General features: G+C 60.6%; 53 protein-coding genes (1 of these 53 cut by a window edge). 19 read left to right on the forward strand and 34 right to left on the reverse strand.

Annotated elements, in window-relative coordinates; all coding sequences use genetic code 11:
* Nucleotides 1–1,886: 1,886 nt before the first annotated feature.
* On the reverse strand, nucleotides 1,887–2,306 hold the full coding sequence (locus GOB90_RS05500; protein ID WP_173571944.1) for a DUF5367 family protein: 420 nt from the start codon (nucleotides 2,304–2,306) through the stop codon (nucleotides 1,887–1,889).
* A 97-nt stretch (nucleotides 2,307–2,403) separates the two neighbouring features.
* On the opposite strand from GOB90_RS05500, the gene GOB90_RS05505 reads away from it, so the two are divergent.
* Entirely contained in the window at nucleotides 2,404–2,988 is a 585-nt protein-coding gene (locus tag GOB90_RS05505) for a TetR/AcrR family transcriptional regulator (protein ID WP_146885792.1), read from the forward strand.
* A gap of 132 nt (nucleotides 2,989–3,120) precedes the next feature.
* On the opposite strand, the gene GOB90_RS05510 is transcribed toward GOB90_RS05505, so the two are convergent.
* The gene (locus GOB90_RS05510; protein WP_146885789.1) at nucleotides 3,121–3,531 is read right to left on the reverse strand and encodes a hypothetical protein; all 411 of its coding nucleotides are present in this window, start codon (nucleotides 3,529–3,531) and stop codon (nucleotides 3,121–3,123) included.
* Between the two features lie 110 nt (nucleotides 3,532–3,641).
* Entirely contained in the window at nucleotides 3,642–4,712 is a 1,071-nt protein-coding gene (locus tag GOB90_RS05515) for a glycosyltransferase family 2 protein (RefSeq protein ID WP_146885787.1), read from the reverse strand.
* A 199-nt stretch (nucleotides 4,713–4,911) separates the two neighbouring features.
* On the opposite strand from GOB90_RS05515, the gene GOB90_RS19465 reads away from it, so the two are divergent.
* Nucleotides 4,912–5,829, forward strand: coding sequence for an isopenicillin N synthase family dioxygenase (locus GOB90_RS19465; protein WP_146885785.1), 918 nt, complete (start codon nucleotides 4,912–4,914; stop codon nucleotides 5,827–5,829).
* Nucleotides 5,830–5,895: 66 nt separating this feature from the next.
* On the opposite strand, the gene GOB90_RS05525 is transcribed toward GOB90_RS19465, so the two are convergent.
* Complete coding sequence (locus GOB90_RS05525) at nucleotides 5,896–6,195, reverse strand: con-10 family general stress protein (protein WP_146885783.1); 300 nt, start codon at nucleotides 6,193–6,195, stop codon at nucleotides 5,896–5,898.
* Nucleotides 6,196–6,522: 327 nt separating this feature from the next.
* On the opposite strand from GOB90_RS05525, the gene GOB90_RS05530 reads away from it, so the two are divergent.
* Complete coding sequence (locus GOB90_RS05530) at nucleotides 6,523–7,272, forward strand: tetratricopeptide repeat protein (protein ID WP_146885780.1); 750 nt, start codon at nucleotides 6,523–6,525, stop codon at nucleotides 7,270–7,272.
* 15 nt (nucleotides 7,273–7,287) lie between these two features.
* On the opposite strand, the gene GOB90_RS05535 is transcribed toward GOB90_RS05530, so the two are convergent.
* The 7 genes from GOB90_RS05535 to GOB90_RS05565 form a co-directional block, all read right to left on the reverse strand.
* Nucleotides 7,288–8,334 carry a glycosyltransferase family 2 protein gene (locus GOB90_RS05535; protein WP_242011822.1) on the reverse strand — a complete coding sequence of 349 codons (1,047 nt, stop codon included), beginning with the start codon at nucleotides 8,332–8,334 and terminating at the stop codon, nucleotides 7,288–7,290.
* A gap of 102 nt (nucleotides 8,335–8,436) precedes the next feature.
* Complete coding sequence (locus GOB90_RS05540) at nucleotides 8,437–9,222, reverse strand: hypothetical protein (protein WP_146885776.1); 786 nt, start codon at nucleotides 9,220–9,222, stop codon at nucleotides 8,437–8,439.
* Nucleotides 9,223–9,467: 245 nt separating this feature from the next.
* On the reverse strand, nucleotides 9,468–10,406 hold the full coding sequence (locus GOB90_RS05545; RefSeq protein ID WP_242011823.1) for a hypothetical protein: 939 nt from the start codon (nucleotides 10,404–10,406) through the stop codon (nucleotides 9,468–9,470).
* Nucleotides 10,407–10,519: 113 nt separating this feature from the next.
* Nucleotides 10,520–11,986, reverse strand: a complete 1,467-nt coding sequence (locus GOB90_RS05550; protein WP_146885774.1) for an FAD-dependent oxidoreductase — start codon at nucleotides 11,984–11,986, stop codon at nucleotides 10,520–10,522.
* Nucleotides 11,987–12,060: 74 nt separating this feature from the next.
* Complete coding sequence (locus GOB90_RS05555) at nucleotides 12,061–13,209, reverse strand: DegT/DnrJ/EryC1/StrS family aminotransferase (RefSeq protein ID WP_146885772.1); 1,149 nt, start codon at nucleotides 13,207–13,209, stop codon at nucleotides 12,061–12,063.
* A 524-nt stretch (nucleotides 13,210–13,733) separates the two neighbouring features.
* Complete coding sequence (locus tag GOB90_RS05560; RefSeq protein WP_146885770.1) at nucleotides 13,734–14,690, reverse strand: alpha/beta hydrolase; 957 nt, start codon at nucleotides 14,688–14,690, stop codon at nucleotides 13,734–13,736.
* A 747-nt stretch (nucleotides 14,691–15,437) separates the two neighbouring features.
* Complete coding sequence (locus GOB90_RS05565; RefSeq protein ID WP_146885767.1) at nucleotides 15,438–16,226, reverse strand: SDR family NAD(P)-dependent oxidoreductase; 789 nt, start codon at nucleotides 16,224–16,226, stop codon at nucleotides 15,438–15,440.
* Nucleotides 16,227–16,419: 193 nt separating this feature from the next.
* Between GOB90_RS05565 and GOB90_RS05570 the strand changes: the two genes are divergently transcribed.
* On the forward strand, nucleotides 16,420–16,962 hold the full coding sequence (locus GOB90_RS05570) for an acetate uptake transporter (RefSeq protein ID WP_242011824.1): 543 nt from the start codon (nucleotides 16,420–16,422) through the stop codon (nucleotides 16,960–16,962).
* 45 nt (nucleotides 16,963–17,007) lie between these two features.
* Here the strand turns inward: GOB90_RS05570 and GOB90_RS05575 are convergent, their stop codons facing one another.
* Entirely contained in the window at nucleotides 17,008–17,700 is a 693-nt protein-coding gene (locus GOB90_RS05575; protein WP_146885764.1) for a TetR/AcrR family transcriptional regulator, read from the reverse strand.
* A 106-nt stretch (nucleotides 17,701–17,806) separates the two neighbouring features.
* Between GOB90_RS05575 and GOB90_RS05580 the strand changes: the two genes are divergently transcribed.
* From GOB90_RS05580 to GOB90_RS05590, 3 genes are all read left to right on the forward strand, one after another.
* A complete protein-coding gene (locus GOB90_RS05580) occupies nucleotides 17,807–18,376 on the forward strand; it encodes a hydrolase (protein ID WP_146885762.1) in 570 nt (189 codons plus the stop codon).
* Nucleotides 18,377–18,425: 49 nt separating this feature from the next.
* A complete protein-coding gene (locus GOB90_RS05585) occupies nucleotides 18,426–19,199 on the forward strand; it encodes a M15 family metallopeptidase (protein WP_146885804.1) in 774 nt (257 codons plus the stop codon).
* A gap of 1,031 nt (nucleotides 19,200–20,230) precedes the next feature.
* Nucleotides 20,231–21,025: a shikimate dehydrogenase family protein gene (locus tag GOB90_RS05590; protein ID WP_146885760.1), complete on the forward strand. Its 795-nt coding sequence runs from the start codon at nucleotides 20,231–20,233 to the stop codon at nucleotides 21,023–21,025.
* A 53-nt stretch (nucleotides 21,026–21,078) separates the two neighbouring features.
* On the opposite strand, the gene GOB90_RS05595 is transcribed toward GOB90_RS05590, so the two are convergent.
* The gene (locus GOB90_RS05595) at nucleotides 21,079–22,020 is read right to left on the reverse strand and encodes a LysR family transcriptional regulator (protein WP_173571946.1); all 942 of its coding nucleotides are present in this window, start codon (nucleotides 22,018–22,020) and stop codon (nucleotides 21,079–21,081) included.
* A 305-nt stretch (nucleotides 22,021–22,325) separates the two neighbouring features.
* On the opposite strand from GOB90_RS05595, the gene GOB90_RS05600 reads away from it, so the two are divergent.
* Nucleotides 22,326–23,261 (forward strand): cupin domain-containing protein, encoded by a 936-nt coding sequence (locus GOB90_RS05600; protein ID WP_146885756.1) that lies wholly within the window; start codon nucleotides 22,326–22,328, stop codon nucleotides 23,259–23,261.
* 94 nt (nucleotides 23,262–23,355) lie between these two features.
* Here GOB90_RS05600 and GOB90_RS05605 read toward each other — a convergent pair whose 3' ends face one another.
* Genes GOB90_RS05605 through GOB90_RS05670 form a run of 14 tightly spaced genes read right to left on the reverse strand, consistent with a single transcriptional unit; the run spans nucleotide 23,356 to nucleotide 38,709 of the window.
* Nucleotides 23,356–23,838 carry a CBS domain-containing protein gene (locus tag GOB90_RS05605; protein ID WP_146885754.1) on the reverse strand — a complete coding sequence of 161 codons (483 nt, stop codon included), beginning with the start codon at nucleotides 23,836–23,838 and terminating at the stop codon, nucleotides 23,356–23,358.
* A 49-nt stretch (nucleotides 23,839–23,887) separates the two neighbouring features.
* Complete coding sequence (locus GOB90_RS05610; RefSeq protein WP_146885752.1) at nucleotides 23,888–25,372, reverse strand: NADH-quinone oxidoreductase subunit N; 1,485 nt, start codon at nucleotides 25,370–25,372, stop codon at nucleotides 23,888–23,890.
* Entirely contained in the window at nucleotides 25,359–26,867 is a 1,509-nt protein-coding gene (locus GOB90_RS05615) for a complex I subunit 4 family protein (protein ID WP_146885749.1), read from the reverse strand. The genes GOB90_RS05610 and GOB90_RS05615 overlap by 14 nt, the downstream gene beginning before the upstream one ends.
* Nucleotides 26,864–28,849, reverse strand: a complete 1,986-nt coding sequence (gene nuoL / locus GOB90_RS05620; RefSeq protein WP_146885747.1) for an NADH-quinone oxidoreductase subunit L — start codon at nucleotides 28,847–28,849, stop codon at nucleotides 26,864–26,866. The genes GOB90_RS05615 and nuoL overlap by 4 nt, the downstream gene beginning before the upstream one ends.
* A 5-nt stretch (nucleotides 28,850–28,854) precedes the next feature.
* Nucleotides 28,855–29,166, reverse strand: coding sequence for an NADH-quinone oxidoreductase subunit NuoK (gene nuoK / locus GOB90_RS05625; RefSeq protein ID WP_146885745.1), 312 nt, complete (start codon nucleotides 29,164–29,166; stop codon nucleotides 28,855–28,857).
* 1 nt (nucleotide 29,167) lies between these two features.
* Nucleotides 29,168–29,665: an NADH-quinone oxidoreductase subunit J gene (gene nuoJ, locus GOB90_RS05630; RefSeq protein ID WP_146885743.1), complete on the reverse strand. Its 498-nt coding sequence runs from the start codon at nucleotides 29,663–29,665 to the stop codon at nucleotides 29,168–29,170.
* A gap of 6 nt (nucleotides 29,666–29,671) precedes the next feature.
* Nucleotides 29,672–30,184: an NADH-quinone oxidoreductase subunit NuoI gene (gene nuoI / locus GOB90_RS05635; protein ID WP_146885740.1), complete on the reverse strand. Its 513-nt coding sequence runs from the start codon at nucleotides 30,182–30,184 to the stop codon at nucleotides 29,672–29,674.
* Nucleotides 30,185–30,208: 24 nt separating this feature from the next.
* A complete protein-coding gene (nuoH, locus tag GOB90_RS05640) occupies nucleotides 30,209–31,165 on the reverse strand; it encodes an NADH-quinone oxidoreductase subunit NuoH (RefSeq protein ID WP_146885737.1) in 957 nt (318 codons plus the stop codon).
* Nucleotides 31,162–34,044 (reverse strand): NADH-quinone oxidoreductase subunit NuoG, encoded by a 2,883-nt coding sequence (gene nuoG, locus GOB90_RS05645; RefSeq protein ID WP_146885735.1) that lies wholly within the window; start codon nucleotides 34,042–34,044, stop codon nucleotides 31,162–31,164. The genes nuoH and nuoG overlap by 4 nt, the downstream gene beginning before the upstream one ends.
* Before the next feature lie 21 nt (nucleotides 34,045–34,065).
* The gene (gene nuoF, locus GOB90_RS05650) at nucleotides 34,066–35,361 is read right to left on the reverse strand and encodes an NADH-quinone oxidoreductase subunit NuoF (RefSeq protein ID WP_146885732.1); all 1,296 of its coding nucleotides are present in this window, start codon (nucleotides 35,359–35,361) and stop codon (nucleotides 34,066–34,068) included.
* Entirely contained in the window at nucleotides 35,358–35,855 is a 498-nt protein-coding gene (gene nuoE / locus GOB90_RS05655; RefSeq protein ID WP_146885730.1) for an NADH-quinone oxidoreductase subunit NuoE, read from the reverse strand. The genes nuoF and nuoE overlap by 4 nt, the downstream gene beginning before the upstream one ends.
* The gene (gene nuoC / locus GOB90_RS05660) at nucleotides 35,842–37,638 is read right to left on the reverse strand and encodes an NADH-quinone oxidoreductase subunit C/D (RefSeq protein ID WP_146885728.1); all 1,797 of its coding nucleotides are present in this window, start codon (nucleotides 37,636–37,638) and stop codon (nucleotides 35,842–35,844) included. The genes nuoE and nuoC overlap by 14 nt, the downstream gene beginning before the upstream one ends.
* A gap of 4 nt (nucleotides 37,639–37,642) precedes the next feature.
* Nucleotides 37,643–38,287 carry an NADH-quinone oxidoreductase subunit B gene (locus GOB90_RS05665; protein ID WP_146885725.1) on the reverse strand — a complete coding sequence of 215 codons (645 nt, stop codon included), beginning with the start codon at nucleotides 38,285–38,287 and terminating at the stop codon, nucleotides 37,643–37,645.
* Nucleotides 38,284–38,709, reverse strand: coding sequence for an NADH-quinone oxidoreductase subunit A (locus GOB90_RS05670; RefSeq protein WP_146885723.1), 426 nt, complete (start codon nucleotides 38,707–38,709; stop codon nucleotides 38,284–38,286). Before GOB90_RS05670 ends, GOB90_RS05665 begins: the two co-directional genes overlap by 4 nt.
* Nucleotides 38,710–38,831: 122 nt before the next feature.
* Between GOB90_RS05670 and GOB90_RS05675 the strand changes: the two genes are divergently transcribed.
* The 8 genes from GOB90_RS05675 to GOB90_RS05710 all read left to right on the forward strand — a co-directional run bounded on the left by GOB90_RS05675 (nucleotide 38,832) and on the right by GOB90_RS05710 (nucleotide 46,020).
* On the forward strand, nucleotides 38,832–39,119 hold the full coding sequence (locus tag GOB90_RS05675) for a hypothetical protein (protein ID WP_146885721.1): 288 nt from the start codon (nucleotides 38,832–38,834) through the stop codon (nucleotides 39,117–39,119).
* Between the two features lie 324 nt (nucleotides 39,120–39,443).
* Entirely contained in the window at nucleotides 39,444–40,469 is a 1,026-nt protein-coding gene (pstC, locus tag GOB90_RS05680) for a phosphate ABC transporter permease subunit PstC (protein WP_146885719.1), read from the forward strand.
* A 68-nt stretch (nucleotides 40,470–40,537) separates the two neighbouring features.
* Nucleotides 40,538–41,359: a phosphate ABC transporter permease PstA gene (pstA, locus tag GOB90_RS05685; RefSeq protein WP_242011834.1), complete on the forward strand. Its 822-nt coding sequence runs from the start codon at nucleotides 40,538–40,540 to the stop codon at nucleotides 41,357–41,359.
* A 34-nt stretch (nucleotides 41,360–41,393) separates the two neighbouring features.
* Nucleotides 41,394–42,185 carry a phosphate ABC transporter ATP-binding protein PstB gene (gene pstB, locus GOB90_RS05690; RefSeq protein WP_146885802.1) on the forward strand — a complete coding sequence of 264 codons (792 nt, stop codon included), beginning with the start codon at nucleotides 41,394–41,396 and terminating at the stop codon, nucleotides 42,183–42,185.
* A 17-nt stretch (nucleotides 42,186–42,202) separates the two neighbouring features.
* Complete coding sequence (phoU, locus tag GOB90_RS05695; RefSeq protein ID WP_146885715.1) at nucleotides 42,203–42,925, forward strand: phosphate signaling complex protein PhoU; 723 nt, start codon at nucleotides 42,203–42,205, stop codon at nucleotides 42,923–42,925.
* Nucleotides 42,925–43,644: a response regulator gene (locus GOB90_RS05700; RefSeq protein ID WP_146885713.1), complete on the forward strand. Its 720-nt coding sequence runs from the start codon at nucleotides 42,925–42,927 to the stop codon at nucleotides 43,642–43,644. Before phoU ends, GOB90_RS05700 begins: the two co-directional genes overlap by 1 nt.
* 51 nt (nucleotides 43,645–43,695) lie before the next feature.
* The gene (locus tag GOB90_RS05705) at nucleotides 43,696–44,901 is read left to right on the forward strand and encodes an ATP-binding protein (protein ID WP_146885711.1); all 1,206 of its coding nucleotides are present in this window, start codon (nucleotides 43,696–43,698) and stop codon (nucleotides 44,899–44,901) included.
* Nucleotides 44,902–45,120: 219 nt separating this feature from the next.
* Nucleotides 45,121–46,020: a DMT family transporter gene (locus GOB90_RS05710; RefSeq protein WP_146885709.1), complete on the forward strand. Its 900-nt coding sequence runs from the start codon at nucleotides 45,121–45,123 to the stop codon at nucleotides 46,018–46,020.
* Between the two features lie 26 nt (nucleotides 46,021–46,046).
* Here the strand turns inward: GOB90_RS05710 and GOB90_RS05715 are convergent, their stop codons facing one another.
* From GOB90_RS05715 to GOB90_RS19120, 5 genes are all read right to left on the reverse strand, one after another.
* On the reverse strand, nucleotides 46,047–46,928 hold the full coding sequence (locus GOB90_RS05715; protein WP_146885707.1) for a LysR family transcriptional regulator: 882 nt from the start codon (nucleotides 46,926–46,928) through the stop codon (nucleotides 46,047–46,049).
* Nucleotides 46,929–46,939: 11 nt separating this feature from the next.
* Nucleotides 46,940–48,274 carry an FAD/NAD(P)-binding protein gene (locus GOB90_RS05720; protein WP_146885704.1) on the reverse strand — a complete coding sequence of 445 codons (1,335 nt, stop codon included), beginning with the start codon at nucleotides 48,272–48,274 and terminating at the stop codon, nucleotides 46,940–46,942.
* A 120-nt stretch (nucleotides 48,275–48,394) separates the two neighbouring features.
* On the reverse strand, nucleotides 48,395–48,961 hold the full coding sequence (locus tag GOB90_RS05725; protein WP_146885702.1) for a hypothetical protein: 567 nt from the start codon (nucleotides 48,959–48,961) through the stop codon (nucleotides 48,395–48,397).
* Between the two features lie 130 nt (nucleotides 48,962–49,091).
* On the reverse strand, nucleotides 49,092–49,400 hold the full coding sequence (locus GOB90_RS05730) for a hypothetical protein (protein WP_146885700.1): 309 nt from the start codon (nucleotides 49,398–49,400) through the stop codon (nucleotides 49,092–49,094).
* Between the two features lie 211 nt (nucleotides 49,401–49,611).
* Nucleotides 49,612–49,983, reverse strand: coding sequence for a helix-turn-helix transcriptional regulator (locus GOB90_RS19120; protein ID WP_242011825.1), 372 nt, complete (start codon nucleotides 49,981–49,983; stop codon nucleotides 49,612–49,614).
* A 105-nt stretch (nucleotides 49,984–50,088) separates the two neighbouring features.
* Between GOB90_RS19120 and pstS the strand changes: the two genes are divergently transcribed.
* Nucleotides 50,089–51,117: a phosphate ABC transporter substrate-binding protein PstS gene (gene pstS, locus GOB90_RS05740; RefSeq protein ID WP_146885698.1), complete on the forward strand. Its 1,029-nt coding sequence runs from the start codon at nucleotides 50,089–50,091 to the stop codon at nucleotides 51,115–51,117.
* A 74-nt stretch (nucleotides 51,118–51,191) separates the two neighbouring features.
* A complete protein-coding gene (locus GOB90_RS05745; protein ID WP_242011826.1) occupies nucleotides 51,192–51,770 on the forward strand; it encodes a peptide deformylase in 579 nt (192 codons plus the stop codon).
* 108 nt (nucleotides 51,771–51,878) lie between these two features.
* On the opposite strand, the gene GOB90_RS05750 is transcribed toward GOB90_RS05745, so the two are convergent.
* Both GOB90_RS05750 and xylB read right to left on the reverse strand, forming a co-directional pair.
* Nucleotides 51,879–52,676: a glycosyltransferase family 2 protein gene (locus tag GOB90_RS05750; protein WP_146885696.1), complete on the reverse strand. Its 798-nt coding sequence runs from the start codon at nucleotides 52,674–52,676 to the stop codon at nucleotides 51,879–51,881.
* A gap of 138 nt (nucleotides 52,677–52,814) precedes the next feature.
* Nucleotides 52,815–54,296, reverse strand: a complete 1,482-nt coding sequence (gene xylB, locus GOB90_RS05755; protein ID WP_146885796.1) for a xylulokinase — start codon at nucleotides 54,294–54,296, stop codon at nucleotides 52,815–52,817.
* Nucleotides 54,297–54,536: 240 nt separating this feature from the next.
* Here xylB and GOB90_RS05760 point away from each other — a divergent pair, with 240 nt between their 5' ends.
* Nucleotides 54,537–55,579: the 5' end (the start) of a DUF3320 domain-containing protein gene (locus GOB90_RS05760; RefSeq protein ID WP_146885694.1), read on the forward strand. Its footprint extends 4,990 nt past the window's final position; only the first 1,043 of its 6,033 coding nucleotides appear in the window; it begins with the start codon at nucleotides 54,537–54,539; its stop codon lies beyond the right edge, outside the window.

A 55,579-nucleotide genomic window follows, 5' to 3' on the forward strand; every position in this document is an offset into this window, starting at 1 on the left:
ACTGCGCTCGGGTGATTTCAGTCCAGGCCATCTTGATCTCATCAGGTTATCGCAAACCCATGAATCATAACCCGCTGAAATCACTCAACTCATTTTCGGTCAGACACTGAGGGGTACAGGCCTCTTCAATTCTGAGTATGGCATCTTCTGATCAGAGATCTGTGCGTCAGGTGCGACGATCCGGATACCGGACTTTACAGTTTTTATTTTGATGTGGAGTCTGGCTGTGTCATCCGTTTCTGATGATCAGTCGGGTATGTTTGTTTAAGACAGTGCAAATCTTACTTCAGGCAAGCGGGTCATTTTTACGTCTGACACATCCCGGTAACTATTGTATCGAAATGTTCGGGGAGCGGCTGATTGCAGCCGTCATGTCTTCAAAAGAAACCGCTGTAATCCACGAAACCCGGCGTCTTACTTCGTGAAAAACGAAATGAAGTCAGCACTTTTTCGTCAGATTGAATCAGCTTCGAGGCATCGCGGCGCGCTACGGTAAGTTGACACCGGTTTTTCTCCTGGATCGTCCGGTTCAGAATTTCAGTCATCGGAAGCAACCGATGACACGTTCTGCGAAAACGGACTGTCGACCCGGGCCTCCGGATTGTCAAAAGCAATCTGGAATTCGGGGTGTTTCATTTCCATGGGGTTCAGGGGGATCCCACATTGTGGGCGGGCTCTGGCCTTCTCGCTTGCAACTGCGGGAGAATGAAATGCTTCAGGGCGCCGGAAGACCAATAGCATCATCGTTGTCACATATATCAGGATTATGATCCGACACGTCGCCAGATGTCTTACGTCTTTTGTTTCGGGGTATCGTGTCCGGTATAAGTATAAACGGACAGCGCGCCGGATATGCCTGTCGGTCCCTGTGCCATATCGATGTGGTCATGTCTGTCGGGATGAGGCAGCGCGCCGAGCCCGGGCTTTTTCACCGCGCGATGACTTTTAGGCCATACAGGACTCGCTCCCGAGCCCATCAGCTTTCTTCTGAAATATCTTTTTCCTGCAGTTGTTCCCCAGAGTGCGTTTGATATTTTTTTTCGGCGAATTCTGCCGATTTTATCAGGGTTCTTACTAATCACATACCGCAATGTTATGGCCCCCTTCTTTTTTGGGAAATCGCTTCAGAACGATTTTTATCCGGGCGAATTTCTGATTCGGGTGCAGAGTAAAATGTTACTGATGGTTCTGAAACCATGCGAACTGACTTAAAAATAAGAAAATGATTCGTCCATGTAATTTACACCCGTTAAGAGATTTATCTCACTGGATGAGAAAAAGGTGATCATATTCGATCTCTTTTGTATTTATCAGTTTCTTTTCGATGCCAGAGAAACGACATTGATAAAAAAAGAGACTTTCCGACTTCTCTCTGTGGCCTCTTATAAGATATTGCAACATCACGAACTATCACAAATTCTTGATGTGTGGCGGCAGGCTGCGGAGTGTCGTCAGTTAAGCAGGCCTGTATCTTTTCTGACTGTTTATAGTGAATGTTTCCCTGTTTTCGGGAATCCAGGCGGATGCGGCATAACGGTTTACGCGATGAGAGGTATGATCGGGTAAAAGATCTTTCTTTATCCGGCTTCGGAGACGGAAGAACAGTCCCCGGCGTCTGTACCGATGGTATGAAAGTGGTGTCATCGGAAGGATTTTTCGCCTCTGATTGCTGATCGTGACACCGCATATATGATGATCGACAGTACGATCGTCCGGGTGCATCAGCATGGCGAGGGCACCCTGAAAAACCGGATAATCTAAAAGCGGCGCAAGAGTGAGTCTTTCATGATGGGATTGGGGATCTGGCAGTGTCCGGATGATTTGATTTTTAGGGTAATATTGCGACGTGTATAATTACACATCCTTTATTGCGTGCAAATCAATAGTTATTTTTTATTGAGTGGCTGTTGAAGATCAGGCGTTGTTCTCAGTGTCATGTAGCGTGAGGCGAGAACTGCGGCCCAGGCGCTGATGCCGTAGCTCCAGAGGAGCCAGGCGGCGGCGAGACGGTTGCTGGAATCGCTGGGGGTGTAGAGGGGCGTGAACCAGCGGAGGGCGATGGCGTCGCAGGTCATGGCTTCGGCGAGGACGATGAGGCATCCGGCGAGGAACTGGTCTGAGGTGAGGTTTGCGAGGCGTCGGGTGAGCCAGAGGCAGAGCAGGGCCGGCGGGATGCTGGTGAGGAAGGCGATGGTGCCGGCTGTGTCGGCGAGGCGCTCGGGGAAATAGTGAATAAACGCGGTGGCGCCGGCCCAGAAGAGGAAGCCGAGCAGGACGCAGATCAGAATCTGGCTGAAGCGGAGCATGACAGGTTTTCCGGCGGAGTGTTACGGGTATAGGTTGGTGTAGTGAGTGCTACATATGCATGGATGTAGCGAGTGCTACAACTAAAAATAACGGGGTATGCGGGTGGCGGTAATGGATGAGGTCGCGGAGCGGGCGAGGCGACGTCGGGAGCTGACGGAACGGCTGGTGGATCTGGTGTTGCGCGAGGGGCTGGGAACGATGGGGCTTCGCGGGCTGGCGAAGGCGCTCGGGACCAGTGACCGGATGCTGATTTATTATTATAGCAACAAGGAGAATCTTGTTTCCGAAGTGCTCGGGTGCCTGATCGGTCGGTTGCTGGTGATGTTCAGTGCGGCGGGGGACGGCGAGCGGGTGGAGCCGGGCGTGTTTCTGACGCGGGCGCTGGCTGCGGGGGAGGCGCCGGAGGTGCGGCCTTTTATGTGTGTGCTGTCGGATGTTCTGTCGCGGGGCGGGCGTGGGGAGCGGCCTTACGACGGGATTGCATCCGAACTGGTCGGGTCCTGGACAGGGTTTATCCGGAGCCGGATTACGGAGACGGACGCGGCGCCGGTGGTGGCGATTGCGCTGCTGGCGATTGTCGAGGGCATGACGGTGCTGGAGCTGGCGCGACCGGGGGTGACGGCGGGGGTGGGAGAAATGCTGGCCGGGGTGCTGATGCGGCGGTCGGGGCGGAAATTGTGATTATTTGTGAGGGTGGCGGGTAAAGCCAGGGTTCTGCCCTGGAACCCGGCAAAGGTCGTGGACCTTTGCGAACCGGTTTTTGTATGGGGATCCGGGCTGGCGGGTTTGGGCGGAGGCTGCGATGACGGGCTGTTATTTTGCCTCGGGGGTTACCTGTGTGCCTCTGAGTGAGGTGATGAGATCCTGGGCGCCGATGGCGAACTGGAGATCGGGGTTTTTCTGGCAGAAATCGTTGACGTGGGAGAGAAAGGCGCTGTTGCTCAAGTGGGTTCCGGCCTGATCGGGACGGTCTTCGACGAAGGCGCGCATATTATATTCGGAGAGCATGCCCTGGATGATGGTGACGTAATCCGCCATGGCGGTTGTGGCCTGGGCGGGTGTTTCGGCCCGGGCTTCCGCGAACTGGCGGCTGAAGGTTTCGCAGGGGGTTCCGGCGGTGCCGAAGAGGATGGGCGGGGTCGGGGTTGTGGCGCCTGCAGGGTGTGTGGCGGAGAGCAGGGTGCAGAGGACGGCGGTTGCGACGAGATGGTGCGGTTTGAGCACGGGGCGGTTCCTTGCGCCGGATGGTCTTTAATCCCGGTTATGTTACCTCATAATAAATCAAATTTTTCTTAAAAGGTTTTTCAGATTCTCTGCTCATGTAACTGAAGGTTTCAGTCTGCGGACATCTGTTCGACGATGACGGGGGGCTGGCTGAGACCATTGGGGCGTCGTCCTTCGTTCCAGCCGGTGGGGAGGAAGTGGGCGAGGGGCCAGAGGCCGTAATGCGGGTCGGCGACGACATCCGGATTGTGGGCGGCGTAGTAGGCGGCGTCGTAGGTTTCGAAGATGTGGCGCTGTTCGCGATGTTCCGCTCTGTGGACGAGGAAGTTATGGGGCGGACGGAGGGGGAGCTGCACGCCGCCGGTGCCGAGCATGGGGCGCCAGTCGATGCCGAGGCTTTCCAGATACGGGAGGATGCCGGGGATATAGACGTCGGGCTGGTCGCGGTACTGGCTGAGGAAAGTCTCTTCGCTGGTACGGAAGTATGAGTAGAGGTGGTAGCCTTCCTCGGTGGGTTCCATGGTGGCGAGGTCGGCCTCTCCGGTGAGGTGGCGGAGTTTGTTGCGGGCGACGGTCTTTATATCTTCGTAGTTCGGTCGGTTGTGCAGGTGCAGGCAGGCGAGGAGGGACTGGCCGCAGCGGTCCGGGTAGATGGTTCCGGGGAAGTGGTAGCCCTGATCGAGAGAAGTGATGGTGTCGGCGGCGAAGATGGCGCGCTGGATGATCTGGGGGCGGAAGTAGCCGGGGCGGTGCGGGATGTTGAGCAGCATACGGTTGTTGACGAAGGTTGATTTCTGACCGGCCATACGGGCGAGGGCGGCGTGGACGGAGGCGCGGTCCCAGGCGATACGTTCGGTGACGGTGATGAGCAGTTCGTCACAGTCCAGTGGCAGGGCGAAGGCGTAGCCGCCCCTGCGGTCCCATTCGCGGATGATGTCGGCGACGATTTCGCCTTTGCGTCCATAATCTTCTTTTGTCGGGTAATCGTGGATGACGGTGACGCCGCGGGCTTCGTAGCGCTTTAGGGTATCGAGGACGGCGGGGTTATCGGAGCCGTTATCGAGGACGGTGAGGGCGTCGAAGCCGAACAGGGCGGCGTGGTGGAGCAGCCAGGGTTCGAGGAGGACGGCCTCGTTTTTCTGCATGGTGATGCAGCGGGTGGGAAGAGTTTGCTTCGTCATCGTGGGGGGTGTTTTTGCAGATGGGGCCGGTTTTGGGAAATGCGGGCGGGAAGGGGGTGGTTTTCCGCTAAAATGGATTGCAAAGATCCGCGAGCTTTGACGGGTCCGGGCTGGTTGCCGTTACGGGCTTTGAACTCATCGGATCATTTCATAAAAGATATGAACGGACTGGTTTTGGGGTGAGATGGGGGGTGTTTTCATGGCTTACGATATTCCTGTGATTGATATGTCGTCGTTGCGTGACGGGGGTTTGGGGGATCGTGTGGCGACGGCTGCGGCGATCGGGCGGGCGTGTCGGGAGACGGGGTTTTTCTACATCACGGGGCATGGGGTGGCGCCCGCGGTGATGCGGGGGATGTTTGAGGCGTCCCGGCGTTTTTTTGAGTTACCGGATGAGGTGAAGGCGCGGATTTCGCGGGGGCGGATCGGGCATAATCGGGGGTATGTAGGGTTTGGGGTTGAGCGGCTGGACACGCTGGCGCTGCCGGACCGGAAGGAGGCGTTTAACATCGGTCTGGAGTCGGAGGCGGAGGGGGAGCCGGCGAACGGGTGGCCGGATCTGCCGGGCTGGCGGGAGGAGATGCTGTCTTATTTCTCGGTGTGTCTGGATCTGGGAGCGGCGCTGCATCGGGGGTTTGCGCTGGATCTCGGGGTGGCTGAGGATTTCTTTGCCGGGAAATTCAGGCGTCCGATGGCGACGTTACGGTTGCTGCATTACAGCGCGCTGATGGCGGCGGAGCGGGATGGCGCGCCGGGGGCGGGGGCGCACACGGATTATGGTAATGTGACGATTCTGGCGGTGGACGGGGTTTCGGGGCTTCAGGTGCGGCCTCGGGGCGGGGAGTGGATCGATGCGCCGGTGATCGGGGGGGCGTTTGTCTGCAACATCGGGGACTGTCTGATGCGCTGGAGCAATGACGTTTATGTCTCGACGCCGCATCGGGTGATCCGGCCTGCGTCGGAGCGGTATTCGATTGCGTTTTTTCTTGATCCTGACGCGGATGCGCTGGTGGAGCCGATTGTCACGCGGGCCGGGGAAGGGGCGCATTATCCGCCTGTCACGGGGGCGGATTATCTGGCCGAACGGCTGGCGGCGACGTACGGGCATGGCGGCTGAGGGCGGATTTTAGCGTATCCTGGACGGAAAAAGAGCCGGACCTTCCGGTCCGGCTCCTGTCCGGGTTTATGTTTTGCTGTGGCTGTGCTGGCCACCTTTTTTGCCGGCTTCGGAGGCCCGCTCGGGGTTATCAGCGAAATTGCCTGACTTGTGTTCGCTGTCTTTATGGCTGGCGGCGGTGGTTTTCTCCGGTGTGTGGGTGCTGTGTCCGGCTGAGTGTTCGCCGCCTTTTTTACCGGCTTCCGAGGCTTTTTTCGGATCATTGGCGAAATTGCCGGGGTTATGGGCGGCGCCACCGCCTCCGTGGCTGTCGGCGGCCATGACGGGGGAGGCGGAGCGTTCGTGACTGTAAAAACTGTAAATCATGATGCTTATCCTCTTTGTGTTCAGCGCATATCTCCAAAATCCCTGCTTTTTTCGGATCATTTTCAAATGTTGTCAGGATTTTTCAGCGGTATGCGTTGTGCAGGACTCAACGGCGGGTGTGATTACGGGTTTGCGGTAAAATGGAATTAATTTAAATTTATCTTTGATCCTGTCAGGGGATTTTTGATTTGTGATGAAAAAACTTCCAGGTGGGTATTTTTTGTGAGCAGGTTGCGGTCTGGTGGATGATCGGGGGCGGAACTTGTCTGCCTGTCTTCGTGCTGATAATGAGACTCTCTCGCAATTAAGGTCTGGCAGGCTGTTTTCATGTTTTCCGTTTTGCGTCGTTCCGCGCGGGCCCGGGTGGATCGGGCGCCGCTGCCTGAGCATATTGAGGCGATCCGGCTTGGCGCGCTGAAGGGTGATCCGCTGGCGCAGGTGCAGTGGGGCCAGGCGCTGCTGGACAGCGATTATATGGAGAGCGATCCGGCGGCGGCGGCGGGGTGGTTTTCCATTGCGGCGAAGGCGGGGTTCGGACCGGCGGAGAACATGCTGGGGCGATGTCATCATTTCGGGCGCGGGTATCCGAAGGATCTGGCGCGGGCGGCGGTGCATTATGGCCGGGCGGCGGCGCTTGGGGATGAGTGGGGCCGGTATAATCTGGGGATTCTGACGTTGCGGGGGCTGGGGATGCCGGCGGACCGGGCTCGGGCTTTTGCTTTGTTCAGCGTGGCGGCGGCGAATGGTCATGCGAAATCGATGAACATTCTGGCGCGTTTTCTGGAAGAGGGCTGGGAGACGGAGCGGGACCCGGCGGCGGCGTTGCGGTGGTACCGGCGCTCGGCTGAGGGCGGGGATTATCGCGGGCAGCATAATTATGCGACGGCATTGCTGGAGGCCGGGTTTGCTGAAGAGGCGCTTGGGTGGTGGCGGCGGGCTGTTGAAGATGCGACTTCGGACATATTGCTGGCGATGGAGCGGTCGCTGGGGCGGCTGGGGGCTGCCGGTGATGTGGTTTTGCTTGGACAGGTCAGGCGGCGGCTGGGGAAAATGGGGATTACTGCGCCGTATGGCTGATCTCCGTGATGAGGATTACCGGGTTGCGGGTTGTGCGATCGGTGGCTCCGGAATGTAGCGTTGTTTTCGGACGGGCAGATTTATATTAAATCTTTTTCGGATCAGAAAGCGCGCTGCTTTCAGAGGCACAATGGCTGTGAGCAGGGACCAGCCGATAATGAGTATCCGGAATGTGAAGCTCTCGAAATGATTGCGAAACAGGAGAGTGACTGCATCCTTCAGGGCTTTCCCCAGGCTGTCTTCTGGCAGCGGGTGCAGGGCGGGTGTCAGCCGCATGGATGCGACCCGTAATTGCAGAAGATGGCTGCCGCGATAGAGCGCGTTGATGTCCGGTGGGGTCTGTTTCTGCATGATGCAGGCTTTTTGTACGGCCTCAAAGCGCTTCAGGGCACGACTGACTTCCCGGCTGCAGGCGCTGTCTTCCGCCGTCATGTTGCTGTTATTGTTGCCATGCATACGATAGAGCACGAAAACCTCTGGCAGGGTAATAATGTCTCCGAAATAAGGTGCCATTGCGATGCAGGTTGAATCTGTAAAAGAGTCGCAGTCTTTATCGAGCGGGAATATCTGGTTGAGGAATTTGCGTGACCAGGCATTCGCGGAACCGGGAGGGCCGGGGTATTCGATGCTGTCCAGGCTCCATGACCGGATATGTGCGGGGTCGAGTGTGCCGTTTATTTTTGGAATGACATTTCCGGATGGCGTTCCGTCGCGATCGGCGCGCTGCATCAATACCTGAACCTTGCTGACCTTTTCGGTCCATACCGAGACGACTGAACTCAGGAAACCGGGAAGGAGAAGATCATCGGCATCGAGAAAAACGATGATGTCTCCGGAAGACAGCGCAAACCCTGAATTATTTGCTTCTCTTTGCCCTCTGTTTTTGGTGAAGACAGATTTGATTCTATCCCCGAACAGGTTTATTTTTGCACGGGACTGATCGGTCGATCCATCGTCGATGACGATTATTTCTTTGAAGGGCCAGTCCTGCGCTAAAGCGCTCCGGATAGCATCAGAGATAAACTCGGCATAATTGTAATTTGCTATTATTACTGAAACCATAATATGTGACATGGTTTTTTCAGTTCTGTTTTATGTGTAAAAGAAATCGTGCTGGCATCTGTACTGAGCAGTGGCGTTTTAAGAGTATATTTTCAGGCGCGGTCATAACGCGGGTCTGTAGTGTCTGTATGTTCGCTTCAGGCTGGGAATGGTTTGCCGGATAATGTTTTTTATACCGAGATCCGTTCCGTCGAGTCTCATACGGTAGTTGCGTATGATATTCTCCATGACATCAGTGGGATACTGATTCTGAAAAAATCCGGTGGATTCAGTATTTTCCAGGATTTCCATGAGGTAGCTCCCCTGAGGAGGAAGGGTATCTTTCCAGTATCCTGTTTTTACCAGGATGTTATTGAAGAGATGGAGGGTCGCTGCTGTCGAAACTCTGTCACGGCACCAGTCTGCGTATTCCGGAAGAAGGATTTTATAAATATCTCCATGTGCAATGGGATAGAATTTCGAAACGTCTGAAACTGTTACCTGGTTTCTGAATTTTCTGACCATTTTTCCCAGCAGGAGAGGACCTGTTTCCCCCCAGCGCAGATTTTTATCCATCAGGCGTGTGGTTTCCGAGATCAGATAGTGCAGTATATTTTTTGATGAAATATACAGTATGGCGCCGTTATAACCCTTGCCGTGTTCTTTTGCGATAATATCGCCTGAACTCTGGTCGGGAATTTTTCCCGTGACCATCATATCGAGGTCTATCCAGGTCATATTATTTTCGAGCATCATTCTGTAACGGAAAAAATCGGAAAAATGACCGTAATGCGGGTTGTTATTCAGAATAAAACGGGATGTCATGTGCTGTGGTGTGATCGTGCGGGCATCTTCGATCAGAACACCGTCCGGTGCATTTTCTATCGGGTCATAAGAAAAAAGCGTCAATGAAACGCCTTGTCTGATAAAAGAGTACGCGCAGGCGCATTCAATGGCGCTCAGTCTTCCGCCGTGCCAGAACGTACCAAAATGTCTGTTCTGAAGAGGGGATGCGGACACGCTGTGCTCCTTCTGATTCCAGGAAACACTAGCAGATGCCGGTTGAATATTCATTTATTTTCTGAGCAGTTATAAACATTTCGACGTGAAACCTCACAGTCAGATGCCGATGTGGCCAGCTGGCGGTCTGACTGTCAGAAACCGCCCAGCTGTAATTTTACCCGTTCGATGCTTCGATTGAACGCGGCATGGATCAGGTCTGATCTGGTGACTGACTGAGGAAACCTTTTCAGTTCACGCCTGAGGTGGCTGTCCGGGGAAATAAAGTCTTTCACTAAATGTGTATTGGTAAGAAGGCTTTTCACGTATCGATTCTGATCCAGGACCGGGTGGATAAATCTGAGATGACCGTCAGGCGTTGTGTCGAGATCGTTTTCGAGTGTCGGTGGAAACCACTCATAGTGTGACACGTCGCCAAAGCTGGAAAGTGGTATGCAGGTAAATCCGCCACGTTCCAGTTCCGTGGGAATGAATGTTTCACTTAACGGCCAGAAAGAGATGTCGCCTGCCGATGACATGTTCTGTCTTCTCCTGAAGAGAAACTCCAGAGCGCGCCGTGTATGAACGGTGATGCAGTTAAGAGATCCCCGGCATATTTCTTTCGGATAAACGTTTTTATGAAATCTTGTCCACATCCATGCATCCATGTCTGATCTCAGATGGAGGACGTTTTCGGCTCCGGAACTGATGACCTCGTCCATGAACCATCCTGCGCCTCCGTGAATATACACGTCGTATTCAACAAACATGTAATAATCATAATCGGGAATTTCACGGAGGACATGGTAGTGCGTATAATCTGGATTCCACCAGAGAAGGCTGCCTTTCTCATAACGATCGGCCAGTCCGAGCGCGAGGATTTCGGACTGATTTGTCCGCAGCACATTCCTGACTGACGCGGGGGCTCTGGCGCCGTTTGTTTCATCGACAGAGAGGTAGACATCCAGACCGTCCGCGCCATCGCAAAGTCGCGAATACTGTCTTTCGACGAACGCATCCCAGCTATAGGTTTTCATAATGACGGCGCAGCGTGGTTCTGCACTCGTTGACGTGTGGGCTGCGTGTGGGCTCATTTCTGGTTTGCCTTCATTCCGGGATGATGAAGTGAGTTTGCCGGGTATGACGCGGGGTGGCGTGATTGTCCTGTTCCCTGGGGAATATAAGATCGGGCATGAATGTTTTCATTTTATAACGAGATGTGCAGGGCATCCGGTCGCTCGGATTTTCTGCTGTCGGGACTGATCAGAGCGGATATATCAGCAACGGATTCCGCTTTTTCGGCAGCGGTAAAGCTGTCAGAACCTTTCATGGAGGGATCTCTGTATTTCGGTGCATTCTGGATGGCGTTTACGATGAGGCTGCCGACATCTTTTTGCCACAGCCATAATCCGTTGGCCTGTCCTCTGAAGCTTGCCTCGCCGCCCAGTGGTCCGCGTGGAACGAAGCCGGCGGCGAGGCCCATGCCGAATAGTCCGGGCAATGCGACCCCGTCGCTCCGGAGCACCCGGCACTGGCTGTCCACCAGCGGTTCCTGCGGGCCTGTCCCGGCTTTCAGGGGGATTTCAGCGCCGGACAGGTCATAAACAGGGAGGGCACGGGGACGATAACCGAGTGCTGATATGACGATATCGGCGGAAGCGAAGCATTCGCGGGTTGCTGTTTCTGTCTCTGTGGCCAGGTGATGGAGGCGGAGACGTGGTTCCGGAGGGCGGTTGCCGAGTCCGCGTGCCTGCATGACCAGTTCTCTTGATTCGAGGCGGAAACCTGCAAAACGAAAGACTTTTCCACTGATGTTGCAGATATCGTCCGGTCCGAATTCGGTATAGTTTTCTGCCAGGGCGCTGGCGGCATCGGGGTAGTACACCCGGAGTTCGCGCCGGTGCAGCAGAGTTACGCCGTCTGGCGAAAACCGGATTTCGGGCATGCGGTTCAGGAGTGCGTGACAGACGGCGACCGCGCTTGTGGAGCCGCCGATGACGGCCACGCGGGGACTGGTGAGTCCTTTGAGGCGCTGTGTCAGGGATCTGAGGCCGTCGTGTGAAAGGACGTCATCTGACTGAAGGAGGCGGTCGCCGCAAAGGGCTGTCAGCGAGGCGTTGCCGACTGTTTCCGCAGCCAGGCGGGTGAGGGGCTGGCCGGCGCCGGTCGAAAGCACGACATTTTTTGCATAGACAATGCGTTCCTGTCCGCTGGAATCGCGTAATGTCACGCTCCATCCGTTCAGGGTGCGTCTGGCGGATATCGCGGTATGCCCGAGAAAGACATTGCAGCCTTTATGTGTGGCGACGATATCTTTCAGGCGGGCTCCGACGAGGTTCAGAAATTCCGCGGCGTCTTTGAGGGCGACGGCGCCGTCTCCGGCTTCCGCCAGTGTTCGGGTCAGGGGATGATTATACAGCTCCGTCAGCCCGCCGGGGGAGGATGAACGGAGGCAATCGACAAATGTCAGGCCGCTGCTGTCTGAATTGATGGCGTACTGGCCGAGGGTGCCTGCGCCTATCGCGGAGCCTTTCTCGACGATGGCGACGCCTTCTTTCAACAGGTCATCGAGCTGGCCTGTGTGATGGGCGGCGAGGAGTGTCGCCATTCCGCCGGGTCCGCCGCCGACGATGAGGAGCTGGAACGGGTGCGTTCGGTCGGAAGTCGAAGGCATTTCGAAATCTCTTTTCTGAAAAAAATGTTACGCGACATCTGTCGGACTGTTGCCCTGAAAGATGGCGATTCCGGCTAGTTAAAGGCTCTCTGCATGTTGCGCTTCAGTTCGGAGGCAACATAGGCGACGTCATCGGTCGTCATCGTATGTTTGACCGGGAGGGAAATGATGGATGAGGACAGGGCTTCCGTGACCGGCAGATGGCTGGCGGACCCGAAGGAAGAAAAATACTCCTGTTCGGCAAGGTGCGGGGAGAAGTAGGACGCTGTTCCGATCCGGCTTTCTTTCATGAGATCAAGCAGTCTTGCCCGTCTGGTTTTGTCCGCGTTTGGGATGCGGGCTGGCATGAACTGATAGGCCGCCCGCCGTCCGCCTGGTTTCTGAAACTGAAGTTCGGGAAGGAGTTTCTGATAGTTCGCCGCGATATTTTCTTTTTTTATGGCGATCTTGTTGAGTGTTTTCAGGCCTTCGAGTCCGAGGAGCGCGCTGACTTCGGGGAGTTTTGAATTGAGGCCGTGAATGGTTGCGTGTCGGGGTTTTTCGAAGCCGAAATTTCCCATGGCCCGCATCTGGGTGATGGTTGTGGCGTCTGAAGAGTAAATGAACCCGCCTTCACCGACGCCCATTGTTTTTGTCGCGTGAAGAGAAAAGACGACGGGAAAGGGAAATCCGCTTCCGAAAGCCTTGCCTGCGAAATTCAGGGAGCCAAGAGAGGAAGCGGCGTCCACGACGACGGGTATACCGTATTGATCGGAGAGGGAAGAGTAGTGTTCCAGGTCGATGCTGTTTCCGAAGGTGGCATAGGGAAATATTGCGGCTGTTTTTGAAGAATATGTTCTGAGAAGTTCTTTTTCCGCTTCATGCGATGAGGACCAGCTGTCGGGCGCGACATCCACGAACAGTGGTGTAAATCCTGCCCATAATACGGCATGGCCGGCGGCGGCAAATGTGAAGGATGGCATGATGATGTAGGGCTTGTCGGCGGGGTTTGTGTGACGTGTTACATATTTCAGGGCCAGGATGAGTCCGATTGTGGCGTTGCACACGGTCAGGCAGTGGCCGTTGCCGCCGAAGATATGGGTTCGGAGACTGTTTTCGAATTTACTGTTTACGGGGCCATAATTACTATAGATTCCGGAATCTTCTATCTGCTCAAGCTCTGCGGAAAGCCGGCTCAGCTTCGGGATGTTGGTCTCAAGGAAAGAAATTTCAACATCGGGCATCGACCTGCTCCTGCAAAATTTTCTTGCGGTTATTTTTTGATACATGGGCAGCAGTGTTGTGTGTACGGGGCACAAAGCTCTGCCAGAATGCTGCGTCTATTATGATGATCTGTAAGGATTTAGAGATTTTCGTCCAGATAATTATTTCCAGGAGACATTAAATCACGGAATTGTGAAAAAGGAGCATCGGGGTCGCAGAAAGATCCGGAGGCTTTATTATTATAAAAAAATGTTTGTTGTGAAACGGTTGCCTGAATTTTATCAGGTCACTGCCGGTGGGGCGGTGTGTCGGTCTCTCGGGGCAGAACCCGGTGGGTGGACCGGGGTGGCGGAGTACGTTGCCTGCGATGAACCGCTTTCTTTGAAATATGTGAAAAATATTACATGTTTCAAAACGTGTCCTGGTAGAGTCGTGGAGGCTCCGGGCGGGTTTTTGATCGTCAGCAGGACATTGTTTTTTTTTGCGACAGGGTGGCCCTGGAATCCGTATCCCGCCTTGCCGGGGCGGGATACGGACCGGTGCTTCAGATATTCAGTGTGCGTTTGATGGTGCCGCAGTAGCTGTCCATGAAGCGCTTTGAAAGTTCGGCGTCGGGGACGAACATATCGAAGACATGGTAGGCGCCGGGGACGACGGAGACTTCGGTGGGGACGCCGGCGGCCATCAGACGGGTGGCGTAGGCGAGGTCCTCGCACAGGAAGAGATCCATCGAGCCGACGCCGATGAAGGTGGGGGGCAGGCCGGCGAGGTTTTCGGCGCGGGCGGCGGAGGCGTAGGCTGGGGTTTTGTCGCCGCCGGCGGCGTCGCCGAGATAGCACTGCCATGCGTATTTGTTGGCGGAACGGGTCCATACATATTCACCGAAGGCGGACGCCGGATCGTGTTTTGTGGCGGTCCGGTCATCGAGCATCGGATAGATAAGGATCTGGCAGGCGAGTTTGTATTCGCCCTTGTCGCGGGCCATGAGGGACAGGGCGGCGCTGAGTCCGCCGCCCGCGCTTTCACCGGCGACGACGACTTTGTCGCGGTTGATGCCGAGGCGGGCGGCGTTTTCGTTCACCCATTTGAGCACGGCGTAGCAGTCTTCGATCGCGCCGGGATATCTGACTTCCGGAGCGAGGCGGTAATCGACGGAGAAGATGCGCATGCCGAGGCGCGAGGCGAGGATCTGGCATTTCGGATCATCGACTTCCGGGTGACCGGAGACGAGGCCGCCGCCGTGGATATAGACCATGGCCGGAGCGTTGGGTGCGATTTTGCGCGGGCTGTAGGCGAGGACGCGGACATCCGGGGCGTTGTTGAGGCCGGGGACGTATTCTTCCTGCGTTTCGACGTCAGCCTGGGGTTTGCCTTCCATGAGACGGATGGAGATCAGGAAAATTTCACGCACTTCGGGGAGCGAGCGGGCGGAGAGGCCGTCGAAAGACGGCATCTTTGCCAGGACGGGCAGAAATTCCGGATTTACGACATTCTTTGGCATGATGGTCAGATTTCCTTTCCGGACCGGTTCGGGAGAGGCGGGTCCGTTCGGGGGATGATAGTGGCGGGGTATTGCCTGCGCGGCTATGATGTATGTCACCGAACAGATAGAGATGGTGAATGTAATTTATTCACTGGCACAAATACATATGCTATAAATATCATATGTTATGTGAATAAAATTCGTATTTGTAATGAATTATTCCGGGTGTTTTTTGGCTTCCTGTCTGGCTGTCAGATGGTTTTTCAGGTCGTGTGGCGGTTGATGCGGTTTTTTACTGAGTGTTCGGATTGTTCAGTTGATGCGGGTCGGTGGCTAAAAACAATATCTGAGCGTTTTGCGTCCGGGGCAGGATGTCTGCGTGTTTGTGGCGAAGCTTTTTCGGGAGATGTATTCTGATGGGATGCGGGCACGATCGTCTCCCGGGTGGAAGAAGCGGGATGCGTGTCTGTGACTGATGATTTGCCGCATATGGCGGTTTTGTCGCCTTCGCCCGGTTATCGGCTTCTGCTTCGACGGTCGGAACCGGGACTGATGACCAGGGTGGCGGAGACGATCCGGGTGGTGTTGCGGCAGACAGTCAGGCCGGGGCGCGGTTTGGGTTCGGGCTGGCCTGGACGAGGCGGGCGGCGACGGGGATGAGGCTGCTGCTGGACCGTCTTGTTTTCTGTTGTTCTGAGCAGGATGTTTTCGGATTTTGTTGCAACCCGGACGGAGGGAGTCCGGGTTGCGGGGATAATATGATCGTCAGATTGTGCTGAGGACGCCGCCATCGACGCGGACGGCTGCGCCGGTTGTTGCTGAGGCCTGGGGCGAGCAGAGATAGACCACCATGTTTGCGACTTCCTCGACGCGGGCGGCGCGGCGGATGATGGAGGAGGGGCGATGCTCCATGACGAAATCCGCCGCGACCTCTTCAATCGGTTTACCGGATTTTTCCTGAGCCGGTTTCAGCATGTCCTCCAGGCCCTCCGAGAGGGTCGGGCCGGGGAGGACGGAGTTTACGGTGACGCCGGTTCCGGCGAGGCTTTCGGCAAGGCCTCGGGCGATGGCGACCTGGGCGGTTTTGCTGAAGCCATAATGGACCATTTCGACGGGAATGTTGAAGGCGGATTCTGATGAGATGAAAACGATGCGACCATCGTTGTTCTTTTTCATGGCCGGGGCGTAGGCGCGGGAGAGGCGCACGCCGGACATGACGTTGATTTCGAAAAAGCGGCTCCAGTCTTCGTCGGGGATGTCGAAAAATTCTTTGGGTTCGAAGATACCGAGATTATTGACGAGGATATCGCAGGCAGGGTGGGCTTTGACGAGGGCGGCGCAGCCTGCGGCGGTGCCGAGATCGCCGGTGTATCCGATGGCGGGTGTGGGGCCGGTTGCGGAGACGGCTGCGACGGCGCGTTCGACGGCATCCGGGCGACGTCCGTTGACGATGACCTGCGCGCCGGCTGTGGCGAGGCCTTTCGCGATGGCGAGGCCGATGCCACCGGTAGAGCCGGTGACGATGGCGGTGCGTCCTTTGAGGTCGATCAGCATGAGGTTCTCCCGTTGAGGTCGGATTCTGCGGGGGAGACTATACGAAACGGGAGAATGTGGCACGGGTGGCGGGACGGATGCGTCCGCAGGGCGAGGCAGGCCTGAGAAAGTTTCGTAATGGAAATTTTAATTTCATTGTACTGATGCTGGACATACTATGACATGGTTTGGCAATACAATGGACAAAAATATTATGAGTGGACACGGCATGCGCGCGAATCCCGGGCCGCTTGGGCTGATGGGGTTTGGAATGACCACGGTGCTGCTCAATCTGCATAATGCGGGGCTGGTGCCGATGGGTTCGGCCATTCTGGCGATGGGGCTCATTTTTGGGGGCGCGGCGCAGATTTTTGCGGGTCTGCTGGAGTTTGTGAACGGCAATACGTTCGGTCTGACGGCGTTTACGTCTTACGGCGCGTTCTGGATTTCTCTGGTTGTGCTGATTTTTCTGCCGCATCTCGGGCTTGCGCCTGTGTCTTCACCGTCTCTGATGGGAAGTTACCTGCTGATGTGGGGGATTTTCACGGCGATCATGTTTGTCGGCACGCTGAGTGCGTCGCGGGCGTTGCAGTTTGTTTTCGGATCTCTGACGATTTTGTTCGGGTTGCTGGCGGCGGGCGAATTCACGGGGCAGGCGATTGTCACGACCGTAGCAGGGTTTGAGGGGATTATTTGCGGATTTTCCGCGATTTATCTGGCGGCGACCGAAATTCTGGCGGCGCGGGAGCATGGCTGAGAGGAGCGGCTGACGAGGTTTTGTCGCCGATTTTCGGGAGGTGTTTCAGGCTGGTTGCTGTTCCGGTCGGGGGTTTTTCTTTTCGGGTCCGGGCTTTCCGGGGGCGGGCGGAGGATCGCGGTAAGGGGTCAGGCGTGACGAGAGGTAGAGTCTGTTCATTCTTTGCAGTTCGTCGGGGGCGCCCGGGGTGGCGGGCACTTCCCCGAGTGTCATGCCGAGCATGGTTTTCATATTGTTGAGTATGACGGCGGCAATGTTCCGTGCCGTTTCCTGATCGAGCCGGGGGGCGCAGACCCGGAGGGCGCCGGCGATGCCGTCGAGCGCCAGAGCGCGTGACCGGTCCCGGATTTCCGTCCGGTCCGTGCGTGCCGACAGCAGGGTCGGGAGCGACCGGATGCGGGGGTAAAGCGTGACCAGCAGCGTGAGCAGCAGGTCCGCCAGGTCTTCGGGCGTGATATTTTCAGCCCGTTTTTCCAGTGCTCCGCATTCGTCGCCCAGCACCTTGATATGCCGTTGCAGCAGGGTGTCGGCGATGGCGTCCTTGCCGGGAAAGAAGCGGTAGAGGGAGCCGATCCTTGTATCGGCGCGGGCGGCGATGTCGGCCATGGTGGTGGCCTCGTAGCCGCGTTCCGCGATGAGGTCGGAGGCGGCCTTCAGCAGCGCCTCGACGCGCTGACGCCCGCCTTCACGCTGAGGCAGGAGCGCCGTTCGCTTTTCGCTTGACGAATTTGAGTCCATACTCAAATACTATCCTTTCCCGCGTGTTTCATCAAACTTTTAACAATGGGCTTCTGACCGGACAACGGGCCGGAGGGGGGGCCATTATTGCGAGAAAGATTTTTCCATGATTTCTCTTCCGGTTTCCACGACGGCTCTGGTTCTGATCGATCTTCAGAAGGGGATTGTAAGCCGCGCTCTGGCGCCGCATGCCGGTGAGGACATTGTCAGGCGCTCGAAAGAGTTTGCGGCTCGTTTTCGCGCCGTCGGGGCGCCGGTCATTCTGGTCAATGTGGCTTTTGCGCCGGATTTCGCGGATGCGGTGCGGACGCCGGCGGATCGTCCTTTCGCTCCGCCGGAGGGCGGATTTGCTGAGGACTGGACTGAGCTGGCCGAGGGGCTGGAGCAGCCGGGCGATCTGACCGTTACGAAGCGGCAATGGGGAAGTTTCTATGGCACGGAACTGGATTTGCAGCTTCGCCGGCGCGGGATCACGACTGTTGTGCTGGGTGGGATCGCGACGAATATGGGGGTGGAATCCACGGCGCGCGCGGCGCATGAGCATGGTTATGGCGTGGTGATCGCGGAGGATCTGACCTCGACTTTTTCTGAAGAGATGCAGCGTTTTGCGATTGACCGCATTTTCCCGATGCTTGGACGGGTTGCGACGAGCGATACGATTGAGCTTGCGGGCTGAGGGAATACTGTTGCCTGGTGGAAAGATGTTGCTGAATCGCAGGAAGATGATGACGGGACGTTTTCCGGTTGTTGTGGTGGCGGGACTGTGTGTGGCGGGTTTTGTGTCTGGCGCCGCGCGGGCTGACGGTGTTGTGCAGGCGCAGGAGAGCAATGTGGCGAAGGTTTTTCGCGTGGTGCCGGTGCGGCCCGTGGCTGAACTGCTGCAGGAGGCTCGCCAGGCTTCGCCGCCCTTGCAGGCGGCGGGGCTGAGAAAACCGGATCTTGTGGATCTGGCGACGTTGTCACCGGATTTCCGGTTTGATGTACGGTATGCGACGTCGCGGAATTTTCTGGGCGTGCCGGTTTATTCGTCGTCGCATGCGTTTATGGAGCGGCCGGCCGCGGAGGCGCTGGGACGGGTGCTCGGGGCTTTGCGGGCGCAGGGGTACGGGCTGCTGGTATTCGATGCTTACAGGCCCTGGTATATTACGAAGGTGTTCTGGGATGCGACGCCGGCGGACAAGCATCGGTTTGTGGCGAATCCGGACCCGGGTTCGATGCATAACAGGGGCTGCGCGGCTGATCTGACTTTATATGATCTGCGTACGGGGGAGCCGGTTTCCATGCCGAGCGGGTATGACGAGATGACGGCGCGGGCTTATTCGGATTATCCCGGTGGGACGGCCGCTGAGCGGGCGGCGCGGGAGGTGTTGCGTAAGGCCATGATGCGGGAAGGGTTTTTGCCGATTCCGGAAGAGTGGTGGCATTTTGATTATAAGGACTGGGCGCTGTATCCGGTTCAGAATATGCGGTTTGAGGATATCGGTCCGTCTGGCCGCTGAGGGGCGGCGCGCGATTGCCGGTTCACGCTTCCGGCCGGGAAAAGATGGAGCGAAAAAGTTGTTTTCCAGATGACGATTTCTCCGGGTTTCCGGGGAGAATACTGAGCTGCCTGTCATTACATTTTTCCAGTGCCGCCTGCAGATTTTCGACTGCCAGCCGCAAGTGTCGTTCTGATCAGGATCCTCTCTTCTGGTTTTTCGATTGGTCGCGATTTCGAGCAGATTGAGAACACGCTTTCGGCGTACAGAGGTAAATTCGTTTGAGCCAGGAACTGCTGTGCTGAAAGGAATGAGACAACAGATGAGCCGGATGGAGAACATCGCCACGCCGCCGGAAGGGATATTCTGTTTCGTTGCGTCACTCGTAAAAAATCCGGAAAGCAGAGAATATATAAGTGGTGGAGCAAACGCCAGACTTAGAACCGGTCCAGGAAACAGCTTGAGGCGATGCGTGATATCGTTGTTGTGTCGTTCAAAAGTGGTTTTTGCGAGGGTAAAGTCTTTTTTCTCACACGAGGCAAGTTGCTCAAGAAATCGATTGTCCTGCGGAATTTCCATTTTAGTGTCATCAACGGCCCGGGAACCAGTTTGTTTCATTGTATCAATGATTGGCTTTATGATTTTATAGAGACGCCATGCCATGACGGTTGATGCCAGCACGTTACAAATGAAAGCGCCGCAATCTAATTTCCAGGCCAGTTCCGGACGATTCAGAGTGAATACATGATGCGATAATGCCTGAAAGGCATCGCCTGTTAGTCCTGATATTAAAAATAATAATATTTACATTAATATAAATTTAAACTTCAAAAAAGTTTTATAGTATTTTGTTGGGACCAGTTTTATCATTATTTATATTTTGTATGATTTCTATTGCCGGGTTGATGTCTTGTATCGTCTCCGTTGCTGAATGCGGATTGTTTGGAGAAGAAGTGGGCATGGCAATCCTCTGTTTTTCCAGGGAACATTTGCGAAGAAGATCTGCAATGATATTTTCTGGTATTCTCGGCTTTTAATGGAAGATGTGTAAGATGCCAGTGACCGGAACGACACGGGTTTTTGCAACGCTTGGCCATCCTGTGGCGCATGTGCGGACGCCGCAGAAGATGAACGCGCTGTTTGAATCGCGTGAGTATGACGGGGTGATGGTGGCGGTGGATGCAGCGCCGGGGGCAGATCTGGCGGCTGTTTTTGCGGGATTTCGGGCGATGGCGAATTTTGGCGGCACGGTGGTGACGGTGCCGCATAAGACGTCCGTGGTGGCCTTGTGTGATCGGGTTTCGCGTCGGGCGGAGATGGCCGGGGCGGCGAATGTGGTGCGGCGGGAGCGGGACGGGAGTCTGACCGGGGATCTTCTGGACGGCGTCGGGTTTGTGGCCGGGCTGACCGGGGCGGAGGAGACGGTTGCCGGGCGGCGGGTGTTTCTGGCGGGGGCCGGGGGCGCGGCGTCGGCGATTGCGTTTGCGCTGGCGGAGGCCGGGGCGGCGCATCTGACGGTGGCGAACCGGTCGCGCGAGAAAGCCGGTGAGCTGGCGGGGCGGTTGTCGGAGGCGTTTCCGGTGTTGTCGGTGGCGGTCGGGGGTGAGCCTGACGGGCATGATATTGTTGTGAACGGGACATCGCTGGGGCTGCGGGAGGGCGATCCGCTGCCGGTGGATGCGGGGCGGCTTTCGTCGGGGATGCTGGTGGCGGAGGTAGTGATGATGCCGGAGGAGACGGCGCTTTTGCGGGAGGCGGCGAAGGTCGGGTGTCGGGTTCACTCCGGGCGGCACATGCTGGAGGGGCAGCTTGAGGCGATTTTTGCGTTTCTGACCGGGGTGGCGTGATCCGGGGTTCGGGTCTGAAATGCCCGGCTGCGGGTCCGGATGCGGGTATTGAATTATGTTTTATGGAGCAGGGCTGTCAGAAACGCTGAGAAAACCTTCAGTTTTGGCGGGAAGGTTTTCTTGGGTGGGTAGAGAAGGGCGATGGCGGGCGTGCCTTCGGCTGAGGCGCCCCACTGCCAGGAGCTGAACAGGCGGACGAGTTTGCCGGTGGCGAGGTCGGGTGCGATCAGCCATTCGGGGAGGATGGCGGGTCCGAGGCTGTCACGGGCGGCCTGACGGAGTGTTTCCAGGTCATTGGTTTTCAGAAGCGGGATGGGTGTGAGATCGCGGCGGATGCCGGCCGGGGTGCGGCAGGGCCAGCGGTCGGAGCCGGGGCCTGTGTGGCAGAGTGTGGGGAGGGTTTCGAGGTCTTCCGGCGACGCGTCGGCGTATGTGGCGGCGAGGGCGGGGCTGGCGACGAGGGTTGTCGGCGCGTCAGCGAGGCGTTTCATCACGAGGGCGGAATCCGGGAAGAGGCCGGTGCGGATGACGGCGTCGTATCCGGCTTCGATGGGGTCGATGGCGGTGGCGGTGAGGATGGCTTCCAGTCTGATCTGCGGGTGGGCGGCGAGGAAGGCCGGCATGGCGGGCATGATTTTCAGGTGGCCGAGGGTGACGGGCATGGCGACGCGCAGGAGGCCCTGGGGTGTGGCGTTGAAGCGGGAGACGTCCTGGCGGGCCTGTTCGAGTTCGGCGAGGATCAGGCGGCATTTTTCGTAAAACAGGGTTCCGGCTTCCGTCAGGTGGAGGTGACGGGTGGAGCGGTTGAAGAGGGCGGCGCCGAGTTCGGTTTCGAGGGCGGCGATGTGGCGGGAGATGGTGGAGACCTTGACGTCGCAGGCTTCGGCGGCGCGGGAGAAGCTTCCGGCATCGGCGGCGGCGAGGAAGTGGCGGAGGGAGGCGAGGCTGTCCATCGTGCGGAGTTTAGGGGATGCGCGGGGAGGTCGGGGGAACACAGTTTCGTGTTGGCCTCTGGTTGTTGCTCGCCAGGTGGCTTTGTCCGGACCCGGCAGGGGCCATTACGCGGGGTCTGCGCTGCACGACATCCTCTGTATTCCGATTTATTGTTAAATAAACAAACAGGTTTCCAAAGGTCTCTGGTCTTTGGTGGGTTTCGGGGCAAAGCCCTGAGAAAAAAGCCACATTTAACGAGAGCCGCCGTTCCCTTTTTGCAAAAATCTTTTGTCGTCCGGGGGATCGTTACAGGGCGTGGTGACGCGCTTTGCTGATTGCAGCTTATTTCTAACGATCGGAGGGTGTGATGGACGGATCTGTGACGGAGCGGGCGCGTGTGGTGACGGCGCCGGCGGACGGGCTTTTTTTTGAATACAGCAAGGCGGCGAACCCGGTGCGGCCGGGGCTAACGCCGCCGATTCCGTATCACTTTTTTTCGCCGTCGCTTTATGCGGACGGGGCAACGCGGGTTGTGCTGCTGGATCTGAGTGAAGAACTGAAATGTCCGTCTCCGGCGACGGGGCCGGGGCTGTGCGCGAATTTCGTTCGGATCAATGCGGGTGAAGGGGTTTCCCTGAAACCGAATGCGACATCGATTGTGTTTTACGCGCATCGGGGCCGGGGACGGGTGGTGTGTGGCGATGTTCGTTTTGAGTGGGGCGCGGGAGATTTTTTCGCGATTCCGGGGCTGACCGGGGTTGAGCTCGATGCGGAGGAGACGGGGGTGTTGTATGCGGTGCATGATGCGCCGCTGCTGACTTATCTCGGGGTGCGGGTGGACGAGGCGCGGTTTCGTCCGACGCTGTTTCGGGCTGAGGATGCGCAGCGGGAGCTGGAGGCGGCGATTTGCGATCCGGCGGCGGCGAACCGGAGCCGGATCAGTGTGTTGCTGGGAGCGGAAGAGTTTCCGCTGACGCGGACGGTGACGCACACTTTGTGGGCGATGTATGGGGCGATCGGGCCGGATACGCAGCAGAAGCCGCACAGGCATCAGTCGATTGCGCTGGATTTCATCGTGGACTGTGCGCCGGGGTGTTATTCGCTGGTCGGGCGGTCTCTCGATGCGGACGGGGCCATCCATGATCCGGTGCGGGTGGACTGGGAGCCGGGCTGTGCGTTTGTGACGCCGCCGGGGTACTGGCACGCGCATTTTAATGAATCGACGACATATGCGCGGCTGATTCCGATTCAGGATGCCGGGTTGCAGACTTATCTGCGGTCTCTGGATATCCGGTTTACCTGAGAGGGTTCCGGTCCGGGTCGTCAGAGACGGGCATGTCTCTGACGATGGTTTGTGGCTATGAAAGAGAATGTCCGGATGTGTCATCCGGGAGGATTCAGGAATCGCATTCCGCTGATTTTGCGTGCCGGACGGAGGCGTGGTCGCTGCCGGTTACGTAATCCTGAAGTTCCTGAGCTTCCTGTTCGGCGTTTTCGGCGCGCAGTTTTACGATGTCGCCGATGCTGACCAGGCCGGCGAGTTTGCCGTCTTCAAGAACCGGTACGTGGCGGGTTCGGTAATATGTCATCCGGCAGGCGATGTCGTAGATGCTGTCATCGGGTATGGCTGTCGGCATGTTTGTCTGCATGATGTTTTTTGCGAGCAGGGTGGAAAAGTCTTTCTTCTGATTTGCCACGGTGCTGACAATCGTTTTTTCCGAGACGAGGCCGACCAGGTTTCCGGCGGAATCGACGACGGGCGCGCCGCCGATATTGTGTTGCATCAGGGTGCTGGCGATGGAGAGAACCGTATCGTTTTCACCGACTGTGATAACGCTGTGTCCCTTTCGGGCCAGGATATGAAAGACGCGGGACGACATGAGAAAATCCTTTCCGTATTCTGACTGAAGAGGGACAGGGGGATATTGCTCAGGGAGGAAGTGTCCGGCTGTCGGTCTCCTGGGTGGTGTCGGGGGGCGGTGCGGTGTTCACGCTGGCGGATGCGGGGAGAACCGGCCGGATCAGCCAGGCGGGGAAAATTCCGCCGACGACGACGATTATAGCGAGAACGAATACCAGGGCTGTCAGTTCCGGATTGTTCCTTCTGTTATCGGTTTGCGATGAAAAAGAGGCCGGGCTCAGCATGACGCGGATGATGTTGAGATAATAATACAGTCCGATGATGCTTCCGGTGACGAGGACGGCGAGCAGCAGGTTGCGCTGATGTTCGACGCCTGTGGCTGCGATTTCGAATTTTGCGAAAAATCCTATTCCGGGCGGGATGCCGGCGAGAGAGAGCAGCATCAGGGACATGGCGCTGGCGAGCAGGGGGTGTTTTGTGAACTGTCCTTTCCAGTCCGCGATGTTTGTGCCGTCGGTACCTTCCTGTGTGGCCAGGGCGCTGATGACCGCGAAGGCGCCGAGGGTGGCGGTGGTGTAGGCGATCAGATAGATCGCGACGGCGCCGGACTGGATCAGGCCCGGGGAATAAAATGCCATCAGAAGATAGCCGACATGGGCGATGGACGAACAGGCGAGCAGTCTTGTGAGGTTAGTCTGACGCAGCGCGAGGAGGTTGCCGCCGAGGATGGTCAGGATGATGATGGCTGAAAGGGTGCCGTGCAGGAAGGGCGGCAGGTCGCCGGTGCCGAAATAGCGGATAAGGGCTGAAAAAACCGCGATCTTTGGCACGATGGCGATGAAGGCAGCGACGGGGACGGAGGCGCCTTCCATGACGTCCGGCATCCACATATGGAAGGGGACGGCTGAGAGTTTGAAGAAAATTCCGGTGAGAATCATGATGGTGGCGGCGAGGGGGAGGCCTGGGATGGCGTTGTTGGCCGGGTCGGGCGGGGCGAAGTGAAGCGAGCCGGTTGCGGTGTAGGCGAGGCCGATGCCGAAGAGGAGAATGGCGGAGGAGAAGCCGGAGAGGATGAGATATTTCATCGCGGCTTCGCTGGCGGCGGGGATGTGGTGATGCCGGAAGGCGACAAGTCCGGTCAGGGAGAGGCTGAGGATTTCCAGCCCCAGGAAGAAAGACATGTAGTTCGTGCTGAAGACCATCGTGACTGCGCCGAGGGTGCCGAGCAGCAGGAGGAGGGGATATTCGTCGGGGGGCTGATCCGTGTCACGGGCGATGTTGCGCCAGGACAAGCCGAGGATGCAGAGGGAGGACAGCAGGATCAGGGCGGCTGTGTAGTCGGCCCAGAGGTCTTCCGTGAAGAATGTTGTGCCGCCGTGCAGGAACGTTGTGAGGCGATGGTGGGTAAAGGCGAGTGTGAGAAGCAGGGTGAGCAGGGCGAGTGAGAAGCTGCGCGTGGCGGAGCGGTGCCATGTGATGGAGAGCAGGAGAAGCATTGTTCCTGTCGGGAGAACGACCAGCGGGAGGGGGAGGAAGAGATCATGGATGAGCATGGTTCGGTTCTCCCTTGCCGGTGACGACGGACGGTGGAGACGGGGCTGAGGCCGCGATGAACGGCCGGGGATAAAGGCCGAGTATGACGAGGAAGATCATGAGGCTGCCGAGAATGGCGATCTGTGGGGTCGGGACGTCTTTTGTGGGGGATGGGGCTGGTGCGGCGGGGGCGAGAAAGATGCCGTTGACGAGTTTCAGCGCGTAGATGGCGGCGAGCACCAGCCCGGTCGCGGCCAGGATGGCGAGTGGAGGGCTGACGCGCCAGGTTGCGAACAGGACCAGAAATTCTCCGGCGAAATTGCCGAGCCCTGGCATGCCGAGGGAGGCCACGGCGAAGAAGACGCCGGCGCCGGAGAGGCGTGGCATGGTGGCCCACAGGCCGCCGATACGGGTCATGTCCCGGGTGTGCATCCGGTCCTGGAGGCTTCCGGCGATGAGGAAGAGGGCGCCTGTGCTGAGGCCGTGAGCCAGCATCTGGATGATGGCCCCCTGCATGCCGGCCTGCGATCCGGAGAAGATGCCGGTCAGAACGAAGCCGAGATGGCTGATGCTGCTGTAAGCGATGAGGCGTTTGATGTCGTTCTGCTGGCAGGACATCCAGGCGCCGTAGAGGATTCCGGCGACCCCGAGGGACAGGGCGACGGGGGCGAAGTGCGCGGCGGCTTCGGGGAACAGCATGATGTTGAAACGGATCATGCCGTATCCGCCGGTTTTGAGCAGGATGCCGGCGAGCAGGACGCTGGCGGCGGTCGGGGCCTGGGTGTGGGCGTCGGGGAGCCAGACATGCACGGGGATGACGGGGAGTTTCACGGCGAAGGGGATGAAGAAGCCGAGCATCAGCACCATGGAGAGGGCTGGCGAGAGGGGCGTGGCGGCGAGCGTGAAGTAGTTGAATGTCAGGAAGCCGGTTTCGCGGAAATGCGTGATGGCGAGGCCGAGAATGGAGAGAAGCAGGAGCAGGCCGCTGCCCTGGGTGAAGAGGAAGAATTTCATGGCGGCGCGGTGTCTGTCCTCGTGTCCCCAGATCAGGATCAGAACGAACATCGGGACCAGCATCAGTTCCCAGAAAAAGAAGAACAGGAAGAGGTCGGTGGCGAGGAAGGTTCCGGTGACGCCGCTGATGGTGGCGAGGAACAGGAAATGGAACAGGCCGGGGCGGGTGCGGATCTGACGTGTTGCGAGAAGCACGCAGGGAAGTGACAGGATGAGAGTCAGCCAGAGCAGCGACAGGGAGAGGCCGTCCATATCGAGCCGGACGTCTATGCCCAGGGGGGGAATCCATGGCCTGGAGAAATGATCCAGCCATGGTCCGGGATCGGGGGACTGTCTGAATGTCTCTGCAAGGAGCAGGGCTGTTTCGAGAATGAGGGTGATGAGTGTGATGAGCCAGGCGACAGGCGGGGGCTGTTCCGGGCGCGTGCGGGAGCGGTCGGCCAGCCAGGCGATGGCTCCGCCCAGGACGGGCAGTAAGACGAGGGCGGGGAGCGGGGTCATGCCAGCATCGCCGCGGCGAGGGTCGCGCAGAGGCCGGTTGCGATCCATGCCGCGTACCAGCGGACGCGGCCGTTCTGCATTCGCCCCAGGAGCAGGCTGCCTTCGCGGGTTATCCGGAGCGTGCGGGAGCTGAGATGGGCGATGAGGCTGGTTCTGGTTTGTGCGGCGAGCGTGCTGGCGCGGCACAGCGCCCGGGAGATGCTGTCACTCAGGCGGTCGGGGAGGTCATAGCGGCCGATGCGGTTCAGGATGCGGAGGGGGCGGAGGAAGAGGGCATCGGGCACGATGCCCGGTCTCCACCGGCTTTCGACGGTGCGGGCGGTGAGGACGCGGTGGGCGCCGGGGGTCGGGACGGGGGCTTCCCGGATGACGGGGTTTGCGCTGCCCCACAGGGTCCAGGCGAGGGCCAGGCCCGCGATTGGGGTGAGGGCGCCGGCGAGGAGGAGCCAGGCCGGGTCGCTGGTGTGGGGGAGGGGATGGGACGGGTCGAGCATCCGGGTGAAGAGGTGAACGGGGGCGAGGGTATCCGGCATTTCGACGATGCCTCCGAGCAGGGAGAGAAGCGAGAGGCAGGCGAGGGGAATGGTCATGAGGCGGGGTGTGGTGCCGGAGATTTCGGTTTGTGGCGGGCCTGAAAAAACGATGAAGAAGCAGCGAAAGATATAGAGTGTTGTCAGGAAGGCGCCGGCGAGTGCCAGGCTCCAGAGGACGTGTCCGGAGAGGGCCAGGCCTCCGCCGACGGGAAAGGTGGCTTGCCAGACTGAGGATAAAATCAGTTCCTTGCTGTAGAATCCTGCTGTGATCAGGGGCAGGCCTGCGAGGGCGGCGGCGCCCGTGAGGAAGGCGGCGGCGAGGCCGGGGGTGGCGCGGAGCAGGCCGCCCATGTGGAAAATGTTCCGCTCGTGGCGGACGCGTTCGATGATGGCGCCTGCTGTGAGAAACAGCAGGGCCTTGAAGAAGGCGTGGGTCATGAGGTGGAACAGCGCGGCCTGCCATATGCCGGTTCCGAGAGCGAGGAACATGTAGCCGAGCTGGCTGACGGTGGACCAGGCGAGGATGCGTTTGAGATCGGTCTGCACGAGGGCGTTGCAGGCGGCCATGAGGAGGGTCAGCGTTCCGATAACGGCCATGAGGGTCATGACGGCCGGGGTGGCGGCGAACAGGACATGCAGGCGGGCGATGAGGTAGATGCCGGCTGTCACCATTGTTGCGGCGTGGATGAGGGCGGAGGTCGGGGTGGGGCCGGCCATTGCGTCGGGGAGCCAGGACTGGAAGGGTATCTGTGCGGATTTGGCGAGGGCGCCGGTGAGGAGCAGCAGCGCGACGGCGGTGAGCGGGGCGGGCGGGATCTGACCGGAGGTGACGGCCTGGAGCAGTGTGTCGATCCGGAGGGTGCCGGTTCGGGTGGCGAGGAGGAGGAGGCCGCAGAGCAGGGCGGCGTCTCCGGTTCGTGTGATGAGGAAGGCTTTGCGGGCGGCGGCGGTGTTGGCGGGGTCTGTGTACCAGAAGCCGATGAGCAGCCAGGAGCAGAGGCCGACGCCTTCCCATCCGATGAACAGGCAGAGCAGGTCGGAGGAGAGCACCAGCACGAGCATGGCGGCGACGAAGAGGGTCATGCTGCCGAAGAAGCGCGCGGTGTCGGGATCGTTCTGCATGTAGCGGATGGCGTACAGGTGGATCAGAAATCCGACGATGGTGACGATAAGGATCATGAGGAGAGAGAGCGGGTCGAGGGCGAAGGCGATCTCTGCCGGGAAGCCGGGGAGGGTCATCCAGTTCCAGAGTGTGATCCGGATCGGGGCCGAGGGCGGGGCGGACAGGACTATCACGGCCAGGAGTGTGCTGATGATGGCGGACAGGCCGACGGCGGCGGTGGCCAGCGGGCCGGCCTGACGGGCGGGCAGGCGTCCTGCCGACAGGAAGAGGATGACGGCGGCGGCGAGCGGGGCGAGCACGGTGAGCGGCAGAAGCAGTTCGGTCATTTGTCTTATCCCCTCAGGAGATTACCGGTATCGGCATCGAGCGAGGGGCGGCCTCTGGCGTGCAGGCGGAGGATGATGGCGAGGCCGGCGGCGGTTTCTGTCGCGGCGAGGGCGAGGATCATCAGGAACATGACCTGGCCGGTGGCATCGTGCCATTTCGCGCCGGCGGCGATGAAGACGAGTGCGGCGGCGTTGAGCATGATGTCGATCGACATCAGCATGAACAGGAGGTTGCGTCTGATGAGGATGCCGGCCAGGCCGGTTGAGAAGAGGATGACGGCGAGCAGCAGCGCGTCTCCGGGGGGCAGGGCGGTCATCTCAGGGGGTCTCCGGCCGGTGGCGTCCGATATGAAAGGCTGTGACGAGGCCGGCGAGAAGCAGGAATGAGGCCAGTTCGACCATCATGACGCAGGGGCCGAACAGGCTCAGGCCGACATCGCGGGGTGTGATCGGCGCGGGGGTGCCGGTGTGGGGTGTGGCGCGGAGGCCGAAGAGGAGTTCGCCGCAGAGGAGGGTGGCGAGGATGGCGGGGCCGAGCCAGGCGCGGGGTCGCAGCCATTCCTTTTCGCGGTCGCTTTCCGGCTGGGCGGGGCCGATCATCATGATGACGAAGATGAAAAGGACCATGATGGCGCCGGCGTAGATGATGACTTCCAGGGCGGCGGCGAAGGGGGCGCCGAGCAGGGTGAAGACGCAGGCGAGGGCGAGGAACGTCACGACCAGCCAGAGCACGGCGTGGACGGCGATCCGGCGGGTGATGACCATGACGGCACCGATGACGGTGAGGCTGGCGGCGAAGAGGATCATGACGGGCATGGCGCGTTACGGCAGCAGGGAGTGGAGGTCGACGGGGGGGCGCTCGTGTTCGGACTCGCCGCGTTCCTTGCCGGGAACGGGGACGCCCGCGACGCGGTAGAAATTATAGTCCGGGTATTTTCCGGTGCCGCTGATGAGCAGGTCTTCCTTTTCGTAGACGAGGTTCGGGCGGCTGTATTCGCTCATTTCGAAATCGGGTGTGAGCTGGATGGCGTAGGTCGGGCAGGCTTCCTCGCAAAAACCGCAGAAGATGCAACGGGAGAAATTGATCCGGAAATATTCGGGATACCACCGGCCTTCCGTTTCGGCTTTTTGCAGGCTGATGCAGTCCACCGGGCAGGCGACGGCGCAGAGATTGCAGGACACGCAGCGTTCCTCGCCGTCCGGGTCGCGCGAGAGGATGATCCGGCCGCGATAGCGCGGGGGCAGATAGGGTTTTTCTTCCGGATACTGCACGGTTTCCCGGCGCCGGAAGGCGTGGAGGAAGGTCAGGAACAGGGTGCGCAGGGTGCCGGACATGAGCGTGCCTTTCCGTTCGCGGTGTTATCCTGGTGCGTGCAGCATCAGGACGGTTCCGGTGGCGGCGATATTGAGGAGGGAGACGGGAAGCAGGACTTTCCAGCCCAGGGCCATGAGCTGGTCGTAGCGCGGGCGGGGGAGGGCGGCTCTGAGCAGGATGAAGAAGGCGACCAGGGCGCCGGTTTTGAGGGCGAACCAGAGGACGGGGGGAAGGAGCGGTCCCTGCCAGCCGCCGAGATAGAGCGTTGTCACGAGGGCGGAGACGAGGATGATTCCGGCGTATTCCGCGAGGAAGAACATGCCGAATTTCATGCCGGAATATTCGGTGTGGAACCCGGCGCCGAGTTCGTTTTCACCTTCCGGAAGATCGAAGGGCAGTCTGTGAGTTTCGGCGATGCCGGCCAGGAGGAACACGACGAAGCCGGCGCACTGGGGGATGATGAACCAGAGTCCGGACTGGGCCGTGACGATATCATGCAGGCTGAAGGAGCCGGTGATCATGACGACGCCGAGCAGCGAGAGGCCCATGAAGACTTCGTAGCTGATCATCTGCGCGGCGGCTCTCATGCCGCCGAGCAGGGCGTATTTGCTGTTCGAGGCCCAGCCGGCGAGGACGACAGCGTAGACGCCGAGGCTCATCATGGCGAGCACGAAGAGCAGGCCGACATTCAGATGGTCGGCGATGCTTTGCCGGGCTGTGACGGGGATGACGGCGAAGGACAGCATGACGGTCATCATGCCGATGGCGGGGGCGAGGATGAACACGGCTTTGTCGGCGAAGGGGGGAATCCAGTCCTGTTTGAACAGGAGTTTGATGCCGTCGGCCACGGCCTGGAACAGGCCGCCGGGGCCGACGCGGTTGGGACCGTAGCGGTCCTGCCAGAGGCCGAGGAGGCGTCGTTCGACCCATGTGAGCAGGGTGGCGAGGGCCAGGATCAGCAGGGGCGTGAGGATGATGGTGAGGAGGGGCGGTTGCGTCATGGTCTGTCTCTCCGGGGAGTGACGGATGCGGTGGGGCCGGATGCCGGTGTGACGGGGATGGGTGTGACGGGGGCCGGTGTGAGAGGTGAGGGGGTGACGGGCGTGGCGTGCCCGGGTGCGGCGTATCCGGGTGTGACTGCGGCGGCGGATGTGACGGGAGACAGGCGGGCCGTGCGGGGGAAGGCGAAGGCCCGCATGACCATGTGGGGGGGACACAGGGCGATGCCGTCCGGGAGGTTGGTGACGGGGCGGGTTGCGAGGTCGTGCGGGCCGTCGCTCAGGTGGAGGGTCATGCGGGGCGGGTAAGGGGTACCGGCGGGCAGGCTGAGGGTCGGGGCGTCGGCCGCGGATCGGGCGGCGACGGACGGGGAGAGGGCGCTCAGTTCTTCGGGGCCGAACAGTCTGCCTTCCGGGAGCAGCAGCATTTCATCGTCGCGGGGGGTGAAGGCGGCGGGGATGTCAGGGGTGCGGGGCGGCTCGGGGGGGCTGTCGGAAGGGGTGGCGAAGAGACGGATGCCGGGGTCTCCGCCGCGCATGGCGCCGCCGATTTCCTGCTGGAAGCGGGTGAGTGACTGGCCTGAGTTCCATGACGGCACCTGGAAGAAGGGGATGAGGGCGGCGGGCAGATCCGGGCTGTAAGCGCCTTCCATGGAGTTGCTGAACGGGGTGTCCGGGTTTTGTGGCGGTGGCTGATCGCGGACGCTGATATGGGAGCGGATGACGGTCCGGCCGCTGGCGCGGGCGGGTTCGCTGCGGATTTTCTGGTTGTCGGCGCGATAATCGGCGTTCGGGGCGGCGTTTATGGCCTCGGCGAGGGCGGGGCAGGCCCGCGAGAGGGCGGCGGTGACGTCATCGACGCGGGTCCAGGTCCGGAGGTCGGTGGCGGGATTCCGGTCCGGTAGTGTTTCGTCATTGGTGCTGATCTGTTCGGCGAGCATCCGGACCCAGCGCCAGGCGGCCTGCACGGGGGCGGCGGGGGTGATTGCGGGAAAGAAGCGCTGAATCCGGCCTTCCTGGCTGACCAGGGTTCCGGTGCATTCGGTGAAGGGGGTGGCGGGCAGCACGAGGGCGGCGTCGCGACTGAGCGGGGTCAGGGTGTGGTCGATGAGGACGATGTTCGGGACGTCGTTTTTCAGTTTTGTCAGGGAGGACGGATCAAGGCGGCGGCTGAGGTCGTTTTCGGCGATGACGAGGGTGGCGATCTCGCCGGTTGCGGCTTTTTCCAGCACGTCTTCGAGGGTGAGGCCGCCGAGGATGGTGAGCCCCATGCTGTTGCAGTCGGGCAGGACCAGGGACAGGCCGGCGGCGGGGTTCTGTGTGGCGAGGGCGCTGGCGATGCTGGCGGCGGCCTGCATGAGGGCGGGCGAACCGTATTGCATTCCGGACACGATGAGGGGTTTGCCGGCGGCGACGAGCGTGGCGGCGATGCGGTCGGCCTGGGCGGCGTCGGTGTCCGGCATGTCGGGGACGGGCGGGGCGGCGGGGTTGATGCGGTGGGCGATGGCGAAGCCGAGGCGGGCGATATTGTCCGGGGCTGTGCGGACTGTTTCGCGGGCGATGCTGTCCAGTTCGGTGGGGGCGGGCGTGGCGATGAACAGGGCGGAGGGGCATTCGGCGCCGAGGGTACGGACGGCGGCGTCCATCCAGCGGGGCACTTTCGCGGCGTCGGCGGCGTGGAAGGAGGGCTGTCTGACGGACTGGCGCAGGGCCAGGCCGAGGCGGGGCGCGGTGGCGGACACGTCTTCTCCGAGCACGAGGACGGCGTCGGCGCTTTCCATGTCGTGCAGGGTCGGGATGGCGCCGGGATGGGCGCGGAGAAGGCTGAGGGCGCAGTCCGTGCAGGTCTGTTCCTGTCGGGTTTGTCCGGTTGAGAACCGGTCGGGGCCGACGAGGGCGCGCAGGCTGAAATTCGTTTCCAGCGAGGCGCGGGATGAACCGATGCCGATGACCGGACCGTCCGCGGCCATGCGGGCGAACCGGGTCAGGGCGTCCTGTGCGGGGATGGGGGTCTGCTGTTCGCTGATGACACGCAGCGGGGCGCGGATGCGTGTGGGGGCGTTGACGAAGCCGTATCCGAACCGTCCGAGGTCGCACAGGGCGTAGCGGTTGACCTCGCCGTTGTAGCGGTTGAGCACGCGGCGGACGGTGTCCTGGCGGGCGTTGACGATGATGTTGCATCCGGTTGCGCAATGGACGCAGACGGAGGGGGCGCCGCTCAGGTCCCATTTGCGGCTGTAGGCGGCGGAGAAGGGTTTGTCGGTGAAGACGCCGGTCGGGCAGATTTCGGCCAGATTGCCGCTGAAGGCGTTTTCGAGGGTGCCGTCTGTCGCGCGTCCGAAATAGACGTTGTCGTGTGAGGCAAAGACGGCGAGATCCTCGCCGCCGGCGTAATCGTGGTAGAAGCGCACGCAGCGGTAGCAGGCGATGCAGCGGTTCATTTCGTGTTTGACGAACGGTCCGAGATTCTGGCTGGTATGGGTGCGTTTCGTGAACCGGTAGCGGCGTTTGTTGTGGCCGGTCATCGCGGTCATGTCCTGGAGGTGGCATTCGCCGCCTTCCTCGCAGACGGGGCAGTCATGGGGATGGTTCACCATCATCCATTCGATCACGTTTTCCCGAAATTCTCTGGCTTCGGCGTCATTGATCGAGAGGAGGGCGCCGTCGGTGACCGGGGTCATGCAGGCCATGACGATGCGGCCTGTTTTGTCTTCGGGGCCGCTGAACTGTCTGACGGCGCACTGGCGGCAGGCGCCGACGGAGCCGAGTTCGGGGTGCCAGCAGAAATAGGGGAGGTCGGCGCCGGCTTCCAGGCAGGCCTGGAGCAGATTGGTGCCGGAACGGGCGGCGCAGGGTTTGCCGTCGAGGTGGATGGTGGCCATTTTTCCGCTCCTTTCCGGATTTCAGGCGGCGTGGCGCATCGGGCAGCCGTGCCCGGTGATATGGGCGGCGAAATCGTCCCGGAAGAGTTTCAGGCCGCTGGCGAGTGGCGCCATGGCGCCGGGGGCGTGGGCGCAGAAGGTGCGGCCGGGTGTGCCGAGCATTTTCGTATGGCGCCGGAGCTGTTCGATATCGTCGCTTTCGCCGGTGCCGTCTTCGATGGCGGCCAGCAGGCGGGCGACCCAGGGCAGGCCATCACGGCAGGGGGTGCACCATCCGCAGGATTCCTGCGCGAAGAAGTGTTCCAGGTTGTGGAGCATGCCGACAGGGCAGGTCCGGTCATCGAGGATGATGGCGAGGCCGGTTCCGAGGCGGCTGCCGGCTTTTTCGACGGAGCTGTAATCCATGGCGACATCCAGTGCTGTGGCGTCGAGGAACGCGGTGGAGGCGCCGCCTGGGAGAAAGGCGCGGAGGGTGTATCCGGGCTGCATGCCGGCGGCGTGGTTTTCGATGATTTCGCGCATGGGGGTGCCGATCGGCAGTTCCCAGGCGCCGGGGCGGCGGACGCGGCCGCTCACGCCGTAGAGTTTGGTGCCGCCGTCCGCGCCGGTTCCGAGGGAGAGGAACCATCTCGCGCCGTTGGTGACGATATGGGGAAGATTGCAGAGGGTTTCGACGTTGTTCACCACGCTGGGGGCGCCCCAGAGGCCGCCGGTCTGGGGGAAGGGTGGTTTGCTGCGTGGTGTGGCGCGTCGTCCTTCGAGGGCGGTCAGCAGGGCGGTTTCCTCGCCGCAGATGTAACGTCCGGCACCTGCATGCATATGAATGTCAAAACTGAAGCCGGCGCCGAGGATGTTTTCACCCAGCCATCCGTTATGGCGGGCGTCTTCGATGGCCTGTTCCAGTCTCCGGCGGGCCAGGTGATATTCGCCGCGCAGGAAGACGATGCCGTGGCTGGCCTGGATGGCGTAGGCGGCGAGGAGCATGCCTTCGATGAGCTGGAGCGGGTTGCCTTCCAGCAGGAGGCGATCCTTGAAGGTACCGGGTTCCATTTCGTCGGCGTTGGCGATCAGGTATTTCCGTTGTTCGGAGGCGGGTTTTTTGGGGACGAAGCTCCATTTCTGTCCGGTGCCGAAGCCGGCGCCGCCGCGTCCGCGCAGTTTCGACTGTGTGACGATTTCGATGATGTCGTCGGGCGTGCAGGTTTTCAGGGCTTTGCGCGTGGCCTGCCAGCCGCCGGCTTTTTCGTAGGCCGTGCAGTCCGGCGGGGCGGCCGAGGCGTCGATCATCGCGGTCAGAGGGCGGTCGGACGGGCTCATGGGGGCGGCTCCTCCGTCAGGGTATCGGTCAGGCGGGCGAGCATCGGGAGATCGACATCTCCGCAGAGGGTGTCATCGACGAGCATGGCCGGGGCGTGGTCGCAATGTCCGAGGCAGACGGTTGGCAGGAGGGTGATGGCGCCGTCTTCCGTGGTTTCGCCGGGGCGGATTGCGAGTGTCCGGCAGAGGTGGTCGCAGAGGTGGTCGCGGCCCATGATCCAGCAGGAGATGCTGTCGCAGAGGAGGATGACGTGCCGGCCGACGGGTTTGCGGAACAGCAGATTGAAACAGGTTGCGATTCCGTCGAGGTCGTCGGGCGACATATCGAGCAGCCGGGCGACGTCCCGGAGATGGTGGGTGCTGATCCAGCGGTAACGGGACTGGACGCGTTGCAGGGCCGCGACGCAGGCGCTGCGCGGGTGTGGTTCCGCGCGGGCGAGGGCGAGGATTTCCGCCTGCAGATCGTCGGGGAGGGGGTGGTCAGCGGTCGACATCGGCCATCACGAAATCGATGCTGCCGATGATGGCGATCAGATCGGCGATCAGGACGCCGCGACTGAGGAGGGGGATCATCTGCAGATGTGGGAAAGACGGCGTGCGGATACGGGTTCTCCAGGATGTGGTGCCGCCGTCGCTGATCAGGAAATAGCTGTTGAGGCCTTTTGTGGCTTCGATGCAGGCGCGGGCTTCGCCGGGCGGGATGACGGGCCCCCAGCTGACGCTGAGGAAGTGGTGGATGAGGGTTTCGATGTCGTGCATCGTGCGGGCTCTGGGCGGGGGCGTGGTGAGGGGGTGGTCGGCTTTCACGCGGCCTGCCGGCATGTTGTCGATGCACTGGCGGATGATGCGGAGGCTCTGCCGGATTTCCTCGATATGGACGGCGATCCGGTCATAACAGTCACCGTTATTGCCCGTGGGGATCTCGAATTCGAGGTCGCCGTAGCAGGCGTAGGGGGCCTGTTTCCGGTAATCCCAGGACAGGCCGCAGGCGCGGAGGCCGGGGCCTGTCACGCCCCATTCCACGGCTTCGGCTGTTGTATAGGCGCCGACTCCTTTGGTGCGGGCTTTGAAGATCGGGTTTCGCATGACCATGGCGTCGTATTCATCGAGGCGGCGGGGGAGGTCGTCGATGAAGGCGCGGATCAGGCCTTCCCAGCCCGCGGGCAGATCCATTGCCACGCCGCCGATACGGAACCAGGCCGGGTGCATGCGGAATCCGCAGATGGCTTCGATGACTCCGAAGACGCGCTCCCGGTCGGTAAACATATAGAACACGGGTGAGAGTTGTCCGACATCCTGTGCCATGGTGCCGTAGAAGACGAGGTGGCTGGCGATGCGGAACAGTTCGGCGAGCATGACGCGGATCATCTGCGCGCGCGGGGGGACGGTGATGCCGGCGAGTGTTTCGACGGCCATCACGTAGGGGAAGTTGTTCATGACGCCGCCGAGGTAGTCCACGCGGTCCGTGTAGGGGATATAGCTGTGCCAGGACTGGCGTTCTCCCATTTTCTCGGCGCCCCGGTGGTGGAAGCCGATATCCGGTACGGCGTCGACGATGCGTTCGCCTTCCAGTTGCAGAATGATGCGGAAGACGCCATGCACGCTCGGGTGATTGGGGCCGAGGTTGAGAAACATGAAGTCGCTGTGGTCACTGTGCCGTTTCATGCCCCAGAGCGAGGGATCGAATCGCATGGCGTCCTGCTGGCGCATTTCCTCATCTTCCGTGAGGCTGTAAGGCGGCATTTCGGTAGCGCGTGCGTGATGGTCCTTGCGGAGCGGGTGGCCGGTCCATGTCGGCGGGGTGAGGATGCGGCGCAGAAACGGGTGACCTTCGAAACGGATGCCGAAGAGGTCCCAGATTTCCCGTTCGTACCAGTTCGCGCTGGCCCACAGGTCGCTGATGCCGGGCAGGACGGGGCTGTCTCCGGTCAGGGCGACTTTGAGCCGCGCTTCATCCGCGCGCGTGGTCAGCGACATCAGGTGATAGACGACTGTGAAGGAGGCTGCGGGCTGTTCGTCCCGATGGCGGCGGCCGCGTTCGTCGATGGCTGTCAGGTCGAACAGCATGTGGGTGGTCGGGGCGGCGTGTTTCAGTCCGGCGAGGACCGGGCGGAGGGCGGCGGGCGTGATCCAGAAGGTGGCGACGCCGTCGCGTGTGGTCTGGCGGAGCAGCGGGGTCGGGATTCCGGAAGCCTTATGCAGGTCGGTTATTTTTTCCGACAGGCTGTCCGGGATGATCCGTTCGGGCGCCAGGGTGGTTGGGGCTGTGGCGGTCATGGTGTCAGATCCTGTCGGGCGAGCGGAGGTCTCGCGCGGTCTGGCGTTCGCTGCGTTTTGCGTCACGGAGGGAGGGGGGCGTGACAGTTTCGACGCCCTGGGGGCCGATCATCCAGCTGAGTGGTCGCCTGCTGCTGCCGATGGATTTTTGCAGCAGGGTGAGGCCTTCGAGGAGGGCTTCGGGGCGGGGCGGGCAGCCGGGCACGTAGACATCGACGGGCAGAAAGCTGTCGACGCCCTGCACGACGCTGTAGATGTCGTACATACCGCCGGAATTGGCGCAGGAGCCCATGGAGATCACCCATCTTGGTTCCATCATCTGATCGTAAAGATGCCTGATGATCGGGGCCATTTTGACGAAGACGGTTCCGGAGATGACGATCAGGTCGGCTTCGCGCGGGGTGGCGCGGAGGACTTCGGCGCCGAAGCGGGCGATATCGAATTTACTTGTGAAGGCTGTTGCCATTTCCACGTAGCAGCATGACAGGCCGAAATTCAGTGGCCAGACGGAATTTTTCTGTCCCCATGAAACGAAATCCTGAAGGCGTCCCATGACGAGATTGCGTCGCACGGTTTCGGTGAAAGCGGGTGTTTCGGGGGATGTCCGGGCGGGTGGCGCGCGATCGGCGGGAAAGAGGGACCATGTCATGCGTCATGCGTCCTCTGGTTGTTTGTGGCCGGGATTTTGCGGGGATGGCTGCCCCAGTCGAGGGCGCCGCTTCGCCAGAGCCAGGCGAGAGAGAGGGCGAGGAAGGCGATGAAGAGGAGTGCGGCGCCGTAGCCGACGCGGCCGGTATCGGTGACGACGGTTGTCCAGGAAAAGAGGAAGGCGGTTTCGACGTCGAAGATGACGAAAAACATTGCGACGAGATAATACTGGACGGGCAGGCGGAGGCGGGCTGAGCCGGTGGGGATGATGCCGGATTCGAATGGCATGAACATGGAGCGTCCGGTTGCGGCACCGGTGCGGCGTGTTCCTGTGATGGCGGAGAGGCCCATCATGCATGCGATGAGAACCGCGATGGCGATTGCATAGACGGCCAGGGACAGAATGCCGGAAGAATCCATCATGTCAGTGTCTTCTGGTTGTTATTGTTATTGTCCGGACGAAGACTTTTTATGAAATTCCAGTGACAGTCTGATGCTGTGATTTGTCCGGTTTTCCCGGTCTCACGGCATGGATGTTGTCTTTTATGTTCCGGTGCCGTTTCGGAGATGCGGGGCCGGTTGTTCAGGCGATACGTATTGTGGAGAGGGAAGTTCCGGGAGAAAGCGGTCGGGGGGATGCTTTTTTCCTGGCGGGGGTTGGTTCCGCCGGGGTGGAAGAGGCTGATCGGGGAGGGGCGTGGTGCCGGGAAGAGGCAGCGAGCGGGGTTATGGGTGTGGTTCGGGTGGAGGTGATGTGGCGAGGCCGGGGAGACGTGGAGGCCGGGTTTCCGGTCCGGGTGAGGGGCTTATGCAGGCGTGGAGTGCGGATTTAGTGTCGGCCGGGGACGTTCGGGCGGCGGTGTATTCCGGGGTGTTGTCAGGCGGATCGGGTTTGTGAATAATTTTTTTGTGGTGTCTGGTAAGAAGGCAATAAATTCGGAAGTATAAATTTATAATAAGAGCGGGGTTGCGGTTTTTATCCGTTTGTCGCGTTTGAGTTCTCTGTGAGTGCCGGAAGAGCAGTGGCTGTTCCTGTTACGGGTGACGGTTTATTGCTGGTGCAATAAAAATGTCATGCGGGGAGTCGCGTTCCCTGGTTGCCGGTGGAGGGGGCGTTCAGTATTGGTCGCCGGACGTAGGGGGAGCGGAGCGCCTTTATGGATGGAACATCGCATGCTGCGGGTCAGGCTCCGGAAGACGGAGCCGGCGGGCGCGGCGGACCTGTGACGCCGGTTTCCGGGGCTGGTGGCCGGCGGTCTTTTGATGGTGACGGGGTGTTCCGGGCGCTTGTAACGGGCAGCGGGATTGCCGTGCTGGCGCTACTTGGCGGCATTATTCTGGTCATGGTCACGGGCGGGATGAAGGCGTTTGCGACCTTTGGCCCGGGTTTTCTGGTGTCTTCCGTCTGGAATCCGGTGACGCAGCATTACGGGGCTCTGGCTCCGGTGTTCGGCACGGTTGTCACGAGTGCGCTCGGGCTGCTGATGGCGGTGCCGCTGGCCTTTGGCGCGTCGTTCTGGCTGACGCAGATGGCGCCGGCGCGGCTTTCGGCTGTAGTGGGGATGGCGGTTCAGCTTCTGGCGGCGGTGCCTTCGATCATTTTCGGCATGTGGGGGTTTTTTGTCATTGTGCCGCTGATGGCGCGCTATGTGCAGCCGACGGCGCGGCACTGGTTCGGGCATGTTCCGGGGCTCGGGGCGCTGGTTCAGGGGGCGCCGTTCGGCACGGGGCTGATGACGGGCGGCGTGATTCTGGCGGTGATGGTGACGCCGTTCATTACGGCGGTGATGTGTGACGTGTTTGCGTCGATTCCGGCGGTTCTGAAGGAGAGTGCGTTCGGGCTGGGCGCGACGCGCTGGGAGGTGATGCGGAACGTCATTCTGCCGTGGTCGCGCAAGGCGGTTGTGGGCAGTGTGGTGCTCGGCATGGGGCGTGCGATGGGCGAGACGATGGCGGTGACGTTTGTGATCGGCAACGCGAACAGGATCGGCTGGTCGCTGTTTGCGCCGGGGAACACGATTGCCTCGCTGATTGCGCTGGAGTTTCCGGAGAGTCCGTCGGGGAGTCTGAAGCTGTCTTCGCTGATGGCGCTGGGGACGATTCTGATGGCGCTGTCTTTTCTGGCGCTGGCGGCCTCCCGTCTGATGCTGGGCTTTTCCGGGCGTCGGGAGGGGAAGCGATGAGCGCGGAACGGGATGTGTCCGGCGTTACGGGCAGGTCGGACGGATGGAAGCCGCATGGAGCGCTGGCGATGCGGCGGCGGTTTATGGACCGGCTGGCGACGGGGCTGAGTCTGGCGGCGACCTGTGTGGCGCTGCTGGCGCTGTGTTCGATTCTGCTGACGCTTCTGGTGCGCGGGCTGTCGGGTCTGTCGCTGGTGACGTTCATTCATTCGACGGCTTCGCCGGGGATGAACGGGGGGCTGGCGAATGCGATTGCCGGCAGTGTGATCCAGACGGCGGTGGCGATTCTGATCGGCGCGCCGCTGGGGATGCTGTGCGGGATTTATCTGTCGGATTATGGCCGGGGCTGGATGGCGTCCACGACGCGGTTTGTTTCGGACATGCTGCTGTCGGCGCCGTCCATTCTGATCGGTCTGTTCATTTATCAGCTGATTGTTGTGCCGACCGGGCATTTTTCGGGGTTTGCCGGGGCTGTGGCGCTGGCGATTCTGGCGCTGCCGATTGTGGTTCGGACGACGGAGGACATGCTGGGGCTGGTTCCGACGGCGCTGCGTGAGGCCGGGATCGGGCTTGGCGCGTCGAAGTGGCGGGTGATTGTGTTCATCTGTCTGCGGGCGGCGCGGACGGGGGTACTGACCGGGATTCTGCTGGCGGTGGCGCGTGTGGCGGGTGAGACGGCTCCGCTGCTCTTTACGTCGCTGGGCAACATGGACTGGTCGGTGAGTCTGGCGCAGCCGATGGCGAGTCTGCCGGTGACGATCTATCAGTATGCCGGGTCGGCTTATGATGACTGGGTGCAACTGGCCTGGACGGGGGCGCTGCTGGTGACGCTGGGCGTGCTGGCGATCAACATTCTTGTGCGGGTCGGCTTTGGCCGGAAGGGAGCTTAAGCGGATGAGCGGAAGCGCTGTATCGGGGCGGGTGATGCCGGAGGGTGGCGTGCCGGGTGAGGCTGTGGCGGGGAAACCGGCGATTTCGGTGCGGAATCTGGATTTCTACTATGGGGAGCTGAAGGCGCTTCGCGGGATTTCGATGGAGTTTCCGACCCGGAAGGTGACGGGGATGATCGGGCCTTCGGGCTGTGGCAAGTCCACGCTGCTGCGGGTTCTGAACCGGATGTACGATCTGTATCCGGGGCAGCGGGCGACGGGCGAGGTTATTTTCGACGGGCGGAACATCATTGCGCCGGGTATGGATGTAAACCGTCTGCGGGCGCGGGTTGGCATGGTGTTTCAGAAGCCGACGCCGTTTCCGATGTCGATTTACGATAACATTGCGTTCGGGGTGAAGCTGCATGAGACGCCGTCGCGGTCCGAGATGGAGGGGCGGGTTGAGGATGTGCTGCGGCGCGTGGCGCTGTGGAACGAGGTGAAGGATCGCCTGAAGGCGTCGGCGACGGCGCTTTCGGGTGGTCAGCAGCAGCGTCTGTGCATTGCGCGGACGATTGCGACCCGGCCCGAGGTTGTTCTGCTCGATGAGCCGACGAGTGCGCTCGATCCGGTTTCGACGGCGCGGATCGAGGAGCTTCTTGATGAACTCAAGAAGGAGTTCACGATTGCGATTGTGACGCACAATATGCAGCAGGCGGCGCGGTGCGCGGATCAGGTGGCGTTTTTCTATCTTGGCGAGCTGGTTGAGATGGACAGCACGGACCGGATCTTTACGGCGCCCCGCGAGACGCGGACGCAGGATTACATCACCGGCCGGTTCGGCTGAAGCGGGGGTTTGGGGCGATGACCGAGGCAACGCATACCGTCAAGAGTTACGAGCAGGAACTGGAGCGTCTTCGCGGCATGATGGCGCGGATGGGTGGTCTTGTGGAGCGTCAGACCGCGCAGGCTGTGAAGGCTGTGGTGGAAGGGGATGAGGAGGCGGCGATCGAGGCGCCGGATCTGGACCCGGAGGTGGATGAGCTGGAGCGTGAGGCGGAGGCGCTGGCGATCCGTATTCTGGCGTTGCGGTCTCCGATGGCGATTGATCTGCGCGAGATTGTGGCGGCGCTGAAGATTACGGGTGATCTGGAGCGGATCGGGGACTATGCGGCCTCGATTGCGCGGCGGGCGCTGAAGCTGGACATGGATGGCGGGATTTCGCTGATCGGGCTGCGGAGCATGGGGCGGCTGGTGCAGGACAATCTGCGTCGCGCGATCGATGCGCTGGCGGCGCGGGACCGGGATCAGGCGATTGCGGTGTGGCAGGCGGACACGGCGGTGGATGAGCTTTACACGGCGATGTTCCGTGAGCTGATGACCTATATGATGGAAGATCCGCGCAATATCGGGTCTTGCATTCATCTGTTGTTTGTGGCGAAGAATCTGGAGCGGATTGGCGATCACACCACCAATATCGCGGAGCGGATTTACTATGCGGTGACGGGCGAGATGCTGCCGGCGGTCCGGCCGCGGGGCGGGCTCGGGCCGCAATATGCGTCCGCCACCGTGCCGGATGCGCGCTGATGTCGGAAACGGTTGCGGCGCAGGGCGGAACGGGCGCGCGGATTCTGCTGGTTGAGGACGATCCCTCGTTGCAGGTGATGGTGCGGTATAATCTGGAAAAAGCGGGTTATGTCGTTGAGACGGCGGGGGACGGGGCGCGGGCTCTTGATCTGGCGGTGTCTTTTCGTCCGGCTCTGGTGCTTCTGGACTGGATGCTGCCCGGGTCTCTGTCGGGGATTGATGTTTGCAGGCGGTTGCGGGAGCTGCCGGGGAGCCGGGATGTTCCGGTGATCATGCTGACGGCGCGGTCCGAGGAGGCGGATGCGATCCGGGGTCTGGAGAACGGGGCGGATGATTATCTGACCAAGCCGTGCAGCATGGCGACGCTGGAGGCGCGCATCCGGGCGATGCTGCGGCGTGTGGCCGGGCCGAGCGATGTGCTGGAATTTGACGATATCGCGCTGGATCTGGTGCGGCACCGGGTGGAGCGTGGCGGGCGGACTTTGCAGCTGGGGCCGACGGAGTTCCGGTTGCTGGAGTTTTTCATGCGTCGTCCGGGTCGGGTGTTTTCGCGTGAGGACATTCTGAAGGCGATCTGGGGCGAGAACATTCATGTGGAGGTGCGGACTGTGGATGTTCATATCCGCAGGCTGCGCAAGGAGATTAACGCGCCGGATGAGCGGGATCTGATCCGGACGGTGCGTTCGGCGGGTTATGCGCTCGACAACAGCGCGGAGTGAGCGGTCTTTCCTGTCTGACGGCCAGGTGAGTGCGGACGGGGGAGCGGGGGAATGACCGGAGCCGAACTGGCGTTGTATCTGCTGGGGGTTTCCGGTTTCAGTGGCATGATCGGGTGGCTGGCCGGCGGGCGCCGTCTGCCGCAGCGGGCGCCTTTCCGGCCGTCGTCGCGGCGGGATGAAGCGACGATGCAGGGCGTCGGGCTGGAGGAGCTGCTCGCCGTTCTCCCCGATTGCGCGGTATTGCTGACACGCACGGGCAGTTTGCGGTTTGCCAGTATGGAAGCTCAGGCGGTGTTCGGAGATGCGCTCGGCACGATTGTGCGGCATCCGGATGTTTTCGCGGCGTTGCAGCGTCTGGATGCCGAGACGGTTCTGGCGACGGCGGATATTATCCTTGATGTGCCGGTCAGGCGGGTTGTGCATCTGGTGTTCCGGCTCGTGCCGGAGACGCTCTCTCTGGCGGGGGTGCCTGTTCTGGCGATTTTATCTGATACGTCCGAGAAGGATGCGGTCGAGCGGGTGCGGGCTGATTTCGTGGCGTATGCGAGCCATGAGTTGCGGACGCCGCTGGCAGCGCTGATCGGGTTTATCGAGACGCTGCGGGGGCCGGCCGCGGATGATCCTGTGGCGCAGAAGCAGTTTCTGGAAATCATGGCTACGCAGGCCGGGCGGATGCAGCGGCTGATCGAGCAGTTGCTGGCGTTGTCGCGTGTGGAGATGATGGAGCATCGGAAACCGCGCGGGGAGATGGATGCGGCGCGGATTGTGTCGCGGGTGCGGGATGAATCCGCGCCGCTGTGTGCGGCGCGCGGGGTTGAGCTGAAGACGGAGGCGAGGTCGCTTGTTTTTCAGGGCGACGAGGATCAGATTGTTCAGGTTCTTCTGAATCTTGTTGAGAATGCCACGAAATATGCGGTTACGGGACAGCGGGCGCCTGTGGTGTCTCTGGTGATGGCGCAGAGCACGGTTGGCGGGAAGGCCGGGGTTTCGCTGACGGTTGCGGATAACGGGCCGGGCATTGAGGCGCGGCATCTGCCCCGGCTGACGGAGCGGTTTTACCGGGTTGAGGGTGGTCAGGGGCAGTCCGCGCCGGGGTATGGGCTGGGGCTGGCGATTGTCCGGCATATTGTGGACCGGCATGACGGGCGGCTGTTTATCGAGAGTGAGATCGGGGCCGGCACGCGGTGTACCGTGTGGCTGCCTTTACGGGGTGAGCGGCGGCAGGCGAAGGAGCGGCCTTCGTTGCTGCTCGGGTAGCGGCCTGGCTTTTGGTTCGGGGTTTTGTGGGCCGGGGCTGCCATTCGGGATCTTCGGGAGAGGTACGGTGCCGGCCCGGCGTGCAGGGTCTTTCGCCGGTGGGTGCGCGGGATTTTGCGTGACCGGCGGGGCGGTGCATGCTGATATCGGGACCGGCTCTGTTCTGACGCATCTGGCGGCGTGGCGGGGCTGGCCGGATGAGAAAGTGGTTTTCTGTTTATGAATGCAGTGTTGTTCGCGTCGGTTGTGATTGTTTGGGGGCTGTCCTGGTTTGCCATTCATCTTCAGCTTGGCGGCACGCCGACGGATGTGGCGGTGTTCTGGCGTTTTGCGGTTTCGGTTATGCTGCTGGGCGGCTGGCTGGGGCTGACGGGGCGGCTGCGTCGTCCGTCACGGGAGATGGTGCCGTGGCTGGCGGGGATGGGGGCCTGTCTCTTCTCCTGTAATTTTCTGGCCATTTACAGTTCCGAGATGTTTCTGCCGAGTGGAACGGTTTCGGTTGTTTTCAGTTTGTCGGCGATTCTGAATGCACTGAATCTGTGGCTGTTTTTCAGGCTGAGGCCTGACTGGCGGGTGCTTGCCGGAGGCGTGGCGGGTGTGGCGGGCGTGGCGTTGCTGCTTGCGGGGGGCGCGGATACCGGCGCGGGAATAGCGGCGCCGGTCGGGGTGGGGCTGGCGTTGCTCGGGACGACGCTGTTTTCATTTGGCAACATGCTGTCGCGGCGGATTGCGCGTTTCGATCTTGGCTTACCGAATGCGGTGTTTTACGGAATGGTATTCGGCGCCTTTCTGATGGGCGTGAATGTGATCAGTCGGGGGCACAGCTTCATGCCGGTGCTGACGGTCTCATGGATTGGCGGGCTGCTGTATCTGGCGGCGTTCGCGTCGGTTGCCGGATTTCTGACTTATCTGGCACTGGTGCAGCGCATCGGGGCGGACCGGGCGGCTTATACGACGTTTCTTTCTCCTGTTATTGCGCTGGGTGTGTCGGCGTTTTTCGAGGGGGCTCACTGGTCCGCGCTGATGCTGTGCGGACTGATCCTGATTCTGGCGGGGAATCTGCTGGCGTTTATGCGAAAGCGGCCGGTGGTGCAGCCGGTCGAGGTGGAGCAGGGGTAGTCGTCTGCTTCGGGTTCGGCGCGGGATCAGGTCATGTTCCGAAGCAACCGGATAAAGGCGGTTTCGGCGGGCGAGGTGTGTCGGGAGCGGTGGCGCACGAGGCTGAAGCGGCGTTCGGGCAGCGGGAAGGGGATGTGACAGAGAAGGCCGGCGTCCAGTTTTCCGGCCACGACGGAGGCGGACAGGACGCTGGCGGCGTGGCCGGTTTCTATGGCGCTGGCGACGGCCTCGTTTGAGGGCAGTTCCATGCGGACGGGCAGGGATTTCGGATCGAGGCCTGCGTGGGTCAGGGCTTCTTCGAATTCCGATCGGGTGCCGGAGCCGGTTTCGCGCAGAATCCAGTTGCTGGCGGGGAGGTCCGCCAGGGTGGGCGGTGTTGTGGCCCAGGGGTGGCGCGGGGAGGTGACGAGGATCATCTGATCGCGGGCGACTTCGCTGAAGATGAGATCCGGTCGGAGGAGTTCGCCTTCGACGAGGCCGACGGAGACGGTGCCGTCCTGGACGGACTGGCAGACTTCGGCGGTGTTACCGGTCATCATTCTGATTTCGATGCCGGGGTAGCGGTCCTGAAAAGCGTTGAGGCGGGCGGGGAGCCAGTAGCTGGCGATGGTCTGGCTGGCGCGGACGGGCAGCAGGCCGCTTCTGAGGTCGCCGAGGTCTTCCATGCGTTGCCGGGCGGCGCTGGCGCGGGCGAGGACGGCGCGGGCTTCATCGAGGAAGATGCGGCCGGGTTCCGTGAGTTCGATGTGGCGGCCGACGCGGCTGAACAGGGCGAGGCCGAGTTCGGTTTCCAGGCCTGTGACGGCCTGGCTGACGGAGGAGGGGGTGAGATTCAGGGCTTCGGCGGCGCGGGTGACGTGTTCGCGTGTGGCGACGGCGATGAAGATGCGGAGCTGTTCGAGGGTCATGCCGGGGTGTTTCATCCGGAGGCGAGGTGGTTTGCAAGATCGGCGGCCTGCTGACGGATTTCCGGAATTGCGATGCTTTCCAGGAGGGTGCCGAGCCGGGCGGGGCCGAGGGTGAAGAGTCCGTCTGTCGGGGTGTTGTCGCGCCCGGTGACCAGGCCGTCCGGGGTGCAGCTGAGGGCTTTCCCTTCGTCGCCGGGGAGGGCGAGTCCTGTTTCGAGCAGGTCGCGCAGGAGGGGGGAGCCGTTATGGGCGTAGTTCAGGCTCGGTCCGGTACAGTTGATGATGTGCGCGGTCTGAATCCGGATTGTCTCCGTGTCGGAGCGGGCTTCGAGTGTGACGGTGTCGTTGGTCAGGGTGGCGCGTGTGACGTGGCCGTTCCGTGTGGTGACGCCGCCGGTGTCGCGTTCGTGTTTCAGGGCTGCGGCGATATGCGGGGCCATGCGATGGCGGACGCGCTCCCAGCGGCGCTGGAGGTGGCGGGTGAAGCGGCGGCGTTCGGTGTCCGGCAGGGCCAGCCAGAGGAGGTTGGTGACGGGGCGCAGGCTGTCGACGGCGGCTCGCCAGTCTGTTCCGTTCCTGAGTGCGTTGTGGAATTTCCGGAGATACGCTCCTGCCGTGGGGGTGGTGTTCGCGGGGGTGAACAGCGGGGCGGGGAGTGGCGTGTGTGGGGCGTGCGCGGCGGGAAAGAGGCCGTGACGGGAGAGGGCGGTGACGGGGCCGTGGCGTCCGGCCCTGCGAAGTCTGAGGATGATGTCGATGGCTGTCAGGCCGGTGCCGATCAGGGCGACGGGTTCGTGTTTGCCGATGGCGGCGAAGGTTGAGTCGGTCCAGGCGTTGTGATGGTAGCGGCCTGCGTGTTCGACGGCGGGGTCGATGCCTCTGAGACGGGCGGGGTCGAAATTGCCGGTTGCGAGCACGATTTTCCGGCTTTTCAGGGTGCGCCCGTCGGAGAGGGTGAGGTGAAAGTGGTCGTCATGCTTCCGGCAGGCGGTGACTTCGGCGCGGATGTGGCGGGGGGCGGCTTCGCAGAACAGGGATTTCAGGTAGAGGCCGAAGACGGCGCGGGGGATGAAATCTTCTCTGCCGGCGTTCAGGTGCAGGTCGGTGCGGAGCCAGTTCAGCAAGTGATCCGGATCGTCCGGTGTAGCGCTCAGGCCTTTGACGGGGACGTTCATTACGTGATCGGGGCAGGGTGTGCCGTAGGCGAGGCCGAGGCCGGGGTGTTCGGACGGTTCGATGAGGATGGCGGTTGTTCCGGTGGTTCGCGCGAGGTGCCAGGCCAGAAGGGTGCCACTCGCGCCGCCGCCGATGATGGCGCAACTCTGAATGGTGGTGTGTTCTGGCATGGTTCTTCTCCCTGTCGTGTTCCGGGGGACAGTGGCGGATGGAGACCGTTTAATCCAGACGAACGATTCGAATAAACCGTTCGGTTTTTGTGAATGAACCGTCGGCGGGGGCGAGTGGGTTTATTGCGCGGGGGCGATCATCACTTCGATTTCGGGTTTGCTGCTGCCGCTGAGTTGCAGGGTGTAGAGTGTGCCGGGCGTGAGGGAGAACTCCACGACTTTCCCGATTCCGGAGCAGGCGGGGCCGTGATGGTGGGCGGTTGAGGGGATGGCTGTGCCGTTGCTGAGCACGTCGATCCAGGCGCGGCTGCCCAGCATGACACGCCAGGTTCCGGCTGCGGGGACGGTGAAGCGGATCATGCCGCCTGTGGTGGGGCTGGTGTCGGTGCTTGTGTCGGGTCTGGCCGGGGTGTGGGCGAAATAGACGTTCGCGGTGTTTGCGAGGTGAATGCGCGCGGCCTGGCCGGGGCTAAGGGTGGCTTTGGGGAGGGCGGCCTCGTTTGTTGCGGCGGTCAGGGCGGTGGGGGTGCGCCAGGACGGTGGCGTGTTGTCGGTGGCGGGGCAGGTGTTGTGCGTCGGGCTGGTCGGTGTGGGGGCGCTGCCGGTCGGGGCGGCGGCGTGGCCTGTGTAAGGGCCTGCGAGGGTGGCGACGGCGAGGAGTGCGGGGATGAGGGAAGGGTTTTTCATGGCGCTTTCGGCGTGAGGGGGAGATGTTTCGTTATATATAATCAGATGATGCGGAACATTTACATGCCGCTTTATCGCGGGCGGGCTCGCCGGGAGACAGGAGTCTGTGTGGAGAGTCCGGCGGGTCTGTTCAGTCGTCTTCCGCGAAACGGTATTGCGCCCGGAGGTAGAGTTCGCCGGTGCATTGCAGGGCGATAATGGCGCCGAACATGAATATGGGCACTTCCATACCGAGTTGCAGGGCGGTTCTCTGTCCGGTGATCCCGCCGAACATGATTGTCAGGAGAGCGCAGATCATTGCGACGGTGAGTGTGGCCAGACGGACCGTGGTGGCGGCGCGCAGGATGGTGCGTTCCCGTTTGTCGGGTGGAAAGATTTTTCGCTGACGTGCGGATCTGATTGTTATCAGACAGAGGGCCAGAAGATTTATCGCACTCATGATCCGGAGGTCGCTGTTCCGGAGCGCCGGTTTCAGGATGATGAGGAGCGTGGCGCCGATGTCGGCGGACAGGAGCAGGAGAGGCAGCCAGCACTGGCTCCGGGGTGGTTTCCGTTCGGTTTTTGCAAGCCATTTTTTCGGGGTGCGGGGCCTGGTGTAGTGGCGAGGATGCTGTCGAGGCGTGCGGGAAGAGTGGGTCTGCTCCGGTCGGTCATCTGGTTTCTGCCTGCCGGAAGATGGGGATGAGGCGGGGGAAGGGTTCGAGCGAGAACACTTCTTCCACGGGTGTACTGAAGACGCGGGCGATTTTCAGGCCGAGTTCGAGGCTGGGCGCGTAATCGTCGCGTTCGAGGCAGCCGATGGTCTGGGGGTTAACGCCGATGCGGGTGGCGAGGTCTTTCCGGGACAGGCCGAGTTCGGCGCGGAAGACGGCGATGCGGTTGAACATGAGGGGATGGTGGCATGGGTGTTGTGTATAGACAACGTATTGTTCTGGTGGCGTGGTGGGTATGGTTCTGTTTGTGGTTCCGGGCGGGGCGTGTGACGGTGCTTCCCGTGGAGCGCGGGGATCGGGCTTTGTCATGGAGTCTTCATTTTCCCGGGGCGGGGAAGTGCGGTAGGACGTTTCCGAATGGCGCTGCACGGGCGTCTGTGGTCGGCTATGGCCGGTTCTTGTGAGGAATATGACATGCTGTCCTGTCACCGCCTGCTTGCCGCGCTTTTACTGACGGCGGCGCCTGCCGGTTTAACTCTGTCCGTGGTTCAGGCTTCCGCTGCGGAGATCACGGGTGCCGGGTCGAGCTTTGCGGCGCCGATTTATCAGGCATGGGGTGACAAGGCGAAGGCATCGACCGGCATTGCGCTGAACTATCAGAGCGTCGGGTCGAGCGCCGGTCAGAATCTGGTGACGGCGGGCACGGTTGATTTCGGGGCTTCCGATGCGCCGATGGCGGCGGAGAAGCTGGCTTCGGCGTCTCTGTATCAGTTTCCGACGGTGATGGGCGGGATTGTTCCGATTGTGAATATTCCGGGGATTGCGTCCAATCAGCTGAAGCTGAACGGCCCGGTGCTGGCGGATATTTATCTCGGGACGATCACGAGCTGGAACGATCCGAAGATCGCGGCGCTGAATCCGGGTGTGTCGTTGCCGGATGTGGCGATTGCGCCTGTGCATCGCGCGGACGGATCGGGGACGTCGTTCGTATTTACGTCTTATCTGACGAAGGTTTCGCCGGCGTGGAAAGACGCTGTCGGGGCGGCGACTTCCGTTCAGTGGCCGGGCGGGGCGGGTGCGCGTGGCAATGATGGTGTCGGGGCATCGGTTCGGGCGACAGAAGGCGGGATCGGCTATGTCGAGTATGCCTATGCGCGGCGGAATGCGATTCCGACGGTGCTGTTGCAGGATAAGGCGGGTGAGTTTGTCTCGCCGGATCTGACGAGTTTCTCGGCGGCGGCGGCTGCGGCGGACTGGGATCATGCTTCGCATTTCGCGGTGGACATGCTGGACGGCGCGGGCAGGGGCGTATGGCCGATCATGTCGGCGACGTTCGTTCTGGTGCCGACGGCGCCGAAAGATGCGTCGCGCGGGGCGGCTGTGTGGAAATTCTTTGATTATTCCTTCCGGAGCGGGGATGGCACGGCGAAGTCTCTGGACTATGTGGCGCTGCCTGAGAGTGTGAAGCAGAAGGTTGAGGCGGAGTATCCTGTCAAACACTGATTTCTGATCGTTTCGCGGTTTTGAGGGGGGCTTCCTGTGAAGGAGGCCCCTTTTTTATGGACAGGATGATGCGGATGGCGGACCGTTTTGAGGTTGGTCCGGGAGGGAGGAAGCAGGGTGTATTTGTTCGGGGAATGGATGTGACGGTGTGTCCGGTTGTGTATTTTCCGGATCAGCGTCTGCGGCGGATGGCTGCGCCGGTGACGGTGTTTGACGAGCCGTTGCGCGGGCTGGCGGCGGATTTGCTGGACACGATGCGGGCTGCGCCCGGAATCGGGATTACCGGGCCGCATATCGGGGTGGCGCGTCGGGTGGTTGTGCTGGAGTTGCCGGGGGATGCCGCGCCGGTGGTTTATGTTAATCCGGAGCTGGTCCGGGTCTCTGACGAGACGTTCCGGCATAAGGAAGGCAGCATTTCCATGCCGGGCGTTGTGGAGCAGGTTGAGCGCGCGGTGCGGGTGTCTGTGCGGTATTGCGATTCTGAGGGGGTGGAGCATACGGAGGACGCGGAGGGATTGCGGGCGGCGTGTCATCAGCATGAGATTGATCAGCTGGACGGGGTTTTCTGGATTCAGAGATTGTCCGCTCTGCGGCGGGGACGGGTTCTGGCGCGGTATGAGAAGATGAGGCGTAGCCGGGGAGCAGAGGGCTGAAACTGGTTGGGAGGCCTGCTTCAGGTGTTGTTGTTCTCAGGGCTCTGGCCTGGAACCCGCCAGAGGCCGGGGGTTTTGGAAGCCGGTCTGTTTATTGGCGGGCCGGGGTCAGGGGCAGACGGAACTGTATTTCGAATACTTTTCTGTTTTCCGGTACATAACTTCTTCTTCTTCCGGGACGGTTGTTTCTTCGTACCAGGGTGTGTGTTCGCTCTCATAGTTTCCCGAGACGCGCACGGCATGGAAAAACTGGTCCGGGTTAAAATATTTCTTGTTGTATAAAGCGAATGTTGTATCGATCGGGGCGTCGAAGACCTCGCTTCCGTCCGGGAGATGTCCCAGTTTGTAACGCCAGAACTGGCTTTCCCATTCCCATATATGGGTTGGGCCGGCCTGGCTGGCATTGATGAATCTGGCCTGCTTCATTTTATCTTTGTTCTTCAGGGATAACGCGAAACCGACTTTCCCGATTCTGAAATGGTCGCTCAGCAGGGTCAGTTGTGTCATGAAATCTGCTGGCAGACTTTTGCTGAACTCGATATCCGGGTCTGTAAGACAGAACAGTTCCGGGAGCATGTCATAAATTTCTTTTGTTTTGACAATATATTTTGGGCCTTTGTTCTCTCCGAGCCGGATGACGTGGCAGATTTTGTCGTGTTGTAATTTGTTCAGGACAAGAATCATTTTATCGTAATCGGAGGCGTTATCGACGACGATTATTTTTCTGAATCTGTGCCGGATGAGCTGTCTGATCATCTTCACGACGTAAGTCGGGTTGTTGAAAGACGGGATATAAACGGGGATATGGCAGTAATAGAGGCTTTTTACGTAATCGTAAGATGATTTATGGAAATCATAAAAGCTGTCAGACAGGAAAGAGTCAACATCGTTGCCCGATGGTTCCATTGTTAACGAACACCAGTCTGTATTAGTAAACTGGTGTTCTGTTTATTGTAAATAAATTAAAAAATACTGAACGGTACTTTGCTGTTCCGGGTCGGGCGCATTGTCATTGCGCCGGTTTCAGCCGTCTCCGAAGAGGCTTTATGCTTCCGCGTCGGCGGTCTCTTTTGCCACCAGTCCGCGGACGGCCGGATATAAGGCTCTGTAGCGCGGCAGGATCGCTGCATAAGCGTCCCGCAACACCGGGTCCGGCAGGACTGTTTCGATCCGTTCCGGCGCGCCGCAGACTGTGGCGGGGGCTTCGCCCGTTACGGCCATTCGTGCCAGCCGCGCGGCTCCGAACGAGCCGCCGCGCTCACCATGTTTCAGGCGATGCAGCGGTAAGTCCAGCACGGACGACAGGATTCGGACCCAGTGCGGGCTTCGTGAGCCGCCGCCGATCACATCTGCTTCCGTGAGGGCTGAGCCGGATTCCCGCAGGCCGTCCAGCGCGTCCCGGAACGAAAACGCCACGCCTTCCAGGACGGCCTGCGTGAGGGCTGCTCGTGTCGTATCCTGCGATAATCCGAGAAAGCCGCCCCGGATTTCCGGATCGTTATACGGTGTTCGCTCTCCGGACAGGTAGGGCAGAAAGATGGCTTCCGACGGGTGTTCGATCCGTTCGGGCAACTCTGCCAGCAGGGCCGTTTCCTCCATTCCCGTGACCCGCGCCCACCAGGCGAGCGACGCGGCGGCTGACAGTGTGACGCCCATCTGGTGCCAGGTGGCGGGGATGGCGTGGCAAAACGCATGGATGGCGGAGCGTGTGCCGGTTCGCAGGCGGTCGGTTGTCACCCACAGGACGCCGGAGGTTCCGAGTGACAGAAACGCGGAGCCGGGGATGATTGCGCCGATTCCGACGGCGCCGGCGGCGTTGTCTCCTGCGCTTCCGGCCAGCACGGGCGGGGTTTTCCATCCCCATTCCGACGCCAGGGCGGGTGTTACATGCCCTGCCGGGTCCGTTCCCTCACACAGGGTCGGCATGGTGGCTTCTGTCAGGTCGCACGCGGCCAGCGCTTCGTCCGACCAGCGTCGGGCTCCGACATCCAGCCATAGCGTGCCGGAGGCGTCGGACATATCTTCGATCATGTCGCCTGTCAGCCGGTAGCGGACCCAGGCTTTCGGCAGCAGGACGTGGCGCGTGGCGGCGAAGATCTCCGGCTCGTGGCGGGCCACCCAGAGGAGTTTCGGCGCGGTAAATCCGGGCATGGCGATATTCGCGCAGACTTCGCGGCTGCGTGGAAACCGGCGTTCGATTTCCGCGCATTCCGCGCCGGCGCGCTGGTCGTTCCACAGGATGCAGGGACGCAGAACCTGGCCGTCTTCATCCAGGAGGACGGCGCCGTGCTGCTGGCCGGACAGGCCGATGCCCCGGACTTTTGCGAATGCGTCCGGCTCTGCTGTCCGCAGCGCGGCGAAACAGCGGAGCACGGCCTGCCACCAGTCCTCCGGGTTCTGTTCGCTCCAGCCGGGGTGCGGGCGGCTGACGGTCAGCCCTTCGGTGCGGGCTGTCACCACTGTCTGTGTCTTGTCGACAAGGACAGCCTTGACGCCGGAAGTTCCCAGATCGATCCCGATATACATCACGCGTTGTTCCGCCCGCAGTTTGTCCTGGATACTGAACCACGTTTTCGTCTGTTTAGCACCGTGCGCCCGGAAGCCGGCGAGACTGTGACACGGGGTGTGCGGGGAGTGGTGATCTTTTTCCGGTACGGGAAATCATAAATAAGACAGGCCGGGCGAATGTCAGCCCTGTCTGGACAGAAAGATGTGTCAATGCTGTAACAGAGAGCGAGACGCGCAAAGCAATACCGGAAGATTACAATGAATTCAGGGCCGCCGGACACATTGAATACTCCGGATACCACTCCCGAATATCAGCGGGATGCGCCGGAAGGGCTGCGTCTCAGCTTTTCCTTGCAGGACAGTATCAATGCGTCGCTCTGGGAAAACAGTGTTCCTGTTCTTCAGGAACTTTCACTTGAAAATCACACGGAGCAGAATTTTCCGCGTCTTGATGTCACCATTGCCTCCGAGCCGCCTCTGATCCGTCCGCGCACATGGCATCTTCAGGATGTTGGCGCGGGAAAATTCTGTGCGATTGGTGGTCTGGAGCTGACGCTCGACGGGGCTGCGCTTCTGAAGCAGACGGAGGCCTCCCGGGCTGAAGTGACTTTTACCGTTATCGCGCCGTCGGAGGCGGACACGGAGGGCACGCCTGAGCCGCTTCTTCGTGACACCACTGTTGTCCGTGTTCTGGCCCGCAACGAATGGGGTGGGCTCTCCGGTATTCCGGATATTCTCGCCGCTTTCGTTCTTCCCAACGATCCGGCTGTCGCCCGTATTCTTCGTGGTGCCTCCACTGTTCTGAAGGAGGCCGAAAAGCCGCATTCGCTGGAGGGGTATCAGGGCAGTAAAGCGCGTGTCTGGGAGCAGGTTCAGGCCATCTGGCATGCTGTCTGCGCGCTCGACATTACATATGTGAATCCGCCGGCTTCTTTTATCGAAAGTGGCCAGCGCATCCGACTTCCCACGCAGATCATGGAGGAAAAACTCGGGACCTGTCTGGATACCGCGCTTCTTTTCGCCTCCTGCCTGGAAGCGGCGGGGCTTCATCCGGTTATCGTGCTGACGAAAGGTCATGCGTTCACCGGTGTCTGGCTGGCTGATACCGATGCCGGTGCTTCTGTCATGCAGGATCTGCCTGCCCTGCGAAACCGTCTGAAGCTTGACGATCTGAAAGTGTTCGAGACCACGCTTGTCACCCTGGCGCGTAAACCTGCTTTCACGGTGGCCTGTGAAAAAGGCGAGCTCAATCTGCGTAATGCAGGCGAGGACGAGGATAATACGTTCCGGGAAGTCATCGA

This window comes from Acetobacter oeni (assembly GCF_011516825.1).
GTDB classification, from domain to species: Bacteria; Pseudomonadota; Alphaproteobacteria; order Acetobacterales; family Acetobacteraceae; genus Acetobacter; species Acetobacter oeni.

Bases quoted from the DNA above. Each gene is read 5' to 3' on its own strand.
- GOB90_RS05585 (WP_146885804.1), top strand. From the start codon at position 18,426: ATGACGGGACGTTTTCCGGTTGTTGTGGTGGCGGGACTGTGTGTGGCG.
- GOB90_RS05705 (WP_146885711.1), top strand. From the start codon at position 43,696: ATGACCGGAGCCGAACTGGCGTTGTATCTGCTGGGGGTTTCCGGTTTC.
- GOB90_RS19120 (WP_242011825.1), bottom strand. From the start codon at position 49,983: ATGACAAAGCCCGATCCCCGCGCTCCACGGGAAGCACCGTCACACGCC.
- GOB90_RS19465 (WP_146885785.1), top strand. From the start codon at position 4,912: ATGGCTTACGATATTCCTGTGATTGATATGTCGTCGTTGCGTGACGGG.
- GOB90_RS05675 (WP_146885721.1), top strand. From the start codon at position 38,832: ATGTTCCGGTGCCGTTTCGGAGATGCGGGGCCGGTTGTTCAGGCGATA.
- GOB90_RS05525 (WP_146885783.1), bottom strand. From the start codon at position 6,195: ATGATTTACAGTTTTTACAGTCACGAACGCTCCGCCTCCCCCGTCATG.
- GOB90_RS05605 (WP_146885754.1), bottom strand. From the start codon at position 23,838: ATGTCGTCCCGCGTCTTTCATATCCTGGCCCGAAAGGGACACAGCGTT.
- GOB90_RS05750 (WP_146885696.1), bottom strand. From the start codon at position 52,676: ATGGAACCATCGGGCAACGATGTTGACTCTTTCCTGTCTGACAGCTTT.
- GOB90_RS05715 (WP_146885707.1), bottom strand. From the start codon at position 46,928: ATGACCCTCGAACAGCTCCGCATCTTCATCGCCGTCGCCACACGCGAA.
- pstA (WP_242011834.1), top strand. From the start codon at position 40,538: ATGCGGCGGCGGTTTATGGACCGGCTGGCGACGGGGCTGAGTCTGGCG.
- GOB90_RS05565 (WP_146885767.1), bottom strand. From the start codon at position 16,226: ATGCTGATCGACCTCAAAGGACGCACCGCCATCGTCACCGGCTCTACC.
- GOB90_RS05575 (WP_146885764.1), bottom strand. From the start codon at position 17,700: ATGGACTCAAATTCGTCAAGCGAAAAGCGAACGGCGCTCCTGCCTCAG.
- GOB90_RS05615 (WP_146885749.1), bottom strand. From the start codon at position 26,867: ATGACCCCGCTCCCCGCCCTCGTCTTACTGCCCGTCCTGGGCGGAGCC.
- GOB90_RS05600 (WP_146885756.1), top strand. From the start codon at position 22,326: ATGGACGGATCTGTGACGGAGCGGGCGCGTGTGGTGACGGCGCCGGCG.
- GOB90_RS05530 (WP_146885780.1), top strand. From the start codon at position 6,523: ATGTTTTCCGTTTTGCGTCGTTCCGCGCGGGCCCGGGTGGATCGGGCG.
- nuoF (WP_146885732.1), bottom strand. From the start codon at position 35,361: ATGAGCCCGTCCGACCGCCCTCTGACCGCGATGATCGACGCCTCGGCC.
- GOB90_RS05555 (WP_146885772.1), bottom strand. From the start codon at position 13,209: ATGCCCGATGTTGAAATTTCTTTCCTTGAGACCAACATCCCGAAGCTG.
- pstB (WP_146885802.1), top strand. From the start codon at position 41,394: ATGCCGGAGGGTGGCGTGCCGGGTGAGGCTGTGGCGGGGAAACCGGCG.
- GOB90_RS05580 (WP_146885762.1), top strand. From the start codon at position 17,807: ATGATTTCTCTTCCGGTTTCCACGACGGCTCTGGTTCTGATCGATCTT.
- GOB90_RS05710 (WP_146885709.1), top strand. From the start codon at position 45,121: ATGAATGCAGTGTTGTTCGCGTCGGTTGTGATTGTTTGGGGGCTGTCC.
- GOB90_RS05725 (WP_146885702.1), bottom strand. From the start codon at position 48,961: ATGAAAAACCCTTCCCTCATCCCCGCACTCCTCGCCGTCGCCACCCTC.
- nuoG (WP_146885735.1), bottom strand. From the start codon at position 34,044: ATGGCCACCATCCACCTCGACGGCAAACCCTGCGCCGCCCGTTCCGGC.
- GOB90_RS05535 (WP_242011822.1), bottom strand. From the start codon at position 8,334: ATGGTTTCAGTAATAATAGCAAATTACAATTATGCCGAGTTTATCTCT.
- GOB90_RS05610 (WP_146885752.1), bottom strand. From the start codon at position 25,372: ATGCTCATCCATGATCTCTTCCTCCCCCTCCCGCTGGTCGTTCTCCCG.
- GOB90_RS05745 (WP_242011826.1), top strand. From the start codon at position 51,192: ATGGCGGACCGTTTTGAGGTTGGTCCGGGAGGGAGGAAGCAGGGTGTA.
- nuoE (WP_146885730.1), bottom strand. From the start codon at position 35,855: ATGTCGACCGCTGACCACCCCCTCCCCGACGATCTGCAGGCGGAAATC.
- GOB90_RS05560 (WP_146885770.1), bottom strand. From the start codon at position 14,690: ATGCCAAAGAATGTCGTAAATCCGGAATTTCTGCCCGTCCTGGCAAAG.
- nuoC (WP_146885728.1), bottom strand. From the start codon at position 37,638: ATGACCGCCACAGCCCCAACCACCCTGGCGCCCGAACGGATCATCCCG.
- GOB90_RS05500 (WP_173571944.1), bottom strand. From the start codon at position 2,306: ATGCTCCGCTTCAGCCAGATTCTGATCTGCGTCCTGCTCGGCTTCCTC.
- xylB (WP_146885796.1), bottom strand. From the start codon at position 54,296: ATGTATATCGGGATCGATCTGGGAACTTCCGGCGTCAAGGCTGTCCTT.
- GOB90_RS05545 (WP_242011823.1), bottom strand. From the start codon at position 10,406: ATGAGCCCACACGCAGCCCACACGTCAACGAGTGCAGAACCACGCTGC.
- GOB90_RS05515 (WP_146885787.1), bottom strand. From the start codon at position 4,712: ATGACGAAGCAAACTCTTCCCACCCGCTGCATCACCATGCAGAAAAAC.
- phoU (WP_146885715.1), top strand. From the start codon at position 42,203: ATGACCGAGGCAACGCATACCGTCAAGAGTTACGAGCAGGAACTGGAG.
- GOB90_RS05590 (WP_146885760.1), top strand. From the start codon at position 20,231: ATGCCAGTGACCGGAACGACACGGGTTTTTGCAACGCTTGGCCATCCT.
- GOB90_RS05665 (WP_146885725.1), bottom strand. From the start codon at position 38,287: ATGACATGGTCCCTCTTTCCCGCCGATCGCGCGCCACCCGCCCGGACA.
- GOB90_RS05730 (WP_146885700.1), bottom strand. From the start codon at position 49,400: ATGAGTGCGATAAATCTTCTGGCCCTCTGTCTGATAACAATCAGATCC.
- pstS (WP_146885698.1), top strand. From the start codon at position 50,089: ATGCTGTCCTGTCACCGCCTGCTTGCCGCGCTTTTACTGACGGCGGCG.
- pstC (WP_146885719.1), top strand. From the start codon at position 39,444: ATGGATGGAACATCGCATGCTGCGGGTCAGGCTCCGGAAGACGGAGCC.
- nuoJ (WP_146885743.1), bottom strand. From the start codon at position 29,665: ATGCCCGTCATGATCCTCTTCGCCGCCAGCCTCACCGTCATCGGTGCC.
- nuoH (WP_146885737.1), bottom strand. From the start codon at position 31,165: ATGACGCAACCGCCCCTCCTCACCATCATCCTCACGCCCCTGCTGATC.
- GOB90_RS05700 (WP_146885713.1), top strand. From the start codon at position 42,925: ATGTCGGAAACGGTTGCGGCGCAGGGCGGAACGGGCGCGCGGATTCTG.
- GOB90_RS05570 (WP_242011824.1), top strand. From the start codon at position 16,420: ATGAGTGGACACGGCATGCGCGCGAATCCCGGGCCGCTTGGGCTGATG.
- nuoK (WP_146885745.1), bottom strand. From the start codon at position 29,166: ATGACCGCCCTGCCCCCCGGAGACGCGCTGCTGCTCGCCGTCATCCTC.
- nuoL (WP_146885747.1), bottom strand. From the start codon at position 28,849: ATGACCGAACTGCTTCTGCCGCTCACCGTGCTCGCCCCGCTCGCCGCC.
- GOB90_RS05720 (WP_146885704.1), bottom strand. From the start codon at position 48,274: ATGCCAGAACACACCACCATTCAGAGTTGCGCCATCATCGGCGGCGGC.
- GOB90_RS05505 (WP_146885792.1), top strand. From the start codon at position 2,404: ATGCGGGTGGCGGTAATGGATGAGGTCGCGGAGCGGGCGAGGCGACGT.
- GOB90_RS05550 (WP_146885774.1), bottom strand. From the start codon at position 11,986: ATGCCTTCGACTTCCGACCGAACGCACCCGTTCCAGCTCCTCATCGTC.
- nuoI (WP_146885740.1), bottom strand. From the start codon at position 30,184: ATGTCCGGCACCCTGCGCACCCTGTTCCTGACCTTCCTCCACGCCTTC.
- GOB90_RS05670 (WP_146885723.1), bottom strand. From the start codon at position 38,709: ATGATGGATTCTTCCGGCATTCTGTCCCTGGCCGTCTATGCAATCGCC.